This window comes from Paenibacillus sp. F4 (genome assembly GCF_002894905.1).
GTDB classification, from domain to species: Bacteria; Bacillota; Bacilli; order Paenibacillales; family Paenibacillaceae; genus Paenibacillus; species Paenibacillus polymyxa_B.
Genome location: NZ_POVS01000016.1, coordinates 1 through 57,671, shown reverse-complemented (window position 1 = coordinate 57,671; position 57,671 = coordinate 1). Strand labels below are relative to the sequence as shown.

Below are 57,671 nucleotides of genomic sequence, written 5' to 3'. Positions count from 1 at the left end.
ACTGTACGATTGCCTCGCTCCACAGCACCTAATACAGTCAAAGATATACCAGTACGTTCTGCCAACTCCTGCTGTGTGAACCCTTTTAACTTCCGAAAGGCGCGGAGTCGTTGCGCCAGCTGCATGTTTTCCAAAGCTGTATGCCGTCCTTTCCATCCACAGAATTCAATGCAGTATGCACGATACTGTACAGACCGGACGGATCTTGGGTCGGAACGATGTCAGCCAAAGGAACCAGCACAAAAGCACGCTCCAACATACGAGGGTGAGGAAGCTCCAAATCCGGTGTAGCCAGTTGCGCCGCTCCCATCCATAACAAGTCCAGATCGATGGATCGTGGACCATTAGGAATATGTCTTACTCTCCCCAGACGACTCTCCACCTCCAGCATATATACCAGAAGCTCCTCTGGAGCAAGAATTGTAGATACGGCTACCGTCATGTTCAAAAAAGAAGGTTGATCCAGATACCCAACAGGCTCTGTTTCATACAGGCTGGAGCACCGTATTACCCGTATACCTGGATGTTCGTCCAGCGCCGTAATGGCTTCATACAGGGTATGCTCGCGCTCCCCCAAATTAGCCCCTAAAGCAATATAAGCCTCTGATGCCTCAGAGGTCGAATGTGCATTCATGTATCGTTCCTACTTTCTTGCGCGATAAAGCTCAACCGTCACGCCTTGAAAATGAATATCAAACGGCGGATGCGGCTTCGTGACTTTGACAGTCAGTGCATTGACACTAGTATAAGTGTCCAGTAGGGAAGATGCAATACGTTCGCCCAAAGCTTCAATCAATTGGTAAGATTCCTTTTCTACAATATCTTTAACGGTGTAATGTACCTCGGCGTAATTAACCGTTTTGTCCAAAGCATCCTGCTCACCCGCTTCACGCAGATCAAGCTCCAGTTCCAAATCAATATAAAAACGCTGTCCCAGCTTGCGCTCCTCTGGAAAAACACCATGATATCCGTAATACTCCATACGATGCAAAACCATTTTATCCATCGTGGGTAGACCCCCTGTTTTTTATTTCAATTTTTTATAATAAATTTCTCTCTAAAAATACAGTGACTTTATGGCGCGTTGTAGCGGAATGAAGGATTTGAATCCGAAGAAGCGGAGCGTTCGCCTTTGCAATCGCAGGATCAAATCATTCATGAAGCGTCTTCTAACCACCATAACTCAGTGCATTTTTAGACCCGTACACCATCGCATCACACATACGTACGGTGCGCTTGATTTGTGCCACATCATGTACACGCACAATCTGGCACCCTTGAGCAATGCCAAAAGCAACAGTAGCCGCCGTGCCCTCCACCACATCATTCACAGGCAAATCCAGTGCTGTACGAATAAATCTTTTGCGTGACGTAGCCAATAACAGTGGAAAGCCTAGCTGACTCAATGTATCGAGAGAAGTCATGGCATGGATATTTTCATCATAATCCTTGGCAAAACCGATGCCTGGGTCTAAAATGATCTGTTCCTCACGTACCCCCGCATCCAGCGCTAATCGGATACTCTCTTTTAAATCAGACAGCATATCAGAAACCAAATCACTATAGTTACGGTCATGACGATTATGCATCAAAATGACCGGGCAATCGAATTCCGAAGCTACACGTGCCATATCAGGGTCTGCCTTAAACCCCCACACATCATTAATGATATGTGCGCCAGCCTCGAGTGCCTTTCTGGCTACTTCGGCTTTGTAAGTATCTACAGATAACGGAATGTGCGGTGCGATACGATGAATGGCCTCGACGACCGGTATGACCCGAGCCAATTCCTCTTCCACACCTACCGGATCATGACCCGGACGGGTAGACTCCCCACCAATGTCAATGATATCGGCTCCATCTTCCACCAGCTTCAATGCATGTAAAACAGCAATCTCAGGACTATAATGTAATCCTCCATCGGAAAATGAATCCGGGGTCACATTCAGTATACCCATGATCTGTGTGGAATGTCCGAGCGTAAGCTCGGCATCCCCCATTCGGTAACTACGTTGATAAAGGGTCGGTATGTTCACTTGATCCCTGCTTTCTGTCTATAATCGTGCAACAGCAAAGCTGTTATGGACCTGGGCTGCGTCAAGGGAACCGATACATGGTTCGTTGCTCCTCCCGGCTCCAACAACAAATCCACGGGCCGTATTTCTTGTATAGAGTTGGTCATAAAAACTTCATCAGCCTGTTTCAGCTCGTCCCAGCGGTACAAACCTTGCTTACAAGGAATGTCTCGCAGATGCGCCAGCTCCAAAATGAATTCACGCGTAATGCCTGGCAGAATTCCTGTAGACAAGTCAGGGGTATACAGCGTATTATTCCGCACAAAAAACAGATTGCTGACCATTCCCTCCGCCAGAAAACCATTGGCCGTAAGCATCATTCCTTCAGCCTTATAACGGACAGCCTCGGCATACTGCTGAAGTTCCCGCTTCGCAAGAATATTATTCATATAATGGAGCGACTTTAAACGAACCTCACCCTCTGGAGTGTTTCTGGGGGTTCGCAACAACTGAAGCGCCGATGGGGAAGTGGATTGCCCGGTTTGTGCATTGGTAGAGGGCAACGGTTTCGCAAACAAAATATGGTTGGGGCGCGTATAGTCACCCGTCGGCAAACCTAGCGCCTCTTCACCCGCTGATACGGTGTAACGGATATAGGCTTCATCCAGTCCATTCGCCACCATCAGATGTTGGATGTGTCTCGTAAGTTGCTCCTCATCCGGTTGAAAAGGAATGCCGAGCATTCGGCAACCTTCCTGCAGTCGATGCAGATGTCGATCCAGCAAGAATGGGACACCCTTGTAGGTGCGGAATGTTTCAAACAAGCCCATTCCGTATAAAAAGCCGTGATCACTTACGTGAATCACGGCTTTTGCGGCTTCCGTGAGGACGCCATTGACTCCGATATATTTCATGAATCAGACGCCTACCTTGCGTTTTAGGAAATTGCGTAATAATTGATGTCCGTAATCCGTAATAATGGATTCTGGATGGAACTGTACTCCTTCTACGGCAAATTCTTTATGCCGCAAACCCATAATTTCACCTTCTGCGGTTTCAGCGGTAATCTCTAAACACTCAGGCAGACTCTCGCGTTCCACCAGCAATGAGTGATACCGGGTTGCTGTGAACGGAGAAGGCAAGCCCTCAAATACCGACGTATTGTGATGAAGAATCGGTGATGTTTTACCGTGCATGAGTCGTTCAGCCCGGATAACCTTACCGCCAAAAGCCTGTCCGATGGCCTGATGACCGAGGCAAACGCCAAAAATCGGAATGCGACCTTTAAAATGGCTGATCACATCCAGTGATATCCCTGCCTCATTCGGCGTGCATGGACCCGGCGAGATCAAAATATGCTCTGGTGCCAGCTCTTCTATGCCTTTCACATCAATCTCATCGTTCCGTTTTACGGTTACTTCTTCGCCAAGTTCACCCAAATATTGAACAAGATTGTACGTAAACGAATCATAATTATCAATCACCAAAATCATACGACTCACCCTCCTGTGATACCGCTTCTCTCAAAGCGGCTTCTTCTTCACCACATTGTACCGCCTTCATGACAGCTCTGGCCTTGTTCCGACATTCCCGATATTCCCTGTACGGGTCTGAATCAATGACAATCCCCGCACCTGTCTGTAAATAGGCAGTGCTGCCTTTAACAGCTAGTGTTCTTATTATAATATTTAATTCCATATTGCCGTTATAGTCAATCCATCCAAGGGACCCTGTATAAGGCCCCCGACGAACGGGCTCTAATTCTTCAATAATTTCCATGGTACGCACCTTGGGTGCCCCGGTAATGGTTCCACCTGGAAAGGTAGCAGCAATTACATCTATAGCTGTACGACCCGGGGCTAATTTTCCCTCAACTTGAGATACCAGGTGCATAACGTGCGAATAGTATTCGACAGTCAGCAGTTCAGGCACATGCACCGATCCGTATTCGGCAATCCGTCCGATATCGTTACGCTCCAGATCAACGAGCATAATATGCTCGGCGCGTTCTTTTTCGCTTGATAGAAGCTCGGCTGCCATAGCGGCATCTTCATCCGGTGTTAGCCCCCTTCTTCTCGTACCTGCAATAGGTCGGGCGCTCACGCGTCCATCCTCCAGCTTTACCAACAATTCCGGCGAGCCACTGACGATCCGTAAATCTGGCATACGCAGCATACCCATATAAGGGGAAGGATTCAGCAGACGAAGCCATTCATATATATTTTCAGGGAGGGCTGTAAGCGCACGTTGCTGACGAATCGACAAGTTAACCTGGAATACATCCCCTTGGGCAATGTATTCCTGCACACGTCTTACGGCATGTTCAAAATCTTGTTGGTTGAATGCCGCTGTCCAACCATCTGATTCTTGATGAGCAGCCTCTAACCCCTCTTCGGCAAGCCTAGCACAACGAAGAGGGTACGCAGGATCAACCTCTCCTGCATTTATGATGTTCTTCCACTGGGTCAGCATACGTTCTGCACGTTGGGCAGCTTCCGCGTAATGCTCGCAAAGTATGGAATTTGGCCCATCCAGTATAACGCGATTGGTTAAATCGGTATCACGGCTGACTTTATCGGAATGCGCAGGAGCAGGCATATGAACAGCACAATATATACAGGATTTTTCGTGGTCGTAAATCCATAGCTCATCCACCCTCATCCATACATAATCAGGTATGCCGGTATCGTCTGCAGCTTGAGATGGCAGACGCTCCAATGAGCGAGCTACATCGTAGCCAAGATAACCCGCAAATCCTCCAGAGAAAAAAGGCATGCCAGGTACACGCGGTGCACGGTAAGGAGCGATCCAGTTGTTCATGATTTTCAAAGGTTGACCATGTAGATCTCCATGCTTCCCACTTTGCAAATCAGTCCAAACTGCATGTTCTCCCTTGCCTTCCAATATAGCAACCGGATTTAAGGCCAGATAGGTGTACCTCCCACCTTTAGCGCTCTCCAGCAAAAAAGCATATGGCGAGGAATCCTCCCAAGCCTTCCGCCACGATGACGGTAGCCCTCCCACGGGTAATGGGTACTCAGCGATATAGGGAAGTATGCTCCAGCCTTCCTCCTGCCAAACCTGCCACTGCGCCTCCGTCACTCTAGCTGTCGATTTCATCCGTGTGTGCTTCCCCTTCCCTACTTTTCAATAAGTCTACATTCTCTCCTTAAAAAGAAACCCCCACTCCCCTGCAACAGGGAAATGAGGGAATCCTTACGTATAGTATACACAATTACGACATAATTACAGCTCGAAATTGTATAGTGGTGTACTCAGGTAACGTTCTCCATTACTTGGAATAATGACAACGATCCGTTTACCCTTGCCCAATTGCTTAGCAAGTTTCAAAGCCGCATGGACAGCCGCGCCAGATGAAATACCGGACAAAATGCCCTCTTCCTTGGCCACTCTACGTGCTACCTCGAAAGCTTCATCGTTTTCTACATGAATAATTTCATCATAGATATCACGGTTTAAAATTTCAGGAATAAAGTTGGCACCCAACCCTTGGATCTTGTGGGGTCCTGGCTTACCGCCTGCTAACAGCGGGGAAGAGGCGGGCTCTACAGCCACAACTTTAATATCAGGGAATTCCTTCTTAAGCACTTCTCCGGCACCAGAAATGGTTCCGCCAGTACCTATTCCCGCTATAAAAGCGTCCAGAGTTCCGCCAATGGAACGAATGGCTTCTACAATCTCAGGACCGGTCGTTTCACGGTGAATTTTGATATTAGCTTTGTTCTTGAACTGCTCAGCAGCAAAATAATCCGGATTTTCACTCAGCAATTCTTCCATTTTTTTAACGGACCCATTCATGCCTTCTGATCCTGGTGTTAACACAAGCTCGGCTCCATAAGCACGCAACAAATTACGACGCTCTATGCTCATCGTTTCTGGCATAACGATTACTGCCTTATAGCCCTTCGCAGCAGCTACCATAGCCAAGCCGATTCCTGTATTACCGCTTGTTGCTTCAATAATGGTACCGCCTGGCTTAAGCAGACCTTCACGTTCAGCTTCTTCTACCATGCTAATCGCAATACGATCTTTTACACTGGAGCCTGGGTTCTGATATTCCAGTTTCAAATAGATTTCGGCGCTATCTTCCGGTACGATCCGGTTGAGGCGAACGAGGGGTGTTTCTCCGATAAGTTCGGTAATGTTATTAACAACTTTAGCCATGATAATTCCTCCCTGACTGTAGATGATATATTAAAAATTGCGAAATCATATTGTAGATCATTCTTAGTCAATTACTTTAATTTTGTGCCGTTCATTAATTTCCGATAAAAATAGTTGGTTTTATACGCTAATCATAACAATCTTCAATTCCAATGTCAATACGAGTAAATAAGCAGCGATGCTGTCAACCCGCGTTATCAGCATCGTGCTTCCTTCAAACCAATATTCTTTCACTACGTTACAGAGAAGCTTAGGATGCTTTCTTTCCAGATAAAATACGCGCTCCATATTTATCACGCAGACTCTTCTCGACCTCTTCCAAAGGAGCGGCTTGTGCAAGCGCAAGAGATCGGCGAATTTGCTGGCGGATCTGCTGCTTATCCGGAGAATTCTTCAACCGGACATCCTGTACATAAATGACAGCATAGCCATCGTTAACAGAGATCGGACCTGCAACATCCCCGGAGTTTAGCTCTCTCGCCGCCTTCATGATCGCCTCCGGTTGAAATGGATCATATTCATCTACCCATCCCAGCTGTCCACTGCTATCTTTGTCGAAAGGCTTACCTGCATGCTCTTGAATCAGCACATCGAAGCTCTCCCCCTGCTTAACCCGATCTAGCAACGCTTCTGCTTCCTCCGCATTATCCACATAAAGAGCTGCCAATTGGATCTGCTTACCGACGGCAAATTCCTCAGGATGCTGCTCCCAATACTCGTCAATCTCAGCTTCCTGAACCTGAATACCCTGCGTGGCTATTTTCTCCAAACCAATCCGGTATTCCGCTTCATTCCGCAAATCAACCGGACCTAATCCAAACTGTCGCTGCATTTCATCAAAATAGGCATGATCTGAGTCATACCCTTTACTATCCTGCTCCAGCACCTGCTGTAGATCCTCTTGGGTGATCTTGATACCGAGACGCTTGGTTTCAGCCTGCACGGCTTTACGATTCAACATTTGCAACAGCGTATTGGTTCCATATCGCTTTTTCAGTTCCGCTACCCACTGTTCCTCCGATATGCCTTCCTGACCCATCTCCGCCACAGTATGATCGCCGTCATCCTTGCTTACATCACCCGGCTTTGACAGCCCCCGAAGCATGATAAGACCACCCAAGGCGGCGACGCTAACGGTCAGAATAATGACAGCTGTCCATAATCCTTTTTCCCGTGTAGTCATCGCTTGCACCGCCCATCCGGTTAGGCTTTGGCTTGATCTAACAGATTTTGCAATTCATCTTTATTAAACTGATAAGCCTCATTACAAAAGTGACATACGACCTCAGCCTGTCCTTCTTCTTCAATTAACTGCTCTAATTCGCTTTCTCCCAAACTGATCAATGTTTTTTCCACGCGCTCACGTGAACACTCACATTGAAAATGGATATCCAATTCATCGAGAATCCGAACGTCCGGCAGCATCCAGCGCAGCATTTCATCCAGTTCCAACCCTTGATCCAGCAAAGCAGTAACGGGTGGAATGGAGCTAACTGCATTTTCGATCGCAGTAATCTCATCATCATTCAAGCCTGGAAGCAACTGAATAATAAATCCACCGGCTACAATAACCGAGTTATCAGTATCTACCAACACACCCAAGCCCACCGCTGACGGGGTCTGTTCCGATTTGGCAAAATAATAGGTAAAGTCCTCACCCAGTTCACCGGAAATAATCGGAGTACTGCCGCGATACGGTTCTTTTAACCCCAAATCCTTGATGATATGAATGAATCCCTCTGTACCTACGGCACCCGCTACATCCAGTTTACCCATACTATTGCTCGGCAAATGCACATGCGGTTCAGTAACATAGCCACGTACCTCACCTACAGCATTGGCATCCACGATGATTTGCCCAATTGGTCCATCACCTTTAACTTGAATGGTCAATCGCTCTTTGCCTTTTAGCATAGAACCCATAATAGCACCTGCTGTGAGGGTCCGCCCCAAAGCAGCGGTAGCCGTTGGATACGTATCATGTCTTCTCCGTAATTCCTCTACCAATTGAGTTGTGCGAACAGCAAAAGCTCTAACCCTTCCATCCATGGCTGTGCCACGAATAAGTCGATCCTGCTTATTTTCCATATTGATATCCTCCCCTATTCTCCAGAACAGCTATGCTGCTTATTTTCGTTAGTATGGCTCATCATTGAAGCATAATTTCCTATTATATAAACAACCTGCATCGACAGATCACGCGAATTGTTCAAAAACGTAACATATTTCAGTATAGACGAAAAACGCCGCTAATCCAAACCGATCAGATCATCGGTTGGACTCAGCGGCAGCTTATATCCACTTTTTTTATTCAGCGTTACGTTGGTAAATGATGCGTAATCCTTCGAGCGTCAACATCGGCAACACTTTCTGAATGCTCTCTGTCTCTGATGCGATTAGCTCTGCAAGACCTCCGGTAGCAATAACCGTAGGCTCCGCCTGCATTTCTTCCTTAATGCGCCTCACAATGCCATCCACTTGCCCAGCATAACCGAAGATGATCCCAGCTTGCATGGCATGAACCGTATTACGACCAATAACCTTCTTGGGCTTCTCCAACTCGATGCGGGGCAGCTTGGAAGCCCGTTGATATAGTGCCTCCGTCGAAATCCCGATCCCCGGCACAATGACACCGCCCAAGTAGTTTCCCTTATCATCAATACAATCAAACGTCGTCGCTGTTCCAAAATCCACCACTACCAGCGGCCCGCCGAACCGTTCGACAGCCGCAACAGCGTTCACGATCCGATCCGCACCTACTTCACGCGGATTCTCATAACGCAGGTTAAGACCAGTCTTGATTCCCGGCCCGACGATTAACGGCGTTTTGCCTATGTATTCATCGCACATTTCTTCTAATACACGGACCAATGGCGGAACGACAGAGGAAATAATAACTCCCTGGATGTCATCCTTTAATACGCCACCCATACTAAAAAGATTATGTATGAGTACGCCGTATTCATCTGCGGTTGCCTGTCTGGAGGTACTGATCCGGTAATGGTGTAACAGCTCCCGCCCTTCGTATATCCCCAGAACAATATTGGTATTACCTACATCCACTACAAGAATCAATGGGTGTCACCTATCTTTCTTTGCGTTAAGGTCAAGGCTGATATCCAGGTTATGAAAAGAGTATGTCAGCCTGCCTACAGAAATCACATCTACACCACTCTCAGCCATTTCACGCACTGTATCCAGCGATACATTGCCTGAGGCTTCTGTTTTGACATGTGGTGCCCGTTCCCGAATGAACCGAACGGCTTCCTTCATATCTGGGGCAGACATGTTATCCAGCATAATGATATCCGCCCCAGCTTCCAGGGCTTCCTGAACTTGTTTCATGTTTTCCGTCTCTACTTCAATCGTCATCGTATGCGGTATATTAGCGCGCGCTCGACTCACAGCTTGTTCAATCCCACCTGCGCCCTTAATATGATTATCCTTAATCATAACAGCATCGTACAGGCCAAAGCGATGATTCGAGCCACCGCCTACACGAACAGCATACTTCTCCAGCAGTCGATGTCCCGGTGTTGTTTTACGTGTATCCACCAAGCGAGTGGACAGACCATGCAATTGATCTATAAAAGCCCGAGTCCGCGTGGCAATACCAGACATCCGTTGGAGCAGATTTAACGCCAATCGCTCCCCGGTCAGAATTGCATGGGTACTCCCCGTTACTTCTGCCAAAACGCTCCCCTTTTCAATCCACTGTCCATCGACTACCAGCGGAGTGAACGACAAGGAAGGGTCCACTACCTGAAATACAAGGGCTGCCACGGGTATACCCGCAACCACGCCGCTCTCCTTGGCATGAATGACAGCCTTGGATTGGTGGCCCTGCTCAATCGTCCAGCGCGTGGTCACATCGCCAGAGCCCGTATCTTCTCGCAGCCAGCTGCGAATTTGTGCCGTCAGTTCTTCCTGATATCCACTAAACTCTCCATAAAGCTCGCTGTTAGATGTCATGAACGTACTCCTCCGTTATCCCTTGCTCACGTCGCTGCTGAACATGCTTTCGCCAGACGCTATCATCTGTCTCAGGAAAATCCTCGCGATAATGCGCTCCCCGGCTCTCCTCACGTAGCAGCGCACCATCTGTTACTAATAAAGCACAGGTGAGCAAATTGGCAAATTCGATCTCTTCCCGGCTAGCGATCACAGTCTCAAAAATAGGCATTTGCCCTTGCAGCTCATCTAATGCTGCTTGCAGCCCCTCGCCGTGCCGACGAACTCCAGCATAACGAACCATTGCTTCTTGCAGCTTATGCCGCTGCTCCCCGACGGATAAAGCCGGGAACTCTGTACGGTTATCGCTATAAGATATCAACGTATGGCCGACCAGCGGTGGCAATGAATGCAATCGCTCAATAATCCTGCTGGCGAATACAATAGCTTCAGATAACGAATTGCTCGCTAGACGATTAGCTCCGTGAACACCTGTAGAAGAGGTCTCCCCGCAGGCGAACAAACGCGCAATGGAGCTTTCCCCGTGTAAATTAGTCTGAACACCACCCATCATATAATGGGCAGCAGGCGCAATGGGAATCCAGTCTGTCGTCATATCCAAACCAAATGACAGACATGTGCGATAAATGGTTGGAAAACGTTGCTTCACCCGCTCAGGTGGCTCATGCGTAATATCCAGGTATACAAATGCAGCTTGGGTGCGTTCCATCTCATGAATGATAGCACGAGCTACGATATCTCTGGGTGCAAGCTCCTGCCGGGAATCATACTTGTCCATGAAGCGTTCTCCGTGAATATTGCGTAATACGGCTCCTTCTCCCCGTACAGCTTCGGAAATTAGAAACCTTGGAGCGCCCGGATGGCACAACGCCGTAGGATGAAACTGTATGAATTCCATATCCCGTACAATCGCCCCAGCACGATATGCCATAGCAATACCATCCCCGGTTGCAATATCCGGGTTGGTTGTATAACGGTATAATTGCCCGCTACCTCCTGAGCACAAAATCGTTGCATTAGCAGTGATATACGACCTTTCCCCACCTAACTTTTGGACGAGGGCTCCAATACACTCACCATGCTCCGTCAGCAGATCAATTACCATGCATTCTTCCCACACTTCGATACCGGGATGGGCAGCAACCTGGTCTGATAAGGCACGCACAATTTCATAACCGGTAGCATCTCCATTCGCATGCAAAATACGCCGGTGACTATGCGCTCCTTCCCGTGTCAACGCTAGTTCACCATCCACACGATCAAAAGCCGTTCCCATACGTATTAACTCTTGAATACCAACTGGACCTTCATGGACAAGCGTTCTGACCGCCTCAGATTCACACAGACCTGCTCCAGCAATCAGGGTATCTTCCATATGATAGGCTGGTGTATCCTCGTCCGATGTGACAGCAGCAATGCCGCCTTGAGCATAACGCGTGTTGCTTTCCATCAAGGCCTTCTTGGTAATCAGCAATACTTTCCGATTCTCCGCAGCCTTAATCGCCGTATATAAGCCCGCAATGCCCGAGCCGATAATTAACACGTCGGCCTCCAATCGGGTCAATTCCGCTACATCAAAATCAACTAGATATCTTGGAATCATGCCTTCACCTGATTTCACAGAAGAATAGCGCACACCATAGGTTCTACAGCATGCGCTCACGTATATGTTCAAAATGATAGAAAGTCGATTGCAGCGGCTGTTGGCTTTTATAAGCTAAGAAGACGACAGCCGTTTATTTAACAATAAATGTACACAACGTTCCGGTGTCTGTCAAATCACGTTAGCAATAATCTTCCATTTAAAAAACTCCGGAAAACCAATAATACCTGGTTCCCCGGAGCTTACATATACGCTTATTCAACTATCCATCGGATGATTAGGTTGTTGTCGGTGGAGTGCCACCGGAGTTGCCCGAATTGTTATCATCCTCTGGCTTTTGCAGATTAGGGATATCATTCGGTTGATCCGTTGTATTCTTAGGCTCGTCATCCTTACCTTGAATACGTACACGGACGTCTCCAATGTTGTCGATCACAGGCTCACCGTTTTCCGGTGTTCCTTCTCCATCAGTCGTGCCACCATCCAAAGAACCTGTCTCGATCAAACGTTTGATTTGTTCAAGTTCCAAGGTTTCTTCTACCAGCAAGGTTTGAGCAATCAAATGAACCTCTTTGGAATACTTGGTCAGGAGTTCTCTAGCACGCTCATAAGATTCAGTGATGAAGCGATTCATCTCCTGGTCAATCTGATAAGCGATCTGATCACTGTAGTTCTGCTCATGACCGATATCGCGTCCAAGGAATACTTGGCCTTGTGAAGTACCGAACTGCATCGGACCAAGCTTCTCACTCATACCGTATTCTACGATCATGCTGCGTGCAATGCTTGTCGCTTGCTGGAAGTCGCTATAGGCTCCCGTTCCGATCTCACCAATGAACAGTTCCTCGGATACGCGTCCACCCAACAATCCAGTGATTTTATCCAGCAATTCCTGCTTGGTAGTCAGCATGCGGTCTTCCTTCGGAAGCATGATGACATATCCGCCTGCACGTCCACGTGGAATAATCGTTACCTTGTGAACCATGTCGGCATTTTCCAAGAAGAAACCAATAATCGTATGGCCTGCTTCATGATAAGCAACAATTCGTTTTTCGCGGTCACTGATTACGCGGCTGCGTTTTTCTGTACCTACGATAACACGGTCGATAGCTTCATCTACTTCTCGCATCGAAATATCTCTGCGGTTACGACGAGCCGCCAACAAGGCAGCTTCGTTCAACAGATTTTCCAGATCAGCGCCCGTAAAGCCTGTTGTACGTTTCGCAATTACGTCCAGTTTAACATCCTTCGTTAATGGCTTGTTGCGAGCATGTACATACAATACTGCTTCACGGCCTTTAACATCTGGACGGTCAACCGTAATTTGACGGTCAAAACGTCCTGGACGAAGCAACGCCGGGTCTAAAATATCCGGACGGTTTGTAGCCGCTACGATGATGATCCCTTCGTTTGCGCCGAATCCATCCATCTCTACGAGCAATTGGTTGAGCGTCTGCTCACGTTCATCATGTCCGCCACCCAATCCGGCGCCACGTTGACGTCCAACGGCATCAATCTCATCAATGAAAATGATACAAGGTGCGTTCTTCTTCGCATTCTCGAACAAATCGCGAACACGGGAAGCACCGACCCCGACGAACATTTCTACAAAATCAGAACCCGAGATGCTGAAAAACGGTACTCCGGCCTCGCCTGCAACAGCTCTCGCCAAGAGTGTTTTACCCGTACCTGGAGGGCCCACTAACAGAACACCTTTTGGAATACGTGCGCCCACAGCTGCAAACTTGCGTGGGTCCTTCAAGAATTCTACGACTTCGACAAGCTCTTGCTTCTCTTCGTCAGCCCCTGCCACGTCCTCGAACGTAACCTTCTTCTTCTCTTCGTTATACAGACGGGCTTTGCTCTTGCCGAAGTTCATAACTTTGCCGCCACCGCCCTGTGCCTGATTAAACAGGAAGAAGAACAACAGGAACATGATCACCAAAGGAATGATAGAAGTCAAAAACGTCAGCCAAATGCTTTCGCCTTCCATTTTCTTCTGCACGTATTCAAACCCGTTCGTTTCGCTGGCATTCACCAGTTCACTTAGTGCTTGATCCGTTGGTGGAACATATACGGAAAAATTGGTCGATTTAGCATTAGCCGGCTGCTTCTTATATGCACCGGTTACAAGATAGGCGTAACCGTCAAATTGGACCGTTACTTTAGAGATGTTATTAGCTTTAACCTCTTGCCGTAATTGGTCATATCTAGGGAGATCGGAGGCTTCGTTACTGTTGCTAACAAACTGAACGATACCCACCACAACTAAAAAAAGAATCAAATAAAAACCAGAATTCCGGATGAACCGATTCATCCCCTACCTCCTCTCGAGACACTTAAGTTATTTTACCATAGCCTGTAAGTCCTTCTCAACAAAGGGCCTTATTTAGTCCTAGGACTGGAGGCTGAGATTAGCTGGTGTAGATTTCCGGCTTTAAAATCCCTATGTATGGGAGGTTCCGGTAGTGCTCGGCATAGTCCAGACCATAGCCGACAACAAACGCATCTGGAAGCGTAAATCCAGTATAATCTGCTTCAAGATTAACTGTCCGGCGTGCAGGCTTGTCGAACAAGGTTACGACACATACCGAATTGGCATTACGGTTTTTAAGCAATTCAATCAAATGCGTCAGCGTCAGGCCGCTGTCGATAATATCTTCGACAATCAGAACGTCGCGTCCTTCCACAGATGCGTCCAAATCCTTAATGATTTTGATGATACCTGAGGATTTTGTGGATGCTCCATAACTTGATACAGCCATGAAATCAAGCTCCAACGGCACTGTAATGGTTTTAACCAAATCAGCCATAAAGATAAACGCACCTTTCAGTACGCAAATCACCAATGGATTTTTACCTTCATATTTCACGCTGAGCTGTGCACCCAATTCCTTAATTTTACTCTGAATTTCTTCTTCGCTGATCAATATTTCCTGAATATCATTTTGCAACGGTGTAAACCTCCTAAGTTTATACTATGAAAGCCGTTCCTGCGCAATTACCGGTGCCCCGGACTCTCTCGTCTTTGCCATGACATATATATAACCGAAGACGTGTGCTTTTGCACGGCGGCATGTACAGAACGTCGTACGCCCGGAATCCAGAGAATAGCTCCAGAGTGGTCGCAGACGATGGGAGTAACGGAACGCATTGAAGGAGGTATTTTTTCATCAATAAAAATATCTTTAACCTTTTTTCTTCCGTTTAATCCCATTACATACATGGTATCTCCAGGTAATCGCGAGCGTACAGTCAAAGGCAGACTCAATTGATCTGCGTCGAACCACGCTTCCTCCTTATTCCCCGGATGGTCCGCATCCGAATAGGAAGCTCTTCGCCACCGAAGTATACCACCTGCCTCAGGCAACTCTAGCTCACCGGAAATAGGCAATACACTTAGTCCATAGCACCATTCGCCCATAACGACTTGCGTACGGTCAAACAAAACCGCCTGGTCATATTCGCGGACTCCAACCGCACCGCCTCCCAAATCCAAACTCCATGTAGACGATGCCTCTTGGAGAAGTCTTAGTCGAACGGTCTCAATTTTACGGAAATCAAAATTTTCACTGTCCGAAGGCAGATAATTTAATATTAGTTTAATCAACCTCCGTTGTAAAGCAACGGATAGCTTACGGTATGAAGCGATGGGAAACATGTACCTGCCATTATCCAAGCGTACCATTTTCTCGTATGCCGATAGCGTGGATGCCTCCATAAAGTCATTTTCGTCAGCCATCGTTTCGGCCAGCCGGTTTAGGGACGGTGTCAGTCGCTCATTATATTGCCCCAAAAAAGGAAGCACATCCATGCGAATGGCGTTACGACGGTATTTGGATGATAAATTAGTGCTGTCTATCACATAGGAAAGATCATAAAAGTTACAAAACTCAATCAGGTCAGCCTTGTACATACGTAGCAGCGGGCGAATGAGTTGCACATTTTTTTCCCTGCGCGCCAAACGCATACCTGCCAAACCTGCTGGGCCGCTACCCCGCAGCAAGTGCAAGAGAACCGTTTCGGCTTGATCGTCGCCGTGGTGGGCCATTGCAATATGCTGTGCTTCCCACTTTGTAGCCATATCATGTAAAAAACTGTAGCGCAGCTCGCGGGCTGCTTCCTGTGGCCCCTTCCCGCTCTCCTTCATATAAGCGGGTACATCCACCCGAGTCATTTCAAATGGAACTTCAAGCTTTCGGGCAATATTGCGTACCTCTTCAGCCTCCGCATCCGATTCCTCTGGTCTGAAGCCATGATGAACGTGAGCGCAGACGAGTTGTAAAGGCATATGTATAACGGATATTTCATGTAAAATGTGCAAAAGGGCCACCGAATCCGGCCCGCCGGATACAGCAACCACAATGCGGTCTCCGGGGCTCCACAGTGAATGATCTCGCGCCAAGGCGAGCACTTCCTGTACAACACCGGTCGGTTTTGTTGTTCCCATTCACGACCCTCTTTTCTCCCGACCGTAAAAATGATGATCATCTGTTATCTTATGTAAGTCATGCTGCTACCTTAACGCAATCCAGAGCGCTCCGGCAAGCAGCAAAAGCGATACCGTGAAAGCATATCCCAGCCAGCGTGGGTTCCCTTTTTTGACCGACGATTGCCTGACATGTGCGGAAGCCAAACGTGACCAAGATCGGGCCGCTGCACGAGTATCGGAATATTCTCCACGCACTGCACCCAGTAGCCATTCGGCATAGGGGCGTAATACACGGCTGCGGCGAATGATGACCGTCAATTCTGCCGTATTACGCAACTGTGGCAGCCTGCTCGCAGCCGCCTTTAACGATTCGCTCTCCAATATATGAATCGTTAGAAGAGCGAAGGCAAACAGGTCATACTGGGAATCGGCATTTCGGCTACCAGCATTCCAGAATCCCCTGTCATACCACTCTGTAAATTGCTTAACACTCCGACCAGCAAGAGACACCCCACCGTAGTCAATTAATTCAGCCTCTCCATAGGCATTGACCAAAATATTCTGCGGCTTCAGGTCGCCAAACACCCATCCTGCCTGATGGAGATCCGCCAGACGATTCAGTATACCGGTTCCAGCCACACCATACCATTCCGGCCCTTTGGCTGCCACAAAACGATGAAGCGGATCACCCTTAACATATCGCATAACATAAAAGGGGATTTCTCCGCTGCGTAACACTACATCATCCACCTCAAACAAAAAGGAAGGATTTCCATTTCGCTGAAGGGCGGCCTGAGTCCCCTGAGACTGCAATGTGGTCAGCACATTAATCTCCGATTGCAGATCAAGCGTGTTCTTCCCCATTTTCAGAGCAAATTGCCGATCGGCCTGTGCTTCTTTTACCAAATATACAGTTCCGTTCGCTCCCCGGCCCAGCAAGCGCTGGATGACATAGCTGCTCCGCTTCCACTTGCCCTTGATGACCGTTCCGGGTGCAAGAACGGGATCAGACGACGTAGTCACCGAGCATCCCTTCTCCTTTGCCATAGGATTCTTCCAGATCTTTCTGTTCTCCTAGTGTAACATATCGGTAATAATCAATCACTTGTAAAATGGCAGGACCTGTCGGTGTTGCCCCTTTCATCCGCAAGCGTCCAAATATCGATTTGATCTGGTTAAGCTCAGAGGTCCAACCGATATCCATGACTGCGTCTTCTCCCATTTTGCCGCCCGGAAAATGAAATACAGATATACGGCTGTGTCCGCTTCTGGACTGTAAACTGAGCAGCAAATCACGGATGCTGTCCTCTACAGCAGGCAGCTTGGGCTTCATGCTCGCACTTGCATCAATGAGCAAAGCAATCTCCAGGGTGCTTGTTTCTGTCAGTTCATCCATCACCTCAACCACTTGGGCTCGTTTGGCCGGAGGAAGTTCACCGATATGTTTGGCCCCACCCTCACCCAGAATGTGCGTTAACTCTCTATTAACCGCCTGCTGAATGGTTTGAACCACCGTTTTGCGCGTCATCATCTGCATGGTCTGCGCCAACTGTTTTGTCCCTACGATTTGGCTAAACCCTCCCCCTGCTTTAGCAATTTCTTGAATCTCCGCACTGCCAAGCTCGCCAATAGTTCCATAATCTATGACTCCGGCGACGTTCACTGTAATACCTTCCCGTAAAGCTTGGGCAGCCGCCATGACTGGACTAACACCTACATTCGAGCATCCGTCTGTAATGATCAAAATTTGCTTCATCGTTTTTTGACCTCCGCTTCCTCTTAATCTATCCCGATAGATTCTATCTTTGCCTAATCCGGAACGATTCAAACGAAGGATGCAGATTTTTAAAACGAATAAGGAATTTCCCGGGCAATGTCAGCCTAGCTCACCGTCCGTGGACGTTCCAACCACCTCATGCCAGGTACATGGAGAGTTGCCCATTCTGGGCGGAAGTGGTCGATTTTACTAACGACTACTGTCATATCATCATAGATTTGATTTTGTTGGTATCGAATAACCCGTTCTAGCAAACAGTCGGCCAACTGCTGAGGATCTTCGCTTTCAATTTCCTGAATCATGCGTTTCATCCATATTTCCTTATTAACCGCGTAACCCGGTGAGTCGTATATACCGTCTGTAATCATAATGAGAATATCGCCCGGCTGGAGCTGCAGTGATACCAAATCAATTTCAATATCCTGTATAATGCCAATCGGCAAGTTACTGGCAGATACAGGGATGACCTCCTCCCCTCTTTTAATAAAGCTCGGCGTAGACCCAATCTTCATAAAAGTTGTCTGGGCCGTGTACTGATCAATCAGCGCCATATCGACCGTAGCATACATTTCCTCAGGTGATCGCAGCATCAGGACAGAGTTAACCGACTTGATCGCCAACTTTTCGTCCATACCCGATTGCAGTAATTCCTCCAAAATGTTAAGTGCTGCACTGCTCTCTTGCTGCGCACGCTCTCCGTTCCCCATACCATCACTTAAAGAGACTGCAAAAGTCCCGTTCCCTAGCTCCATCATGCTGTAGCTGTCACCTGAGAAAAAGTCCCCTCCTTTGGCGGCGCTTGCTACTCCTGTAGCAATCTCATACGTTTTAGCAGAACCGAACATGACTGTAGCCAAGCCCTGGCGGCGATCTGCCTCCGTTTCGCGCATCACAGCTATATGCTCGTCCAGTATGTCCGACAGAAGTGGAGCAATGATTTTCCGACATTCATCAAATCCCCTTGTATAGGCATGGACAATCTCTATTTCTACCTGACCTGCATCCAGGTTAATAATCTCAATAGATTGGATGGACAAGCCCAGTCTATCAAGAGCCTCTCGTATTTGCTCCTCCTGCCGATGCATGGTCTGCCCTTCCCGCTGAATTTCTCGCGCTAAATCCTCCATAATTTGTGATACACCCGATAGCTGGTCAGCAACAAGCTGACGACTATCGTATACTTGGCGCTTCCATTGCATATTATGTTGGTAGAGGCTATACTGCTGCTTCATCACTTGCAGGACAGCGCCCGTTTTAGCACATGCCTTGCTCCATTGCGGGGGTATCTGCTCCGGCTCCAAATCCGGGTTATCCTCAATGGCGCTCATCATTTCCGTCATATACTGATGGGTTTGCATAAACTTGCCGTCCCAGCACTGCTCACACTTGAAGCAGGAGGCACATGTCCCTTCCGCCACCGCATTCATAAAGTGTTCGATTTCTCCGTCCGGTTTTGCGCCCTCACTCGCAGATATCTGGTGAAAGCTGCGGGATAGTTGACTGAATACACGGGAAAACTTCGTTACCCGCTCTGCGGTGAGATCGCGGACCCTTTTTGCATATTCATGCTGAGATTTGGCGTGGTCTTGCGTACCGGGAACATAGGTAGAAACCGCTTTAAAGAAACTTTTGGGGGTCATTAAGAATAATAGAATCGCCGCGCAGCTCTCCCAGGTTGACGTCAGCACGTCTCCGGTCCCGTCCAAATAGATCGTCAGAATTGAGGAGCCTAGCAGCATCCCAAGCGCAACAGCACCTTTTTTCCCTTCACGCAGCATTCCTGCCAGCAAACCTGCAAAAGCAAGTAAACTCATCTGCACAATTGCAGACATATTGGCCAAGCTTAAAATTAAGCCAGTAATTACACCAACCGATGCACCGAGCGAAGCACCTCCCACCAAAGCAAACACCAAGACCAAATATCGCGACAGTACATGATCGACAGACAATGAATGAACAGTCCATCCTACTGCTCCCGTCATCACAGAGGCTAATAAAATAATAAGACATAAAATTTCCTCATTCTTGAGCTGGCTTGTCTTCTTGCGGTACGTAAACAACGGTATGGCCTGCGTGAACACCAGCGTAAGCATAAAGCTGAGAACCGCATCCGTTCCCACAATGATAAGTTCATACCATGTGAAAGTTGGAGCCATCACGGCGTTAAATAAATTGACCATAAACACTGACAAGAAAACCATAAGCGGGGCATAGGATAATTCCAGACGGTCGAAGGTTCGTAGCCCGCGATACAGGAGATAAAATACCAGTAGCTCACCACCAATCATAAATAACGATGGGTAAGGAGCTAATAGGCTGCCTAACACAACTGATACAGCTACAGGCAGCATCAGATCACGCCGAAGAAACGTTATGACCGCAAAATAAGCGAGGGCAAAGGGAGAAAGCTCGTCCAAAATAGTGGCGCGTCCCAGTAGAACTCCCATAGCTGACAATAGCAGCATCCATCTTTGCGCCGTTACCCATTGCACCACTTTATGTGAATCCAGCCGTTTCTTGAGTCTGGAAGACCAACCTTCCGTACGCTCTTTGGATTTGGACTTTCTAGATTTTAACCCCGGAAAATGTACCACGTTCCATTTCTCCATCATGCGTCAGGCACCCCATTCATCAATTTGATGTTCCCATCTTAAACCGGAACGATTGAGAAAGTTTGTCAGAACCTCACGTCTTATTCCAAGAAATTTCCGACAAAAAAACGTTCTGCGCGAAAGGACAGAGCATCACTCTGAACATCAAGCTACGCCCGTATGGAAGCCGATGGAAGAAGCGTCCCGCTACTCCTTACATGACCTCTCGATGTCGTTCATTCGGATGTTCAAACTAGCGATTTGCACAGAAGATAGACGGAAAACCGTTGGAGTTTGTCGGACGATTATGTCCTCACGACAAAAAAAACATCCGCTTTCCAGCACGAAAGCTCTTTTCTTCTTCATCAAAATTGCGAATCTTATAAATGCCGTACGACTAACCGTTGGATTCAGCGCCCATAGCCGCTGCTTATACGCATCTGTTGTCGGTAGAACGCAAAAAAACCGTAGCAGTCTCTCAACTGTACGGTTTTCCGTGTATGATTGATACGGTTGTCAAAGTGAATTAAACACGCTTCGCGCCGCGTCCTCCGCGTTTACCTTCGGTGTTCTTTTTCAGCGACGAAATGCGTTCCTCACTATCTTTCAGGAAGCGTGACATTTTATCCTCAAATGAAGGTTTACCCGGTGCAGGCTTGAAAGAACGACCTCCACGATCGCGGTTGAAACCACCGCCACCACCACCGCGTCCTTGACTTGGACCTGAACCTCCACCGCCGAAACGGTCGCCTCCGCCTGGTCCTCCTGTACGCTCCGGTCTTGGAGCTCTTGGGGGACGGGCTTCACTTGCCGGCTTGTCAATCGTTTGCTTAATGGAAAGTCCGATTTTGCCATCTTTGTCAACATTAATGACTTTCACCGTCACAACATCATTAATCTTCAGGTGGTCGTTAACATCCTTAACATAGTTATCGGCGATTTCCGAGATGTGAACGAGACCCGTGACACCTCCAGACAAATCCACAAATGCTCCAAAATGCGTGATGCCTGTCACTTTGCCCTCTAACTTGGTGCCCACTTCAATTGCCATAGAATAAAATGATCCTCCCTTAAAATATACAACCGATTTTTTTGCAAAAAAATCCCGCTGTGGTGATTTGATTATACAAAATGGCGGAACCAAGGTCAACTAAGCATTGGCCCGATAATGTTCCTATTTTTGATCTCCGATGATTGGCGTCTCTTCCGGTTTGTAAAGACCGTACTTGCTTCTGGCAATCTCGCCAATGTACTCAGGGTCCTTGAGACGATTCACTTCGGTTTGAAGCTGTTGTTCCGTTTGTGTAGCAGCTTGCTTCTGCTTTTCCTTCTGGGTGAGCTGTTCACTTCGATCGGCCATAATCATGCCTTGAGAAAAAAAGGTAAAAATTGCCCAACTACCAAAGGCGGCAAGCGATAGCAACCAAATCATGATTCGCCTGCGCCCGCCCGCGTTGGACTTGGACGTAGAAGATGAATGGCGATCTACAGACGAATTACGCATGATACTACCTCCTTCCAAACCATCTTTTCGCTGTGTTTTTCAGTCTGATACCCAGCTTTACGAGCGACTCTGGAGTCTTCCAGCGTGCTTTAAGCGGACCGATCAGCCATAGGATCGGCTTCCAAACCGGCATCAGGATGTATATCAGCATCCTTCCCAGGAACACAATAAGTGCCCATGTCCATCCGACCAGCTTGCGTAACAGCCGATACAGCGCTAACACCGGAAGAACAATCAGGATGCGCAGTATGCTGTTCACGATCAACGTCAGTCTGCGAACTATCTCTAATAACATTACCACAAAACGTTGGGTTGTAACACTAAAGGCCCAAAAATAGAGCCAAACCCCCAAAAGTAGTCCTAAAAAGACATAAAACCGCAGCTCACCGCGATTGCTCGCGTATAGCACACGGAAAATAAACAAAGCCGAGGCCACCCAGTATAGCACGTCCAACATATGAACGCTCCAGCGGGCAAAATGAAAGCGGATGGACAGCACCCGGTAGCTGTCAAACACCACTCCCATAGCTATGCCCGACAACAGCATCCACGTCAACGTAAGCCATTGCGTGTAAGGGTTCATTTGAAGATCTTGCCGAATAGGCTTTTTCCGTTTTTGGCCGGGGCCCCGGGCTCCAGGTAGACGAGGGAAGTAATCAGACCTTCAATGGACAACAGCCCCTCTTCTAGACTGAGGTTTTTGATATGTAAATGTTGTCCGCGAATGGTGAGATGGCCCAGCTCGGTCTGAAGCAAAAATTCTTCACTGTCAAAGCTCTCCACATTGCTGACGCCTGAAATATCGAGTTGCTTGCGGCTTTGCATGCGCAGATCATGGTGCTTGGACTTCCCTTGTTCAATCATGGCATGTACCCCTCCTTCTGTTCTTAGCTTATGAAGGGGGCCGTATGATTTAGAACCGCTTTTGCTGTTAATCAGCATATGATGGACGAAAACTCGTCATCTAAAGAAAAAAAGCACTCCTTCATAAAATAATGAAGGAATGCTTTCATGTACAGTTATGAGAAAATCAGATGTCTGCTTACCAGTTCAAACCATTGTCCCTGGCAATAGGCTCTTCCTTTACCAAAGTGTACATACTTGCAGCCTCGTCCTTGCGTGTAGTGTCGGCGAGCCGTTCCACTCGCACGGTCACCAGCTTCTGGCCAAACTGGACGGTAATTTCATCGCCTACTTTGACCGCACTGCTCGGCTTGGCTTCGCGTCCGTTCACCAGCACTCTCCCTTGTTCGGAGACGTCCTTGGCTACCGTACGCCGCTTAATCAGCCGCGAGACTTTCAAGAATTTATCAAGACGCATTAGTTAACGGCTTCTTTAAGCTTATTACCGGCTTTAAAAGCAGGAACGGTCGATTCTGGAATTTCAATCGTGTTACCGGTTTGTGGATTGCGGCCAGTACGGCTGGAACGCTTGCGTGTTTCGAAAGTACCAAAGCCGATCAGTTGCACTTTGTCACCGCTAGCGAGTGCATCTGTAATTTCACCAAGAACGCCATTCAATACAGCTTCAACGTCACGTTTGCTCAAACCGCTTTTGCTGGAAATATTGTTGATCAGATCTGTCTTGTTCATAAGATAAAAGCCTCCCAAATGTCAAAAAATAATCATCACGCTGCATGTCCATTTATGGAGCAGACGTGAGGTCCAACTGTGGCCGAAGCCCTCCTGAATGTCACTGTAACACGCTTAACTATAAGCTACAGTTATTTTCAGAATTACTACAAGTTATTCTGGCTTGTCCGTAAAAATCCTGCAATGACAGGCGTTTTTTTATTCGACCCCAGTTAAGCCAACATCCTACTACAAAACTCTGCCCATTGGCAAGTCTGCTCAAACTGGGCCTTCTTTCAACCCTGCATATGTCTCATTTTAATGGTCTGTACAGCCAAAAGCGAATATGTGGAATCACGCTTTGCCAAGGAGCTTTTTCGCTTCCTGCCAGTAAGTCTCCATTTCATCTACGCTGCTTTCTTCGGGACGACGCCCTTGCTCGCGTAATTTCTGCTCAATATACTGAAAACGGTCAACAAATTTGCGATTGGTAGCAGACAATGCCTCTTCCGGGTCTACTCCCATGAACCGGGCTGCATTTACTGCAACAAATAACACATCGCCCAACTCCAGCAGCTGGGCTTCCACGGCATGCCCTTCACGAACCGCTTCCTTCAGCTCAGCCACTTCTTCGTCCAATTTATCGAATACGCCCTCAATGCTATCCCAGTTAAAGCCTACTTTAGCTGCTTTCTTCTGGAGCTTGTACGATTTCATAAGAGCAGGCAGATCACGTGGAACCCCATCCAGCACGGAAGGGTCTGCTGCCGTCGTGCCTTTAAGCCGTTTTTCCTCAGCCTTCATCTGCTCCCAGTTTTGCAGCGCCTCTTCCGCATCATTCGCTTGATTGTCACCAAATACATGTGGATGACGGAAAATAAGCTTATCATTCAGCCCCTGGATAACATCATACACATTGAAGGTTCCGACTTCCTCTTCCATTTGGGCATGCAGCAAAATTTGCAACAACAGATCGCCCAGCTCTTCCTTCATATGCTCAGGGTCGTCCTCATCTATCGTTTCGATGACTTCATACGTTTCTTCAATCAGATTTTTGCGGATCGACTGATGTGTCTGTTCACGATCCCATGGACAGCCTTCCGGGCTGCGTAAAATATCGACAATCTCGTGTAGACGGTCAAAAGAACGCCGTTTCAGCGCCTCATCTTCACTGCGAGGTATGTATACCAAGGATAGGTTCCCGTAGCCCTCTACTCGATCCAGCTCGTACAGCGGCACCTTGTGCACCGCTTCCTCCCCTTCCACCCCAAGGGCGTGACCGACATATACCTCATAATCGTCAGGATACCGCTCCATCAGGCACAGCTTCACATCAGAAGCCGTGAAGGTGTCATACACCTGTCCGATCAGCGTATGCAGCTGAGGCTGGAGCCAGCTGGCATCCAGTGTACCTGCGTCCAACAGCTGGAAACCCTCAATCGGATCAAAACCAAGACGCACAAAAGCCTCATCCAGGAAACTTTCGCCGCCCAGAATGTTCAGTTCAATCCCTTGCGCAGGACAACGCTCCTTAAGCAACTGTACCGCTGCTTCTGCCACCATCGGGTGACCGGGAACCGCATAGACGATTTCGCTTCCGTCTGCCGCCTTAGCAGCCGTCGTAATCAATTGGCTGGTAATTTCCTCGTATACCTCTGGAAAAGACTCCTTTGTCTCATATACCTCGTCGAACGACTCAAAAGCCACTTCAAACTCATTCAGCACTTGAACCGCCGGATGCTCCTTGGTCCGCAGATAGAGCGCTGAAGCGCCCCGCATTTTGTTCAATATCCCTATCGTAAGCTGATCCGGATCCCCCGAGCCCAAACCTACGACCGTTAATGTTACGCTCATATTCAATCCTCCGTTTCGCAGAAACAAGGTTCATGCTCGAAAAAAACACAGCCTAACCCGCTTCCGCTTCCTTTGCTTTGGCATTTACTATACCACAAAGTTGTATAAGCTCATAAAATGGCTGTGCCGCTTTCACGCCCTAAGCCCTATGCCTGGGCTAAGTCAGTACACGTAGCCTGCGCAGCACGGCTGCCAGCGGGCGTCCGAGCTTGGGCACCGCCACAAGCTCGGCTTCCGTGATCAGCCTCAAGCGTGCGAGGCCGATCACGAACACAACGGCGCCTGCGGCTACGCCCAGCAGGCTCTCCGCGGCTGCCGTGGCACGACCTCCGGCAGCCCACCCCAAGGCACCCAGCACAGCGCTGGTGCCCCACATCGCCGCCCCGGCCGCACCAGCCAGGGCGATAAGCAGTGCCGCCGGCTTGAGCACGCTGGCGGACCAGCTCCCGCGCAGGCCTACCAAGCGAGCCAGCAGCACGATGTTGATCACCGCCGCCAGCAGATAGGCGACAGCCCCCGCAATGGCGGCTCCAGCCGTGCCTAGCTGCGGCACGAGCAGCCAGTTTAGCAGCGCCTTGGCTACTGCGGCCGCGAGCATCGCCAGAGCCGGCGCGCGAACCGCGCCAAGCCCTTGCAGCAGCGCAGCCGAGATGATGCTGAGCGTGCCGCCAACGGCGGTTAGCGCCATCCAGCGCATAACCCCGCTGCCGGTGTCGTCCGCATACAGCATCACATTGACGGGCACAGCCAGCACGATCAAGCCTGTCGCAGCGGCTAGTCCCAGCAACCAAAACCAGCGCAGCGATTGCTCGCACTGGCGACGTGCCAGCTCCGTACCGCCGGTCACCCGGGCCTCAGCCAGCGATGGAATGAATAATGCCGACAGGGTGGTGGCAAACATCATGACTAGCTGTACCAGCGGCAGACCTCGGTTATACACGCCAAAGGCCACCATAACCGCAGTATCGTCCAAACCCTCCTGCTTTAACAAGCGAGGTACGGTAAATGTGTCTACCAGACTAATTAACGGAACGGCTAGCGCTCCAAGGCAAACAGGCAAGGCATAACGCAGTAGCGCCTTTAGCAAGGCACCGTTGCTTGCCGCTGGGTGTAGCTCTCCAGTTTGTGATTGCACTGTCGCCATGAACGTCCCTTGCCTTCTAAGCCTCTTCCTGTGATTTCGCCAATATAGCAACATGACGACCAAACCCGCTGCTCCACCTGCTGCTGAACCAAACACTGCTCCGGCAGCAATCATATCCGCACCCGCTCCTTGCGACAGCATGAGCAGCAACAGCATAATCATCACGCTTACCCGTATCGCCTGCTCCGTCACTTGGGAGATAGCAGTCGGAAGCATATTTTGCAAACCTTGAAAATATCCTCTCAATCCCGCCATAACCGGCACGAACAAAAAGGCAAACGCCGCCGCCCTCACCGACGGAATGACGTGAGCATTGTCGATCCATTGACCAATGAGCGGCGCACACGTATACATCAGCACGCCCAGGATCAATCCAAACACACCCAAGACAAGCGAAGATAGCCGAGCAACACGTTGCCCCGCTGCCCGGTTTCCCACTGCCTCAAACTCAGCTACAAATTTGGATATTGCAGCCGGAAATCCAGCAGCTGCAATGGTAATGAACAGCGTATAAAAAGGATAAACCGTATTATAAATGCCAAACACGCCGTCGCCGCCGATATTCTGCAGCGGGATTTTTTGCACTGTGCCGATCAGCTTGCTCGCTACCGCTGCCAGTGTCAAAATGACAGCACCCCGTAGCAGCCGCGAAGCGGCGCGATTTTCCTGCATTCTCCGTCTTCACTCCCACCTGAAATATGCATCTTTCACGAGTCCTATTATACCGCCTCTTTTCCCGGAAAGAAAAAAAACCCTGTACAACGTAGGACGGCTTTCGCCATTCTGTACGTCATACAGGGGTGAAACGGGATGTTACTGTTCCATTTGTTTGCCCAGGAAGCCAGCGGCTGTCTCAGCCATTTTGATCTCCATTTCGGACATTTTTACATTTTCGTCCTTGTTCAACAATACAACGGAACCAATAGGATCACCACCGGAAACAATGGGAGCCGCCACAAAGGACGAGAGTGTTTCTTCGTGGTCTCGCGTTAGCTCATAGGAGCCGCTGGCTGTCTCCAGCACAGTTTTGCGATTATCCATACTACCTTCGATAATGCTACCGATTGGCTTGTCCAGAAACTCTTTTTTGGAGCCTCCAGCCACCGTAATAATGGTGTCCCGATCGGTAATCATTGTAATATGGCCCGTGCTTTCAAACAGGGACTCAGCATATTCTTTGGCGAAATCACCAAGTTCACCAATAGGTGAATACTTTTTCAAAATGACTTCTCCGTCACGATCCACAAAAATCTCAAGCGGATCTCCTTCACGAATTCTCAAGGTGCGGCGAATTTCCTTTGGAATAACTACCCGCCCAAGGTCATCAATACGGCGAACTATACCAGTAGCTTTCATTTCACATGTTGCCCCACTTTCTCAAGAAGAATTTAGTAAACTACTGACGGTATCGAAAGACGCTTCCACTCCCCCAGAAGCGGTCACGAAGAACGTCACGGTCATGGTGTTTATGGTGATATCTGACCATAGTATTCATCTGTTCCCAATTCCTTATGCATGTTCAGTTATTTACCTTCGTTTGTAGCTCCATCTTTGGCTGTTCCTGCGTTGGTATCGCCCGTACCGTTTGTTGTTGCGCCCGGTGTAGTTGTGCTACCGGCACCGGAAGTTGCACCACTTTTCTCTTGCGTAGCTGGTACCTTCGGCAGATTGATTTTCAAATCAAGTTTCGCCAAATCATTTTCGGTAAAGTTTTGGATACTTTCCCCGGCCAATTTATTTTTCAGGGCTGCCTTTTCGTTGTCTTTCAATTTATCAAACGTTGGCTCATTGCGGGACTCCACTTTGATCACGTGATATCCGTATTCCGTTTCCACTGGCTCACCAATTTTGTTAATCGGTTGAGTCTCAGCGGCCTCTTTAAAAGCAGGTACCCATTGCGCTACGGATGCATTCTCATACAGACCTCCGTTAGACGCAGAACCTGGGTCTTCTGAATATTTCTTGGCAATCGTCGCAAAATCGGCTCCTCCGTCAAGCTTCGCCTTCACTTCTTTGGCCAGCTTGAGGGTATCCTCTTTTTTGCGCTGTTTCTTCGTTTTAGGATCTTCGAAGTTAATCAATACATGGCGCACGGTTGCTGTCGTGAATTGATCTTTATTTTTCTCAAATTCCTGTTTTAGCTGATCATCTGTTACTTTGTTGGTTTCGCTGTTGATTACCGTCATTACACGCGTGAAGTAATCTTTCACACCTTGTTCGGTCAGTTTTTTATCACTCAGAAATGTCTTGAACTTATCTTCTCCGACTGACTTTTTATACTGCTCCAGCTGTTCGTTCCCTTCTTTGGCACCCTGCTCCTTGGCTTTGTCGTCCGCTTTGGCCGCCAGAAGCTTGTACACCACTTCCTGCTTTACAATTTGCTCCCGTACCTGATCCGAAGCTAACGCAGCCTCATATTCCGGGTAAAGGAATTTCATCATGCTGATTTCTTGGTTGAACTCATTTTCGGTAATGGTTCCACCCTTATAGGTCACGACAACCTTGCTGTTGTCCTTCGGTTCATCCTTGACCTTGTTCTCATCCGCTTGCTTCGTACATGCTGCCAGCACGGATATAGCTAGCAGCGCTGCCATTCCCAAGGAGAGCATTCTCCAAGGTTTTCTTTTATTTAGTTGTGGCATTTTGCAGTTCCTCCTTCAATGTGAATGCTTCTTTCAATGCACTCAAAAATTGTTCCAGCAGTTCTAGCAACTGTGGATCATTTAGACCTTTGCCCTTTATGCGTGCGCTCATAGAAGTGCCCTGTTCAAATTGTACACGTCTTTCAAAGCGATTGCCAATCTCGGCAAGTTTGGAGGTCTGTACCGCCTGCTGGCGTCCTTCATGGAATTTCAACACTATATTGTCATCCCGTTGCACCATGGACTCGATGCCATACATGCGTCCATATACCTTGAGTCGAGCCACGGCTAGCAAATGACGCACAGCCTCTGGCAGATCGCCAAATCGGTCGATCAGCTCATCCTCCAGTTCGGAAGCCTCGTCAAAGGTGCTGACCGCTGCAACCTTTTTATAAATCTCAATCTTCTGGATGCTGTCATAAATATAGTCTCCCGGCAAGTAAGCATCGACGCCTAAATCAATCGACGTACTCCAATTCCGATTGGACTGATCTTCTTCTCCAAGTACGCTGACTTTACGTTTATTAATTTCCTCAGCCAGCATCTGCGAGTAAAGATCAAAACCGACGGATGCGATGAATCCATGCTGCTCAGCGCCAAGCAAGTTACCCGCTCCACGGATGGACAAATCGCGCATTGCAATCTTGAACCCGGAGCCCAGCTCCGTAAATTCTTTAATCGACTGAAGGCGCTTCTCCGCCACTTCCGTGAGCACCTTATCCCGCTGGTACGTGAAATAAGCATAGGCAATCCGATTGGAACGACCTACACGCCCACGCAGCTGATAAAGCTGAGATAGCCCCATTTTATCGGCATCATGCACAATGAGTGTATTCACATTTGGAATATCCACGCCGGTTTCGATAATGCTGGTGCTGACCAGCACATCATATTCGCCATCCAGGAAATCCAAAATAGTTTTCTCCAGTTCGGTTTCGGACATCTGTCCGTGACCCACGCCCACCTTGGCCTCCGGTACGAGCGCATTGATCTCTGCAGCCATCTCCTGAATGCCCTGCACGCGATTATACAGATAGTACACCTGTCCACCGCGTGCCATCTCGCGTTCAATGGCCTCACGAACTAGAGTCTGGCTGTGCTCAACCACATAGGTTTGCACTGGAAAACGGTTTTCCGGTGGCGTCTCAATGACTGACAAGTCACGTACACCCAGCATGGACATATGCAACGTACGCGGAATAGGTGTTGCCGTTAACGTCAGCACATCTACGTTCGTTTTCAGCTTCTTCAGCTTTTCCTTGTGGGTTACGCCAAATCGCTGTTCTTCATCGACAATCAGCATTCCGAGGTCCTTAAACACCAGATCCTGCGACAACAGACGATGGGTACCAATGACAATATCGACTGTGCCTTGCCGAACTCCTTTTATCGTCTCATTTTGCTCTTTGCGCGAGCGGAAACGGCTCAATACCTGAATATTGAACGGATACCCTGAAAAACGTTCACGGAACGTCTCATAGTGTTGTTGTGCCAAAATCGTCGTCGGTACCAGCACCGCTACTTGTTTGCCTTCAATAGCAGACTTAAAAGCAGCACGAATGGCAACTTCAGTTTTGCCGTAACCTACATCACCGCATAGCAAACGATCCATCGGGCGGCTCTGCTCCATGTCCTTCTTAATCTCTTCGATGGCCCGAATCTGGTCACGTGTCTCATCATACGGGAACATATCCTCAAACTCTTGTTGCTCCGGTGAATCCTTTTCAAAAGCAAACCCTGGTGCCGACTGTCGTTCTGCATATAGCTTGATCAAGTCATCCGCAATATCCTGAACCGAGCTGCGCACCTTACTTTTAACCCGTGTCCACTCATTGCCACCCAGTTTATAAATCTTGGGTTCCTTGTCCTCTGAGCCGACATATTTCTGAATCAGATCAATTTGTTCAATCGGCACAGACAGCTTATCTCCACCCGCGTAGAGGACATGCATGTAATCCTTATGGATACCGCCAACCTCCAGCGTGCCGATCCCCATGTACTTCCCGATCCCATGATTTTGGTGTACGACGTAGTCGCCCACCTTCAGCTCGCTATAGCTCTTAATCCGTTCTGCATTGTCCACATGTCGGCCCTGCTTACGAGCTTTCCGCTGCTTCTGGGAAAACATCTCGCCCTCGGTAATGACTGCCAGATGAATAGACGGCATTTCAAAACCGCTTTGCAGATTGCCGATAGCCATCGTCGGCTCATCAATACCGTAATCTTCAAGCACTCGGCGCATCCGGTCCAGACGTTCATCTCCACTTGCCAGCATCATAACCTGTGTGCCGGCTTTGCGCCAACGATCCATCTCCGCCTTGAGCACATTCATTTGGCCATGGAAATCCTGCATTCCTCGGCAGATGAAATTCAAAATATTTTGTGGCTGGGTATGAGGAACCTGACGGAGGAAAATCGACAGGAACAACGTCTGAAATCTCCGGTTGTACAGCAGATTGTCCGCGTCATCTGACAGTTCTAGCTGCGGTAACGTTTTACCGTTTTGAAGCAAATGCAGATTCCATTCTGACTCATCCCGTTCCAGTTGCTTGGCTGTTTCCAGCATACGTGCCGGTTCGTCAATAATCAGAATCGTATCTTCCGGCATATAGTCTGCTAGGGTTTTACGTTCAGGATACAGCAGGGAGATATATTTATAGATTTCGTCAAAATACACATGCTCTCGCAGCAACTCAATTTCACGATGAATCTCTTCTTTCAGGTGCTGCTTAGCTTGACGATCCGTCATTTTGCCCAGCTGCTCCTCCAACAAAATAGCAGCGGCATCCGCCGCCTGGTCCATACGCTGGTTATTCGCAATAACTTCCTTACACGGTGTTACGGTAACGTCCTGAACCTTTTCCACCGAACGCTGATCTTGCGGATCAAACTTACGGATCGAATCAATTTCATCGTCAAACAGCTCCACACGATAACCCCAACGGGTTGTCATTGGATAAAAATCAATAATTCCTCCGCGTACGCTCATCTCTCCACGTGATTCCACACGCTCTACACGCTGGTAGCCCATCTCTACCATATGTAGCAAAAACGCTTCCAGCTGAAGCGTCTCGCCTTCTTTCAGCTCAATACGAGCCTCACGCCATGTTTCCGGGATTGGCAGTAAACGTCGGACGCCAGAAAACGGCACGACAACAATCCCACGAAAACCCTGGGCGCAGCGTATCAATACATCAATTCGTTGGGACAATGTCTCTGGACTGGATATTGCTGCTTCAGCAGCTACCAGCTCATTAGCAGGATACAATAAAACCTGATCAGGAGAAAGCGCTTCCTGTAAGTCATCTGCTATTTTTTGAGCGGCAAACATATTGTGCGTCATGACCATTAACGGTCGTCCGGTATCTTCGGCAAGCGCGGCCATCAGTACCTGTCGGGAAGAGCCTGATAAACCTGATATCAGTTGTTCCTTCATCCCTGATGAAATACCTGCTGCAATGGATGCATAATCAGCATCCTTCGTAAAAGCCTGAATAAGTGCTTGTAACAAAAAAGGCACCCCTTTATGCTTATAAATAGTTACATGTAAACCGAAAAAGAAGCCTCAGCAATGCTGCCAAGGCTCCATAAGCGGAATTGCCGCTTCACCTCTCAAGCTGGTACATCCTACCAGTTGAATACCTGTTATTGGAGCGGATTAACGAGCAGACTCAGCTCTGGATTATTCTCCAATGCTTGACTGCAATGCTCGCAAATGACTTTGACGGTCACTTCACCACCCGAATTATACGCTATTATATCTCTACGTTCGGCAGGGGTCAAGGAATGGAAGCCCAACCTTTCTTCGGTTATTGCCGCGGAATCAATTCGTCCCAAGAAAGTTCGACAATGTCTGCATACATAATTAACAATCATGTAATGTATATGCCTCCTGAAAGTTTTCTATACCTTTCAGTATGTCCAACAATCTTCCATTTAAGCCCGTCTGCCTACGTCTGAACTTACTTGTTGAATTCAGCCATCGTCCGTTCAAACGGATGACTCAAGCTGTGTTCTAAGGCGTTGCACGTGTCCTCGATCATTCCGGCCAGTAATTCTTTTTCCTTCTTTGGAAAGGTACCCAGAACATAATCGACAATAGCATGTCCAGGCTCCGGGCGGGAAATGCCCATACGAATCCGATTGAAGGACTGCGTGCCGGTATGCTGAATGATCGATTTAATGCCGTTATGACCGCCTGCGCTACCTTGATAACGCAATCTTATTTTACCGACTTCTGTATCCAGATCATCGTACACGACAATCAGATCTTCCATATCGGCCTTGTAATAGTCCATATAGGCACGTAGAGACTCGCCTGATAGATTCATATAGGTCATTGGCTTAATCAGTACGGTTTTTACGCCACCAATGTGACCCTCTCCAATTAACGCCTTGCATTTGCTTTGGTTAATCTGGATGTTATGACGCGAGGCAAGAGCATCCAATGCCATAAATCCGACATTATGTCTCGTTTTCTCGTATTGGGGACCGGGGTTGCCCAATCCTACAATCCACTTCATAACCTTGATACCCTCTTTCGCAGTCTGGATTTTTTGGTAAAATAGTTGTATTGAATAGGAAGGTGCGTGCCGGTATGCTCAATCAAGGTGATATCCTCTTATATGACAGCCATTTTCTATATCATTTAAAACATTCCGTTCCTGTCCAGATCTATGACGGGAATGTACATATTCAGATTGGCATCGTTGCGCGTTTTAATGAGCATTTCGTCGAAATAGAGGACACACTATACAATCGTCAACGTTTCACATTCATATCTCGCCCAGGCTTTTAGCCTGACATGCTGATAGGGGTTACCTTTTCCATATGGAAAAGGCAACCCCTTTTTTTAATGAGCCAGCGCTTATTCGATTTCAAACAGTTTGCTGATCGACAATTCTTCATGCACACGGATGATAGCTTCTCCCATTAATGGAGCCACAGACAATACCTTCAGCTTGCTTGTCGGATTCGGGTGAACGATCGGGATCGTATCCGTCACAACCACCTCTTTTAATGGCGAATTCTCTAGTCTTTCCATAGCAGGACCGGAAAGCACAGCATGTGTACAACACGCATACACATCTTTTACGCCGCCTTCTTTAAGCGCATTTGCACCTAATACAATCGTTCCGGCTGTATCAATGATATCATCAATTAAAATAGCCGTTTTACCCTCAATGTTCCCGATGATGTTCATCACTTCACTGACATTTGGCTCTGGACGACGCTTATCAATAATAGCGAGCGGCGCACTCAGGAAGTCCGCCAGCTTGCGCGCACGAACGACCCCGCCATGATCGGGTGAAACTACAATCGGGTTCTCAATTTGCTTGGAACGGAAATATTGGGCCAGAATTGGCGCTCCCAGCATATGATCTACTGGAATATCAAAGAATCCCTGAATCTGCATCGCATGCAAATCCATGCTGATTACGCGGTGAGCTCCCGCTTTTTCAATCAAGTTAGCGACAAGTTTCGCTGTAATCGGATCACGTGAACGAGCTTTACGATCCTGACGAGCGTAACCGTAATATGGCATAACGACATTGATACTTTTGGCAGAAGCGCGTTTAAGTGCATCAATCATAACCAATAACTCCATCAAGTTGTCGTTAACCGGCAGACAAGTTGACTGCACAATATACACATGGCAGCCGCGTACGCTTTCCGACAGCTTAACCTGGATTTCACCGTCACTAAACGATGTGGTATGGGATTCCCCCATTGGGATGCCGATGTAGTCCGCAATCTGGTGGGCTAACTTCGGATTGGAGTTACAAGTAAATATTTTGAGTTTGGAATCGCAATAAGTCATTAATAGAAACCCTCCGTGCTGGTTCATTCATTACAGATTCAACAGCTTGCTGATTAGGTCATTCCGATCTTTTCTTCTTCGCTTTGGCACGTGCGCGGATTTTGTCCGCATATCCGGCTTTGTTCTCTTGACGTGGTCTGGCAATGGCCAGATCGTTATCAGGGACAGCATGTGTTACAGTGGAGCCTGCTACAACATAAGCACCTTTTCCAATCTTAATCGGGGCGATCAGATTCACGTTGCTGCCAATAAAGGCATCGTCTTCAATTTCTGTAATGGATTTATTATATCCATCATAATTGACCGTTATTGCCCCGCAGCCAATATTTACGTTTGTACCCACCTTGGCATCACCGACATAGCTCAAATGAGACACCTTGGAGTGATCTCCAATGGTCGCATTTTTCACCTCAACAAAATCACCAATTTTCACATGTTCGCCAAGCTTCGCGCCTGGACGCAGATAAGCAAACGGCCCCACAGATGTACTGCTTCCCACTTCCGCTTCGTTCAACACCGAATGTTTTACCGTTGCGCCTGAATGGATAATCGTATTCTGAATCTCAGCCTGCGGACCAATCACACAATCTTCTCCGATTTGTGTTTGACCGTGCAGCCATGTGTTCGGGTACAGTACCGTATCGGAACCAATAATAACCTCGCTCCCGATATAGGTAGAAGACGGATCAATGACAGTGACACCATTCAGCATATGCTTGCGAACGATGCGCTCACGCATATAGCCCTCAGCTATCGACAAAGCGACTCTGTCGTTAACACCGATGGATTCAGACACATCATCTGTCAAATACGCCTCAACCTGTTCACCTTCACCATGCAAAATACCAATGACATCTGTCAGGTAATATTCCTGCTGTGCATTGGTGTTCGTTACCTTGTCCAGCGCTGCAAACAGCTTGGCATTGTCAAAGCAGTACGTTCCCGTATTGATCTCCCGGACAGCATCTTCCTCAGGTGAACAATCTTTCTGTTCCACGATCTTGAGCACGGCCCCGGAAGCATCACGGATAACTCGTCCATATCCTTTCGGGTCGTCCAACTCAGCGGTCAGTATCGTCGCAGCCGCCCCACGGCTCTCGTGCAGTTGCACCAAGCCCTCTAGCGTTTCCGCTGTGATCAAAGGAGTATCCCCACAAATGACAATGGTTGTACCTTTTTTCTGACCGAGCAAGTCCTTGGCTTGCTTGACAGCATGGCCCGTTCCCAACTGCTCTGCCTGAAGCGCATATTCTGCCGACGGTCCCAAATAAGACTGTACCGCCTCTGCTCCATGACCCACGACGACTACACTTCGGGACACCCCGATTTCACGAACCGTGTCGAGCACATGCCCGACCATCGGTTTTCCGCACACCGGATGCAGAACTTTATATAATTTGGATTTCATACGTTTTCCCTGCCCTGCGGCAAGAATGACTGCCAACCTTTCCAACAAGTCCAACCTCCTATCCTGAAAATAACAGTTACCCCTTGGCTAAAACGTTAATTCCCAGATCAGATTTTGCTTAACTTTTCACAATCCTCCTGAAAAATAACGGCGAACCTTTGGTTAATGGCTATTTTTTCAGGCCAGCTTGTGCTGGACATACATCCCCGGGACGCATCGCTGCCTAGTCCCTGTCTTATGAAAAAGCCGCTTCGGCAGCCCGGATGGCTCCAAGTTGCCTTAAAACTGACTGTTAACTCACTAAAGAATATATCTCATTCCAGACAAAAAGAAAAGAGAGCCACAGTTAGTGGCTCTCTTTTTCTTTTGTACCCCAATCCTGCTTTAGGCGAATTAAGCGCCTTCTTCAATAGCAACTTCTTCATCCACAGCTGCACGTTCGTACTCAGTCAATACAGCAGCTTGGATCTTCTCACGGGTTCCTGAAGATATCGGGTGAGCGATATCGCGAAACTCTCCGTCTGGAGTTCGTTTGCTTGGCATAGCTACGAACATCCCGTTATTACCGTCGATAACTCGGATGTCATGAACAACAAACTCATTATCAATCGTAATGGATGCAATCGCCTTCATTCTTCCTTCTGAGTTCACTCGGCGGAGTCTAACATCCGTAATCTGCATGTGTGTTTCACCACCTTTTTCCAAATAGGACTTGGTGTATACATTCCACACAGCAGTTCGAAATCCTTCTTTTTTTCGGTAATTCGTATCCTAAATTCAGGTAATTTTTTTGAAAAGATTTCTTTTCGACATATTTAGGTATTTTATGATGGATTGTGACAATTTACTGCCCTGTTCACTCATCAAAATAATTGCCCAGCTTGACTGTAATTTGCTTGCTTCGAGAATCGACTGCGGTCAGATTCGCCAGTGAAATATAATCGTGCAGCAGGCGCTCTTCGTTCTCCACCTCGCCCGATTCTACCAGCACACCTACACCGGCCACCTCAGCATCAAACTCAGCCAGCAAGTCGACCATCCCCTGAATCGTTCCACCGGCCTTCATAAAATCATCTACGATGAGCACACGCGATTTCTCACGCATCGCACGTCTGGATAAAGACATCGTATGCAGGCTCTTTTGTGATCCTGAAACATAATTAATACTTACAGCCGAGCCTTCTGTCACCTGATGATCACGCCGTACGAGAACGACTGGCAAATTCAGCTGTGCTCCGGTTGCATAGGCAAGTGGAATACCCTTGGTCTCCACCGTCATAACCACATCAATCTGACGATTGGCAAAAGCGGTTGCGAATATTTTACCAGCTTCGTTCATCATCGCAGGTTGGCCCAGCAAATCGGACAAATACAGGTATCCTCCCGGTAATATGCGGTCAGGCTGCTCCAGTTGCGCGCACAGGTCGTTCGCAAACGCAAGCGCATGCTGCTTGGAAAGCCTCGGGATCAGTTTGACGCCCCCTGCCGCTCCCGCCAGCGTCAGAAGCTCGCCAGTGCCCTCATCCTCAAATACTTCCTTGATGATGGCCAGATCCTCGCTTATGGAGGACTTAGCTGCCCCGTAGCGATCCGCAAAATGAGTAAGAGGCACCAGCGTATGCGGCCGTGACAACAAAAATTGCGTCATTTCCACCAATCGTGAGCTTCTTTTAAGTTTTTTCACAACAATTCCTCGCGATCTATTCTCCTGCCGCCCGCTTTGTACAGTAAAGCACCGGCGGACTGGCCGGTTGCTGGCGGAATGTAAGTGATATAGTAAAATCCGAATATTTAATAGTAAATATATCATCTTCGTACGTATTTGTACAACAATTACCACTATAATAAGAAAGAAATATCTAAAATCAGGTCAAAAGTCGTACTGCGTACACATCTTTACAAAACCCTCTTAGTCCATTGTAAATCCGTGGCACTTTGGCTTCCTTCGATACCAGTCCGAACACTGTAGGTCCACTCCCTGACATCAGCACACCGTCTGCTCCTAAGCGGATCATAGAGTTTTTAAGATGCTCTACCTCTGGATACAGCTTTAGTGTTACATCCTCAAGTACATTCCCCAGCGCGTTGCATACATCGGTAAAAGAAGCGTTACGGATCGCATGCTCCATCTGGCGGGCAGACGGGTGGTGCGTAATCTGATCTGCTTTGACACGACCATACACTTCAGCCGTCGATACATTAATCGGCGGCTTCGCAAGGATCACCCAGCATTGTGGCGGATTCGGAAGTGGCTTGAGCAGTTCTCCGCGTCCACTTGCTAAAGCCGTCCCCCCTGTAATACAGAAAGGTACATCTGAGCCCAGCTCCGCACCCAACACCCTTAATTCAGCATCCGAGATACCAAGCTTCCATAGCTTATTCAGTCCACGCAGCGCTGCGGCAGCATCACTACTTCCACCCGCTAACCCTGCCGCCACCGGGATATGCTTATCCAGATGGATGTGGACGCCCGTAGACACGTTATAACGTTCTTTGATCAGACGCGCAGCCTGAAAAGCCAAATTCTTTTCATCCAATGGTATGTACCCGGCTTGACTTGAAATAATAATGGTATCACGCGGTAACTCAGACATCGTCAATCGGTCAGACAGATCGACCATGGTCATAATCATTTCGACCTCGTGATAACCATCGTCCCGCTTACGTAGAACATCAAGCATTAAATTGATTTTCGCCGGTGCTTTTTCATATATTTTCAAGGCGTTCACCCACCTTCAACTTTTCCCTCAAGACAGCTTAACATATTATATCAGACTCAGCGTGTCAAGTCATGAGGCTCAAAAAAGCGGAGATGACCCGGTATGAACCCGGATATCCCCGCTTTTCATCAGCACCACCGATGGCTACGATTTGCGAGAAGCTGCCTGCTCAGCAAGCTGGATGGCCCGCTTGACCATATTGCCCGCATCCTTGGCTTTAATGCCTCCCCAGCCTTCTTCCTTGACCGTGTCGTAAAACCCAAGATCTTTGGCCAGCTCGTACTTTAGCTCCTCCGACATGACACTCCGTCTTCTTCTGCTCATACATACGCCCCCTTCGGCAATGGAATAAGGAAGATCATTCCCGGCTTAGTATGTGCAGAGATGTCATGCTTCATCCTGCTCTGTATATACAAAACGGCCCCGTCATTTGAAATGACGAAGCCGTCGTTAAACCTGCAAAGCTGGTATAAATCACGAAATCAATTAAGGTGTTTCAAAATATTCGACTACACTTGTATGGGAGTCGGGATCATATACGCTGACTTCCACCGACTCGGTAAGAATGTCAGCATAGCTGTAGGAGACACGTTTAAACGTCTGTTGCTCCTGATCCAGCTTGACGATAAAAACAGAAGGGTACGTTTCTTCCAAGACACCAGTTCGTTCGACGGTCTTACGGCGCCCGCCGTTAGCCCGCAGCAAAATTTTTTGCCCTACATGTGCGTCGAGACTGCGTTTGATTTCCAACAGCGTATTTTTAGCCATTGCCTAACGACCACCTCTTTCCTTGTCCATTATAACGAATTTTAGAGGGATTGTCAAATCAAGCTAAATATTATAACAACACGAAAAATAAGTTGTCAATTTAATTTTTTGCGAACAGGAATAATTTATATAAAAAATGACAAAAAGCCTCTGAAAGCAGAGGCTTTTTGTTCAGATTAATCCTATTGGCACATTTGAATCCTAGATGGCGGAAGGCGTTACTTTAAGCGTTGACAAATTTTCAAGCTTCGGCAGGCCGATGCGATAGCTTCCCCTAGTTTCAATTCCACCCACTCCGCGACTGCCACTGATTGTCTGGTGAAACAGGTCCCCCATGTTGACCGTATCACGGATCGAAGTAAAGGCCGCCTTGGCAGCCACGTAAACGGGGTCCAGCGCGTGAATCAGGATACGCCCTGGTGAGCTGGCGAAGTTCGCTCCCGCACGTAGCAGCGCCTCAAAATGGGACTGGCACGCCCCCGCTACAATCGTCAGCGAATCCAGATGACGTTCATATTGTCTTGCTACCTGAATCGCCGCCACAAAATTTTGCGAATTTTTATAACTTTTCAAGCTGTACAAATCGTAAGGCTGTGGCTGCTTCAGCACACCGTCATGTCCGGTAATGACTACGATATCCGGACGGATACGGGGAAGCAATCGGTACAACGTGTCCGCCATTGCCGATTCGTGAACGTGATGTCCCTCTGCAGGAACACGGAGCTGTTCATATAAACTGAGGCATTTTTTCAGATAGCTGGGATCTCCATCCAGATGAAGAACCTTTCCCGGCATTTCAAAATACGTTGACTCGACCGGATCACTCCAGTCCCCAACCAGAGCTGCCTGACTACGAGCAGCTTGCTGCTGGCGTGCCCGTTGCAACAGATTAAGAGACTCACCAGCCTTAATGTGGGCCTGCTGAGTCTTTCCGCTAATCTGGTCTGCAGGCACTCTGACCAGATCGTTCACCGGGGAATCGGCCAGCAGCCGAAATTCTATTCCCTTAATGATCGCTTTATCCCGCTGGATGTCCTCAACACGAAACGTGACATCTCCACCGTACGATTTCCGAACGACCAAGTCTCCTAAACTCATCACACTGTATCACCCCTCCTATATCGTATGGGTGAATGCACAGTTTGGTTCCAGCTTAGGATATACCTGCCTCCAACAGCACAGCGCTGAGACGCGCAAATTCCTCAATACTTAGCGTTTCTCCTCGACGGGAGGGTTCAATACCAGCTTGTTGCAACAGCGGCTCCAGCGTGTCCCTGTTCTCTTTGGTGAAGAAACGGCTTTTTAAGTTATTGGAAATGGTTTTACGACGCTGGGCAAAAGCAGCATGAACCACTTCAAAGAAGTGCTTCTCATCCACCACTTCCACCGGAGGGGCTTCCCGTACACGCAGCCGGATGACTGCAGACTCCACATTTGGCTGGGGAATAAATACTGTATTCGGCACAGTGCAGACTAATTCAGGTTCGCTGTAATATTGCACTGCAATGCTCAGACTGCCGTAATCCTTCGTTCCAGGAGACGCAGCCATGCGCTCAGCCACTTCTTTTTGGATCATAACGACGATATTCTCCAGAGGGAGCTTGTCCTCCAGCAGCCTCATCAGAATCGGTGTAGTAACATAGTACGGCAGATTAGCCACGACACTTACTTTACTCACGTCTGCAAAATCGGCTGCGAACACCTCGCGCAAATCCAGCTTCAGCACGTCTCCATGACGTACCTTCACATGCTCGTAAGGGGCCAACACCTCTTCGAGAATTGGCAGTAGCCGCTGGTCAATCTCGACAGCGGTAACTGCCTTGGCCGATTGGGCCAGCTTCTCGGTTAAAGCGCCAATCCCAGGACCGATCTCAAGTGCACCCTTCGTCTCATCCAATCCGGCAGCATTTACAATCTTATTGAGAATATTTTGATCAATCAGGAAATTTTGTCCCAAACTCTTTTTGAACGAAAAACCGTGCCGTTGAATAATTTCCTTCGTACGCCGCGGTGTTGCTATATCTTGAATCCCTGTCATACGGACATCACAATCCTTCACTTTCAATTTGTGCCAGCGCCCCGGCAAATTCCTCGCGGCTGATCTGAAATACAGAGAGCCGTTTATGTAGCTGCTTTCCGTTACAATAACCAATACCCAGCACATTCCCTAAGGCCATACGGCGTGCAGCAGCATTGGGGTGGGTGATGAGTCCAGCATCAATCAGGTCCGCCCACTCAATCAGTGGGTCGGCGCCTTCCACTGTCGTATGAACCCGTGCAAGAGCGTGTCTGATCGCTTCTGGTGAGGCATTCTCCACGCCAATATCTCCTTTGCGCGTCGCTTCTGCCTCGGGTATAAAGGCCTGCTTGCAGCCGGGTACCTTGGACGCGATAATCTTACGGATGCGCTCCCCTGCATGATCGGGATCGGTTAAAATGATGACCCCCCGCCGCTCCTGCGCCAATGCAATTTTACGCAGCGTCATTTTATTAATGGCTGAGCCGCCAGTTTCTATCGTATCCGCTTCAACAGCGCGGCGAATGGCCACCGTATCATCCCGGCCCTCTACCACGATCACTTCCTTGATCATTTGCGTTTCCCTCCACTGCTACACAGCAAGCTATATTTATCTTTCCCTGCTTTTGAAAACAAAATAAGAAGAGGATATCCTCTTCTTAGCATGGCATAACTATGTTGTTAATACTATCGCATTGCCCTCAACATACACAACCTGTTTTAGTTGATTTCAGGCTTTACCGGTCCGATGACATATACGGTTTTACCGTGCTTACGACCAAATTGGTTGGCTCGGCTCAAACTCTCATAATACACATCGATTTTGTGGCCTTTAATCGCGCCACCGGTATCCTCCGCTCGGCGGAAGCCCACCCCTTCGATATACACCCACCAGCCGATTGGAATTACACTCGGATCGACAGCGATGGTGCGTCCTTCCGTGACACGTGCGCCGGATGCAGTACGTGTACCGATACCTGGCTCCTGTGAGGAATACGCCGTCATGGAGACATTTTGTAAAACCTTGCTATATTTAAAATTGACGCCTGCTTTACGGACAGCACTGCCCGAACTAACTGCTGTTGCCTTAACCGCATCATTGGGACCGACGGAAGCAGCAAGAACGACCGGTTTTTTCTTCGTTCCTACCGCAATGACCTTATCCACACGGTTCTGTGCAACTTCCTTGTTAACCAGCTGTTTGGATACCAACTTTCCATCATGATATACCTTTTGAACATGCTGGACGACCACACCCGATTTGCCGCTTTGAATGACCCGATTATCGCCTTTATAAAGACTCGGATCGGCCGTTTTGATGACCTGATAAGGCACCTGTTTTTTCTGTTCGACCTGCTGTTTCTTCACACGGACGATTTTTATGTCCATGTTAGACGAAACAGAGGCATCCAACGCAGGATAAACTTTATCCGTTGACGATAATTTATAGCCCGAGGTACGAATGGCACCTTCTACTGTATTTTCTGTTGTGTACAGCTTTTTCGTCTCATTGCCTGAAGATACTTTGACTTGATTGGCACGTTTAATGACTACGCGATCCCCATCCTGTACTGCTCCATTTAGCGGCATGGAAACTGTATCATGCGGCTGAAGTGAAATGGAATGCTCGCTCAGCAAATCTTGAAGCTTGGATTCCCGGGTTTCTACCGCAGACGCCTTGCCATCGATGACAAAAAAGACTTGTTTTTTAGATTGCGTGTACATCAGAATTGAAATCATAATCGTTAGCGCGATTAGAAAAATAGCAACCAAAGCAGCCTGGCGCACATTCTCTTGCTTCCAACGCAATACGTAAGACATGCTGGATGAGCGTGACTCATGGGTATCCTTTTTTTGGAAAATGCCCATTTCCTCCGTCCTCCTTACATAGCCCGCCGTCTGGAGTAAGACATAGTTGAGATTTGACGTGACTATAACAGATTTTCTACAAGACAAGCCCAAACTACGACTGTCCTGCACCATGTACCCGTCTTCGCGGCATGCTGTCCTCCCCTGTTTAACCACAGTATGATGACAGATTTTCTTTTATTCACAACAAAAAAAGCCAGAGAAAGAGACTAGAGAGCTCTTTCGTGGCTTCCGGCATGTGTGAATATGCGGGAAAACTCATGCACGAGATGGCTTCTCTCTTGTTACGCTTACGGGGTTAGCTGTCGGGTTCGGACGTAGAGAGTCGCCCTAGCTTGGGTCAACCGCTCATGGCGGTCGCCTTCACATTCACCCCGAAGACCCAGAAAGAAATCGAAATACGGCTCCTCCACCTGTTCAATCCCATTCGGGAAAAGAATTTAGGTCGAGCCGGCTGGCGGAAGAGACGTTCCCTTCTTGCACATACGCCGGACGTACTGTAAGCCATATCGGTTCCCCCGTTCCCTGTAAAAGGGACTCAGCGAGACTGGTTCATGAAATGACTTGTTGATGTTTACATTCAAACAACAATTCACTGAAAAGATGATATCCTGTTTCTATGCATGTTGTAAAGCAGGTTTCAAGTACATTTTTCAAAATATTCGGTTAAAATATTGTAATATTCTCGAGTTTCCTGCAACAAATTCATGATTAGCTTCGTCTATCTCTTTATCTTGATCGATTTCTTCACTTTTTCATTGAATGTCAAATCGTTCCAGGGCATTTCGGGTCGTTATTGACACTAATTCCTCCACTGTAATTCCCTTGATTTGGGCTGCAGCCTCTGCTACCAGTCTCACATGTGCAGACTCATTTCGCTTCCCACGAAACGGATGAGGCGTCAGATAGGGAGCATCAGTTTCAATGAGCAGACGGTCCAGCGGCACCTGTGCGAGCACCTCTTTTGGCTGCTTGGCATTTTTGAACGTTATTGGACCACCGAAGGAAAGGTGAAATCCCATATCCAGCACCATTTTGGCTGTCTCCCAGCTACCCGAAAAGGAGTGCATGACTCCTCCAATCTCACTCGCTTTTTCCTCGCGCAAAATCTTAACAATATCTTCATGGGCATCCCGGTTATGAATAACAATGGGCATTTTGAGCTCACGAGCCAGACCAATTTGACTTCGAAACACCCGATGCTGAACATCCTTCGGTGATGTATCCCAATAATAATCCAGACCGATTTCTCCGATGGCTACAACTTTCTTATGACTGCATAACGATGCAATCCATTCTAAATCGCCCTCCTGCATTGTAATAGCATCCTGCGGATGCCATCCAACTGCTGCATAAATAAAATCATACGTCTCGGCCAATTTCATGGTGGATGGAATGGTCTCACGATTAAATCCGATATTGATCATCCGCGTTACTCCTGATTCGACAGCACGTGCTATAACTTCTTCACGATCTTCGTCAAATTGTGGCGCATCCAAGTGAGTATGAGTGTCGAATAATTCCAAGGTTTACATCTCCTTTTTTTACTTACATTTCTATATAGTTGTCTATTCTTTGACAAAATAATTCCTTATTTCGGCAGGAAGCCTGTCTTTTACCGCGTTCAATTTATTCTGGGGAAAATACATATGATATTTTCCTCGGTGAATACCACTTATTGAGCGCACAATTTCCGAAACTTCGGATATTTCACTCACCTCGCCCTGACGTCCAAGCAGTAAAATCTGGTTGTCCGTCGAGCCACCCTGCCGAAACACATCATAAGGAAGATCTGTCGGAAAATCAATTTCAAAATCATATTCAGGGTGCAAACCAGCCTCTTTCAAAGCTTCTCGAATACTGTCAATGGTATCTGTATCCATATTTTCAATCTCTACATATTTATACAATCTACGGTCCATAAAACGGCTGCTCAAATCGCTTAAAATCTCGTCCTTTTCTCGTTTCCACTGGCTAAATACGGTCTGGATTAATGACTCGTCGAGCATCAGATATTGCTCTACTGTAAGCTCTCCTTTCAACAGATCCGGCAGCGGGTCCAGCAGAAAACCAAACTCATATCCGTTTTTAAACAATTCCTTTGCTCGCTTGAAAATTTTACGTAAAAGGATTTCCGAGCTGCGTGTTACAGGATGAAAATAAATTTGCCAATACATCTGATAGCGTGACATTAAATAATCTTCTACTGCATGCATACCTGATTCCTTCACAACAATTCTCCCATTATGAGGACGCAGCAGTCGTAAAATACGATCCAAATCAATCGTGCCGTAGTTGACGCCTGTCGAGTGAGCATCCCGCAACAAATAATCCATACGATCGGCATCTAGCGGACTGGTTACCAGGTTGACAACAATCGGCTTATCATACGTTTTGGCTATAACCGCAGCCACCTTTTGTGGAAGCTTCTCGTCGACTTGCCGTAGCACGGCGTTGATCTTCGTGTCTCCCAATACAATGCGGCATGTCCAATCCTCATGGTTCATATGAAAGGCTTCCTCAATTGAATGAGAAAATGGACCGTGTCCCACATCATGCAATAGAGCTGCACACAGAGCAACCAGCCTTTCCTCCTTCGGCCAATCTGGGAAATCTCCACGTTCAAATTGAGAAATAATACTTCTCGTAATCTCATATACGCCCAATGAGTGTGAAAACCGGCTATGCTCCGCTCCATGAAACGTAAGATACGATGTGCCTAACTGCCGTATGCGCCGTAAACGTTGGAACTCCGGCGTATTGATCAACCGCCATATCACAGTATCCTGAACATGGATGTAGTTATGTACCGGGTCTTTAAAAACTTTTTCTTCACTGAGTGGCTGGTGCAAGATATCAGCTCCTTTAATATTCGGAATAATGGATTAAAATACAATAAAATCCTAAATGATTCCCCTCATTCGACATTCTTTGTCGTAAAATGTCGAATTATAGTTTTTCGACATTTCCAAATCGACAAACTGAATAAATCATCAATAAGATAAGGCAATACACACAAGTAAAGCTCTTTAATCTAAATACTTTTGCATAATCAGACTGTTACTACATTTTTAAGGTTGACTGTTTTGGGAATCGTTGGTATAGTAAATATCAGAAAAGAGAAAATTTTGTCGAATCATGACACTTATATTATTTTAAACGGCGAGAGGAGCCTGATTTATTATGATGAAATCCACTGGTATTGTAAGAAAAGTTGACGAGCTCGGACGTGTTGTTATTCCAATCGAATTGCGCCGTACCCTGGGAATCGGAGAGAAAGACGCTTTGGAAATTTATGTTGATGGCGAACGCATCATGCTTAAAAAATACGAGCCAGCTTGTATCTTCTGCGGCAATGCTGAGAATGTAATTTACTTCAAAGGAAAAATTGTTTGCCAAGATTGCATTTCTGAAATCCCAACACCTGTGACAAACTGAGAATTTTAGTATATAATAGACTTATCAGATATTGTTAATTCTAACCTTTTTCATATATACTCCTTGTTGCCTTCCACGGTTTGAACCCAACCGTTGGAAGGCCCTTTTTTGTTTAGGCAGATATTCATAAGAGTGCGTTGTAAACATCTCTCTTGGAAATTGAACGATCTGTGGCTGTACGCTTCATTGCATCCTTGCGTGTGAGTCCCTCTGCCTCATAATGTGCAACGTGGGACTCCAAAGATAAAGACTGCCACCATGCCTGACGTTCCTGTTCCTCTTCCTCTTCGTCTTTCCCTTCAACCACCAGACAATATTCACCAATCGGTGGATTCTCCTCTAGTTTAGCAAGGCATTGCTCCACGGTTCCCCGCACCCATTCCTCATGCAGCTTGGTCAGCTCACGCGCAAGCACCACTTTGCGTGAACCTAATGTTTCCTTCAACACCATCAATGTCTTCACAATACGATGAGGCGATTCATAAAAAATAATTGTGCCGTGAGATACCTGAAACGATAGCAACAGCTTCTCTAGGTCCTTTTTCTCCCGTGGTGGAAAGCCAGCGAAGGTGAACCTTTCTGTATCCAGTCCTGAGGCAATTAAGGCCGATAGTGCCGCATTTGCTCCTGGGATAGGAATGACGCTAATTTCCGCTTCCAGTGCCAGTTTGACCAGATCCGAACCAGGGTCAGAAATGGCCGGTAGACCTGCATCGCTAACTAGTGCCAAATTTTTTCCTTCTATTATATAACGTATCAGTTCAGGCCCACTGGCAGCCTTATTATGTTCATGATAACTGAAGAGCATATCCGGTGTAATTTCGAAATGGGTGAGCAGTTTGCGTGTCTGCCGCGTATCTTCGGCAGCGATAATACTACATGATTTTAAGGTGTTAATCGCCCTAAAGGTCATATCGTCCAGATTCCCAATGGGTGTTGCAACAAGATACAACTTTCCCCGTTCTTCTTCGCTGGTACTAAAGCTTTTTTGTACAGCTGCTTTCACACAGAATCCCCCTTGCTTACTTCTCCATAGATATCTCTTATTTCCTGAGTATAATTCCCATTTTCCTGATATACAATGAGCGGAGGCAACAGACGAACCTCCGGTTTGCCGTCACGTAATGCTTCAACCAGGACCATATTGGCTTCCATATGAACTCGTGGGTGAACAAAACGTATTCGTTTGGGTTCCAAACTATGTTTACGCATCAAGGTTATAATATCACCCAATCGCTGCGGGCGATGAACCATAGACACTTTTCCCCCATTACGGACAAGCCGGGTGGATGCCTGAATGACTTCTTCCAGTGTGCAGTTCACTTCATGACGGGCAATTGCCTGGTGAGGATTCAGCTTGATATCGCTACCATTTAGCGGCATATAGGGGGGATTCACGGTAATCGCATCATAAACACCATGTCCCGTGATGTGAACCAGCTCACGTAGGTCCCCTTCCCGAATCTGAATTGCTGCTTCTAATCCATTCAAGCTGACACTACGTCTAGCCATATCTGCCAAACGTGGTTGAATCTCAATTCCTTCAATAGACGCTTTTGTTCGTGTCGTTAGCAACAGCGGGACAACCCCATTGCCAGTACACAGGTCCAGAATCTTCCCACGCTGCGGAATACCGGCAAATCGTGCCAGCAAGACCGCATCCATCGAGAAGCTGAATACTTCATCACTTTGGATAATACGCAAATTATGTGAAAGCAGATCATCAATTCGTTCAGACTTCTTTTCATTTTCGTACATAGTGCTCTCCCATCTTTTATAACCAAAATCGCTTTTCACTCATACTTCCTTACAAAAAAGCCGTAGGCATCTTGCTCCTACGGCTTGTTTTTATTTATTCAAAAATGACAGACAGAAGAGGCAATCGCCTTCCGTTCGCAAATGTCCGTAATACACGTTGCATATATGAAATCCTTCATGATACAGCCTCGCTAGATTGTCGTAGCCTTCGCCCACGACCTCACCCGTTTGCCCTTCATCCTTAATGACGATCGGAGGAGGAAGCTTCGGCTTGTTTGCCGTCTTTTCTTCTCCAGAGGTTTCACGTTTGAGCATCTTGCGCACCTGTTCGTTTTCAATCGTTAGTCGTTGATTTTCCTCCAGCAGCTCTTTTACTGCCAGTTTCAATTCACCCAGATCGCTATGCAACTGTCCCATTTGGGTTTCCATTTCGTGAATACGCGCAAAAACATTTAATTTATCCAAGTTTCCACCCCGAAGCAACCTAATGGTTTACTTGACGACTACATCGTCCATTGGAAGTTCCTTGACCTTACTGATCTCAAACAGTTGAACATGCACCGTGCGATGACCTGCATTCACACCTACGACTTTACCTTCTCCCAAAGAGGTGATAACCATCTTACCCACCTGAGGTAGCTCTTCTCGCATGCTTTCGTAGTTATCATGTTCAAACTTGAGACAGCACATCAATCTCCCGCACAACCCGGAAATCTTCGTCGGATTCAGCGACAAACTCTGATCCTTCGCCATCTTAATAGATACCGGCTCAAAATCCCCCAGCCATGAGGAGCAACACAGAATACGTCCACAAGGTCCGATTCCGCCAAGCATTTTAGCCTCATCCCGTACGCCGATCTGCCGCAGCTCGATCCGTGTACGAAAAATACTGGCCAAGTCCTTTACAAGCTCTCGAAAATCCACCCGACCCTCTGCCGTAAAATAAAAAATGATCTTATTGCGGTCAAATGTAAATTCTACATCTACCAGCTTCATTTTAAGGCCATGGTCTTTAATTTTATTTAAACACGTGCCGAATGCATCCTTGGCCGCCAATTTATTCTCTTCTACAACAAGAGCGTCATCATCCCCAGCAATACGAATGACTTTTTTTAAGGGCAGGACAACATCCGAATCATTTACCTCTTTTTTGCCCACTACAACCTTGCCATATTCAATACCGCGCGCGGTTTCTACAATGACGCAGTTTTCTTTCTCCACTGGAAGATCCAGCGGATCAAAATAATAAGTCTTGCCCGCCTTCTTGAAACGGACACCCACTACACTATACAAAAATTAACCCCCTTGTATGCCACTAAACCTCATTTGAAGCCGACATTGTACGAATGGCCGCAATTGAAGTCTCACTGTCGCACAAACCGGGAACCTGGCGTCGCGGATTGTGCAGAGTGGAACAAGCGCGCCTTCCTGTTAGCCGGTGATAGAACCGCTTGTATCGGACAACCCAATCAGAAGCTGCTCCACGCATAATTGCCCGTTGACGTGAAAACGGAGCTTCTTCCTGCAATTCGCGGCCAAATCCATATAAGAGACCCATTGTTCCGTGCTGCGGGTGATTGCCAATTTGGAGACGGACTCCAAATGATCTATGAAAACAATGCTTTCGTGCCTTCCGTAACGGAAATGAAGCATATCCTTAAACCACAAATGAAACAGATGAAACAGAATATCCAGGTGTTCAGAAAGTCCAGTTTTAAAAATCTTCTGTTGAGCCAGAATAATAGACGAGCTCCCCCGACTCATGGACTCCTTCACTAATTGTAACACTACGTTTCTAATTTCTGCAAACCAATTCTGCTGGAGAATTTCTCTACATGATTCCAGTCCTGAAGCAATATGAACGACCGACCGGACAAGCCCTGCCGTATAGCCTTCCCCAATTAATGCCTGCATCATCACTTCCGGCTGTAAAGCGTGGAAAGGAACCTGCTGCGTCCGTGATTGAATCGTAGGCAGCAACGCCTGTCCATTTTCAGAAATGAGTATACCGACCACCGGAATCTGGGGCTCCTCCAGAAATTTAAGTAGGCTATTAGCAGCTTGCACTGTCATGGTATCCGCCTGCCGAATGATATATACCTTCGGATTGGAGCTTTCAGATTTGTAAGAAAATATACGTTGAAGCCCGCGAATCTGATCAATTTTAATCGTAGCTCCATCCGGCTCTACAATATGCAAATCTGGATGGTTCCCGTGCTCTACCTTGCGGCATGACAAACACTCCCCACATGCATCATCCGTCTGTCGCTCACAAAATAAGGCCTTAGCAAAGATCTGCGCCATGTTCATCTGCCCGCTTCCCGGCGGCCCGCTAAAAACATAGGCATGGTTGACCGTATGATTCCGTAGTGCACTTTGCAGCATTTTTTTGGCTACATCCTGGCCCATTATATGTTGAAAAGACATATTTCCTCACTTTCTCCACTGAAAACAACTGTGATCCATCGGCAAATCGTTGTTCTTCGGGGCATGTACATAGTCAAAAATAATCTGCCAGCATGATCAGCAAGCAGATTATTTCTTCGTGGCAACAGCCCGTCTGTATTCATTTATAACATAAGTCTGCATTAAAATGAGAGATTAATTAGCAATCCTCTGATCTCACCGACCCCTTGCAAAAGCTCAATCTTGCCTTGCTCGGTTTCGAGCAGCTCATCCGCCATTTTGAGCAATAGCTCATCCACTTCATCAATCAGCTTATAACGTTTGCTGCGTCCCCGGCGATCCCAGCCCTTCGTGTCCTTCATGGACACGCCTCGCCGAACGGTATCTTCCAAAAACCGTTTAACCAGCATCTTATAGGCCTTCAGCTCACGAATCGTCATTGAGCGTGCAAGACGATCTCCCTGCATTTGTATTTCCTTAAAGCGCCGATTCAATTCCTCCTGCGAAGCTTGCTCCCCATTTTGCTGCATAACGTCGGAGAAGCTCTTGGGCTGAATTGGCTTTGCACTCATTTCATTTGTAGACAATGTACTTTGTAAAGGGCGATAGCCCGGATTTATTTTCATATAAACCTGCTTTCTCCCCGGATGCTTCCACTTTCCCCCTTCATGAACAGTTCAAACTAGAACTCAGGGTTTCTTCGGATTTCCGGGGACTGCGCTGTAGCGCTGCCGTTTTAGTGGATCTGCCCTCACTCCCATCATGTGAGAAGATACAGGCGATTCCCCTATCATATCGGCAGAATAGGCCCTATTGTGTAGATTCAGAAATGCTCGAAACGGTCTACAGGCATCACGAATACCGTCGCTCCACCCACCTGCACTTCAACAGGCAACGGTAAATAGGAATCCGTCGTCCCGCTCATAGGGGTAACGGGTGTGACCAGCTGTTCACGAACCTTGCAACTGCTGCGAATGACGTTCATTAATGAGTCCACCTGATTGTCATCAACACCGATCATAAATGTCGTATTACCAGCACGCAGAAATCCTCCTGTGCTCGCCAATTTAGTAGCACGGAAATTTGCTTTCACCAGTCCGCTGGATAATCTGTTACTGTCCTTATCCTGTACAATCGCAATAATCAGCTTCATCCTGTATTCCTCCTTCAAGTCATATTAGAGACAACCTTGTCCCTAGCTCAATTTTACCGTATATCCTTCGACAATTATATGCTAAAATTCTGAACAAACCGCTTTTTCAGCAAATCCTTCAATACTTGCTCCACCTGCTCTGGCGCCGGAGACGCATCAACAATTGTAATTCGCTCTGGAAATTTGCGAGCCAACTCCAAATATGCCTCTCGCACCTTTTGGTGAAACGATATACTCTCCATGTCGAGGCGGTCCATTTCTGCTCCTCGTGACGCATTAATTCTTGCCAATCCCAATTCGGGCTCAATATCTAGATAAAATGTGGCATCCGGCTCCCAATCATCCACCGCGAAGCGATTAATTGAAGCTACCTCTTCAATTCCGATCCCTCTTGCAAATCCTTGATAGACCAAGCTACTATCCACAAAACGATCACATAATACGATAGCTCCCTGTTCAATAGCCGGCTTTACCTTCTCCACCAAATGCTGACGCCGCGCCGCCGCGTATAAAAGTGCCTCTGTTCGAGCATCCATACTGGTATGAGCAGGGTCCAAAATGATAGAACGAATCTTTTCGGAAATTTCGATGCCACCCGGCTCCCTCGTCGTGATGACTGGATAGCCTTCTCTCTCCATAAACTTCGCCAGCCGTTGAATCATAGTTGTTTTACCGGAGCCGTCTCCCCCCTCCAGTGTAATAAAAATACCTTTGCGATTCATGTTATTCCCTGCTTTCCTGCCTGAAAAATAAAAGTCACCCATAGGCTGCGTATGCTTCTTTTATTCAGTCTTCTGTATTTGTTAAGTCTCTAGTATCTAATCTTTATTGTAAACGGAATACCCGAATTGTAAGCATACTTTCATCTGCTACCCCGTGCCACTTGGCTCCCAGCTCACGTAGACGACTCATCCGCAATGCAATCGTTTCTGTGATCGTTTCTCCTGCATACAGCAGTGGAATACCTGGAGGATACGGGATAATCATTTCAGCCGCTACCCTGCCAGCGGATTCGTCTACAGGCACGGTCTCCATCTGATCCGGGCTAATCGGTCGAAGCCCAAACGGCACCGGACTAGAGTATCCCTTCATTTTATCATTGTTCCACGTGGAAAAATCTAATTCGAATCTTTGCTGCTCTTTTTCCGTTGACCCCGGCTCACAAGCCGTCTCCTTAAATCTTATATCATTATCTATATGCACAAGAGCCTGCAACAGGTGACTCGCATCCTTAGCCGTAGAGCCTAACGTAAACAATAAAACAACATGTTTTTCGTCGCTCATCTCTGGAACACATCCGTAAGTCTCCAACTCATGCTTGAGTCCAAACCCATCCAGTATACCCCATGTATCATACAGCACCAATTTAAAAGGATCCTGGGTTGAATATCCGCTTATTCCCTCATCAGCCCTTTCTAGGACCTCAGAGATTCCCCTGTGAGCGTCTTTCCCCTCTAGTGCCTGCTGTATAGGTTCTAATAAGCGAAAGCGTGGGAGCTGCTTCAGGCCCTTTCTAAAAGCATCTGCCGCCGCTAAGCCCACTGTAAAAGCATCTGTTCCATACGCCTCTATATACCATCTTGCCAAATCCAGTGAAGCCATTAACGGATAAGAAGGGCTAGAGCTTTGCACCATCGCCAAACGCTGACGAAGCAGTTCCCGATGGATTCTCTCTCCCTGCACATGTAACATGGCCCCCATGGTCATGGCTGGGAGCATTTTATGTGTCGACTGCACGACTACATCAGCCCCGCAGGATAGCGCAGAGGCTGGCAAGCGAGGATGCAACCCATAATGGGCACCGTGTGCCTCATCTATCAATAGCGGCACATGGGCTGCATGACAGGCCTTAGCCGTTGCCGTCAGGTCATGCCCCATCCCATAGTAATTAGGTAGTGTAAGTAACACCCCTTTAGCCGAAGGATAGGCCTTCAGTGCAGCTTTTATTGTATCCGTCGTTGGGGCAACCGCCAGCCCGCTTAGTGTATCTATTTCCGGATCTAGGAATACTGCATCAGCCCCTGACAGCATGAGACCGTTCAGAACAGATTTGTGTACATTTCTCTGTACCAGCAGTAGATCTCCCGGCTCCGTACATACAGTTAAAATCATAGCCAAATTACCGACCGTGCTTCCTCCAATTAGCCAAAAGCTCTCTTCAGCACCAAAGCACTTTGCAGCCAGCTCTTGCCCTTCACGAATCACATCTTCTGGGTGATGCAAATCATCCAGTCCAGTAATTTCTGTAGCATCAATAGACATCACTTCTTGCAACAGAGATGCAATATTTTCATGCTCATATACTTGTCCATTTTTATGACCGGGTACATGGAAAGAAGCATTGCCCTGAGTCCGGTAACGTATTAGAGCTTCCATTAATGGTGCGTGTATCGCCTTTTTCCCCATCATTCTGCAATCCTTCCAAACAAAGCTTTATATCTACCTTATTTTATCGTAAAATCAAGCGGAATCCTACTTTTACTCACAGAAAAAAAGGCCCGTATCGACAGACCTTGGAATGCCAATCCTTCAAAGACTAATTAGCAAAGGATATTATGCATTTTTCTGTACCCAGATTTGCTTTAGTTGATCAATAAAAAAATGATATTTGGCGTCAGTTGCATCCGTGTGCACCATTTCAGCCTCACACGTATCACAGATAAACTCGGAAACGATAAAAATGCCTTCATGCTTGTGCTGCCCGCATATAATGCAGCGGTGGCCGCCTTGATCATGCATATCCATCCCACCTTGTTTCTTTTACTATTAGTATGGGGCACTTTCTACTATTTTAAACCTTTTCATAGCCCAGTTCGACGATATACTCTATATATATTCCTCCTGGGCCATTATGGTGTTTGTACCCCGTATGTTTAAAAAACAGCCGTCTATGCCGATATAATAAGAAAAGCTCTTATGTATGGATACCCTTTCATCGGAGCCCTTGAACACTTCATCAGTGATAGCTTTTCCAGTAATATAGAGTAGGCTAGCTAACACTGGATGTCGATCATTCTGTATTTCTACAAAAACGATTAAATGCTTATTTAAAGCGGCATGAGCGAAGTACCGTCCCTTTTTCCGGCTGTGGACGGGAAGCCACTTGTGATGCAGTAGATTAATGAAAGGACTGTTCGCATGACAGAGGAAACCGGAACCAAAGCTACCTACTATCACTACAAGCTCATTAAAAAAATCAGTATACCGCGTCAACTAATATGGAGTCACATCACATTACCTGTTATTATGCTTCTCTTTCTGCTTCTTGCCTTTTCCTGGACCAGCGTGTTTTTGTTTGCTCTTGCCTTTTTCCTAACCTTATGGGTACACTTCGTAATCTCACGATCTGTCCTATTCATCGGTGGCGGAACAGCCTTCCGCAAACGCTGGGCATTCCACCGTAAATTACCTTGGCTAGGCTATATGACAGACCAGTACATAGGCTATAGCATCTTTCGTCGTGTGCACATACATACCCTCTGGATCGGCATCTGCTTATCAGCCGTATTCATTCTCTGGTCTCCACCAGCCTTTACTGTATCCTTACTCTTCTGGCATCTATGGCTTATTGCACCGCGTCTATACATCCTCAGCCGGCTTACAGGGGAGAGAAAAGATGGCATGTTGAAGTTCACCGATGAAGATGCCTCATATTATCAACAGTAAATCTAACCACTCATTATCCGTACAGATAGAAAATTCAGGTCTGAACTAACCTACGACCATATAGACCGAAGCAATAAAAAAGGAGCAACCCCAACCGGTTACTCCTTTTTTTGTGACTTAACAACTATAATCGCTTTATTCTCTTATCAAGTAAACTTTTCCTCATCTTTATCCTTGTTATTCATGTAGAGCATTTGATCAACATGCAAATATATAAAAGGAAGCCACTCCCTACTCAACAGCAGTTCTGAGTGCTTCCCCATATTCGATCTCTTCATTCATCATTATGCACAGCATACAATACGCTATGAGTTTACTATAAATATGATCTACAATAAATCCTATGCTGCTTACTCGGTTGAAAACCGTGCCCTAATTAAGATCCACGCTTTTGCTCTTCACAACAGCCTTTCTGTCTTTTGGAACCAATACAGTAAAAGAACCATCATGCACAGACAAATGCACCATGTGTTTATTTTTCTGAAACACCTTCTGATTCGAGGTGGATAAATTCGGTTCCTCAGTCCAGCCCCAAGCTGCAATCTCCTCTAAATAAGGAGCAGGTAGACTATCACTTTCCTTCAACGCTGGCAGTGCATAGCGAACATAGTCCATGTCCGAATTACTGCTGGCCCGATCGGTTTTACTAGCTTCTTTGGGAACCGGAAACGTCTTCTCGTTGGCAGCACCCTCAAACGATGTCCAAGAAGGCTCCTCTTCCACGCACCCGGTAAGAATCGCGACAGCGACACTGAATAGCACCAATAGAGCAAGCCATTTATTTCGCCGCATGATCTTCCCTCCTTACCAGCCTGATTGACTATACAAAATCCTATGATGGAGTTTGCATAATTCTGCAATAATGCAGCGTGTGTGTATGGGATTCAATACCTATATTATACAGGGTTTACTCCTACATTCCGTAACAAAAATGTTACCTTCCTTTTGTAAGGATATTTCTAAAATATACGTATATGCAAAAAAGAACCATTATCTCAATGAGATCATGGTCCTCTTTACTTGTCGCTTGGCGACGTCCTACTCTCCCAGGACCCTGCGGTCCAAGTACCATCGGCGCTGGAGGGCTTAACGGTCGTGTTCGGGATGGGTACGTGTGGAACCCCTCCGCTATCGCCACCAAACATGAATTTGCTGTGCAAATTCTTCCGTACGGTTATTCGCTTCATCACTTATCGTGTGAATGAATATCCATGCGCTTGTTGTATGTCACTTGTACATACTTTCAAGGTGTTACACCCTGAAAACTGGATCCGAAACTTATTTGCGTTTTATTCTTAGGATAAGCCCTCGACCGATTAGTATTGGTCAGCTCCATGCATTACTGCACTTCCACCC

General features: G+C 47.4%; 59 protein-coding genes, 1 rRNA gene and 1 riboswitch (1 of these 61 running past the window's edge). Of the genes, 3 read left to right on the top strand and 57 right to left on the bottom strand.

What is annotated here, in order from left to right:
* The 32 genes from C1T21_RS18580 to pth all read right to left on the bottom strand — a co-directional run.
* On the bottom strand, positions 1-134 hold the 5' portion of the coding sequence (locus C1T21_RS18580; protein WP_025719314.1) for a helix-turn-helix domain-containing protein. 67 nt of this gene lie to the left of the window's left edge; 134 of the gene's 201 nt are visible here — the first part of the coding sequence; the start codon lies at positions 132-134; its stop codon lies off the left edge, out of view.
* Complete coding sequence (gene folK, locus C1T21_RS18575; protein ID WP_103049289.1) at positions 86-634, bottom strand: 2-amino-4-hydroxy-6-hydroxymethyldihydropteridine diphosphokinase; 549 nt, start codon at positions 632-634, stop codon at positions 86-88. Before folK ends, C1T21_RS18580 begins: the two co-directional genes overlap by 49 nt.
* Positions 635-643: 9 nt before the next feature.
* Positions 644-1,006, bottom strand: a complete 363-nt coding sequence (folB, locus tag C1T21_RS18570) for a dihydroneopterin aldolase (protein ID WP_023986457.1) — start codon at positions 1,004-1,006, stop codon at positions 644-646.
* Positions 1,007-1,169: 163 nt separating this feature from the next.
* The gene (folP, locus tag C1T21_RS18565; protein WP_025718318.1) at positions 1,170-2,036 is read right to left on the bottom strand and encodes a dihydropteroate synthase; all 867 of its coding nucleotides are present in this window, start codon (positions 2,034-2,036) and stop codon (positions 1,170-1,172) included.
* On the bottom strand, positions 2,033-2,929 hold the full coding sequence (locus tag C1T21_RS18560) for an aminotransferase class IV (protein WP_103049288.1): 897 nt from the start codon (positions 2,927-2,929) through the stop codon (positions 2,033-2,035). The genes folP and C1T21_RS18560 overlap by 4 nt, the downstream gene beginning before the upstream one ends.
* A gap of 3 nt (positions 2,930-2,932) precedes the next feature.
* A complete protein-coding gene (pabA, locus tag C1T21_RS18555; protein ID WP_013308153.1) occupies positions 2,933-3,508 on the bottom strand; it encodes an aminodeoxychorismate/anthranilate synthase component II in 576 nt (191 codons plus the stop codon).
* A complete protein-coding gene (locus C1T21_RS18550; protein ID WP_103049287.1) occupies positions 3,492-5,135 on the bottom strand; it encodes an anthranilate synthase component I family protein in 1,644 nt (547 codons plus the stop codon). The genes pabA and C1T21_RS18550 overlap by 17 nt, the downstream gene beginning before the upstream one ends.
* Before the next feature lie 126 nt (positions 5,136-5,261).
* Entirely contained in the window at positions 5,262-6,200 is a 939-nt protein-coding gene (gene cysK / locus C1T21_RS18545; protein WP_039274029.1) for a cysteine synthase A, read from the bottom strand.
* A 250-nt stretch (positions 6,201-6,450) separates the two neighbouring features.
* Entirely contained in the window at positions 6,451-7,383 is a 933-nt protein-coding gene (locus C1T21_RS18540; protein ID WP_103049286.1) for a peptidyl-prolyl cis-trans isomerase, read from the bottom strand.
* A gap of 20 nt (positions 7,384-7,403) precedes the next feature.
* Positions 7,404-8,288, bottom strand: coding sequence for an Hsp33 family molecular chaperone HslO (gene hslO, locus C1T21_RS18535; protein WP_103049285.1), 885 nt, complete (start codon positions 8,286-8,288; stop codon positions 7,404-7,406).
* Positions 8,289-8,507: 219 nt separating this feature from the next.
* On the bottom strand, positions 8,508-9,275 hold the full coding sequence (locus tag C1T21_RS18530) for a type III pantothenate kinase (RefSeq protein ID WP_103049284.1): 768 nt from the start codon (positions 9,273-9,275) through the stop codon (positions 8,508-8,510).
* Between the two features lie 6 nt (positions 9,276-9,281).
* Positions 9,282-10,172, bottom strand: coding sequence for a carboxylating nicotinate-nucleotide diphosphorylase (nadC, locus tag C1T21_RS18525; RefSeq protein ID WP_103049283.1), 891 nt, complete (start codon positions 10,170-10,172; stop codon positions 9,282-9,284).
* Positions 10,162-11,775 (bottom strand): L-aspartate oxidase, encoded by a 1,614-nt coding sequence (gene nadB, locus C1T21_RS18520; RefSeq protein WP_103049282.1) that lies wholly within the window; start codon positions 11,773-11,775, stop codon positions 10,162-10,164. The genes nadC and nadB overlap by 11 nt, the downstream gene beginning before the upstream one ends.
* A 277-nt stretch (positions 11,776-12,052) precedes the next feature.
* Entirely contained in the window at positions 12,053-14,092 is a 2,040-nt protein-coding gene (gene ftsH, locus C1T21_RS18515; protein ID WP_103049281.1) for an ATP-dependent zinc metalloprotease FtsH, read from the bottom strand.
* Positions 14,093-14,189: 97 nt separating this feature from the next.
* The gene (gene hpt, locus C1T21_RS18510; RefSeq protein WP_025721686.1) at positions 14,190-14,729 is read right to left on the bottom strand and encodes a hypoxanthine phosphoribosyltransferase; all 540 of its coding nucleotides are present in this window, start codon (positions 14,727-14,729) and stop codon (positions 14,190-14,192) included.
* Between the two features lie 47 nt (positions 14,730-14,776).
* Positions 14,777-16,225, bottom strand: coding sequence for a tRNA lysidine(34) synthetase TilS (gene tilS / locus C1T21_RS18505; RefSeq protein WP_103049280.1), 1,449 nt, complete (start codon positions 16,223-16,225; stop codon positions 14,777-14,779).
* 66 nt (positions 16,226-16,291) lie between these two features.
* Positions 16,292-17,230 (bottom strand): protein kinase domain-containing protein, encoded by a 939-nt coding sequence (locus tag C1T21_RS18500; protein ID WP_103049279.1) that lies wholly within the window; start codon positions 17,228-17,230, stop codon positions 16,292-16,294.
* Positions 17,214-17,963, bottom strand: a complete 750-nt coding sequence (locus tag C1T21_RS18495; protein WP_023986444.1) for a vWA domain-containing protein — start codon at positions 17,961-17,963, stop codon at positions 17,214-17,216. Before C1T21_RS18495 ends, C1T21_RS18500 begins: the two co-directional genes overlap by 17 nt.
* A gap of 125 nt (positions 17,964-18,088) precedes the next feature.
* The gene (gene spoIIE, locus C1T21_RS18490) at positions 18,089-20,596 is read right to left on the bottom strand and encodes a stage II sporulation protein E (RefSeq protein ID WP_103049278.1); all 2,508 of its coding nucleotides are present in this window, start codon (positions 20,594-20,596) and stop codon (positions 18,089-18,091) included.
* A 505-nt stretch (positions 20,597-21,101) separates the two neighbouring features.
* Positions 21,102-21,626 carry a S1 domain-containing RNA-binding protein gene (locus C1T21_RS18485; protein WP_014279051.1) on the bottom strand — a complete coding sequence of 175 codons (525 nt, stop codon included), beginning with the start codon at positions 21,624-21,626 and terminating at the stop codon, positions 21,102-21,104.
* A 123-nt stretch (positions 21,627-21,749) separates the two neighbouring features.
* Positions 21,750-22,079 carry an FtsB family cell division protein gene (locus C1T21_RS18480; protein ID WP_013308137.1) on the bottom strand — a complete coding sequence of 110 codons (330 nt, stop codon included), beginning with the start codon at positions 22,077-22,079 and terminating at the stop codon, positions 21,750-21,752.
* A gap of 4 nt (positions 22,080-22,083) precedes the next feature.
* A complete protein-coding gene (gene yabQ, locus C1T21_RS18475; protein ID WP_025721692.1) occupies positions 22,084-22,662 on the bottom strand; it encodes a spore cortex biosynthesis protein YabQ in 579 nt (192 codons plus the stop codon).
* Entirely contained in the window at positions 22,659-22,943 is a 285-nt protein-coding gene (gene yabP, locus C1T21_RS18470) for a sporulation protein YabP (protein ID WP_025721693.1), read from the bottom strand. The genes yabQ and yabP overlap by 4 nt, the downstream gene beginning before the upstream one ends.
* A gap of 178 nt (positions 22,944-23,121) precedes the next feature.
* Positions 23,122-23,400: an RNA-binding S4 domain-containing protein gene (locus tag C1T21_RS18465; protein ID WP_016818913.1), complete on the bottom strand. Its 279-nt coding sequence runs from the start codon at positions 23,398-23,400 to the stop codon at positions 23,122-23,124.
* Positions 23,400-23,672, bottom strand: a complete 273-nt coding sequence (locus C1T21_RS18460) for an HU family DNA-binding protein (protein ID WP_007428028.1) — start codon at positions 23,670-23,672, stop codon at positions 23,400-23,402. Before C1T21_RS18460 ends, C1T21_RS18465 begins: the two co-directional genes overlap by 1 nt.
* Before the next feature lie 333 nt (positions 23,673-24,005).
* Positions 24,006-25,505, bottom strand: coding sequence for a bifunctional methyltransferase/pyrophosphohydrolase YabN (gene yabN, locus C1T21_RS18455; RefSeq protein WP_103049277.1), 1,500 nt, complete (start codon positions 25,503-25,505; stop codon positions 24,006-24,008).
* A 157-nt stretch (positions 25,506-25,662) separates the two neighbouring features.
* The gene (locus tag C1T21_RS18450; protein ID WP_103049276.1) at positions 25,663-27,321 is read right to left on the bottom strand and encodes a putative polysaccharide biosynthesis protein; all 1,659 of its coding nucleotides are present in this window, start codon (positions 27,319-27,321) and stop codon (positions 25,663-25,665) included.
* 141 nt (positions 27,322-27,462) lie between these two features.
* On the bottom strand, positions 27,463-28,005 hold the full coding sequence (gene spoVT, locus C1T21_RS18445) for a stage V sporulation protein T (protein WP_023986438.1): 543 nt from the start codon (positions 28,003-28,005) through the stop codon (positions 27,463-27,465).
* A gap of 167 nt (positions 28,006-28,172) precedes the next feature.
* Entirely contained in the window at positions 28,173-29,291 is a 1,119-nt protein-coding gene (locus C1T21_RS18440; RefSeq protein WP_103049275.1) for a peptidylprolyl isomerase, read from the bottom strand.
* Positions 29,275-32,802, bottom strand: coding sequence for a transcription-repair coupling factor (gene mfd / locus C1T21_RS18435; protein ID WP_103049274.1), 3,528 nt, complete (start codon positions 32,800-32,802; stop codon positions 29,275-29,277). The genes C1T21_RS18440 and mfd overlap by 17 nt, the downstream gene beginning before the upstream one ends.
* Positions 32,803-32,936: 134 nt before the next feature.
* The gene (gene fin, locus C1T21_RS18430; RefSeq protein WP_013308128.1) at positions 32,937-33,167 is read right to left on the bottom strand and encodes an anti-sigma-F factor Fin; all 231 of its coding nucleotides are present in this window, start codon (positions 33,165-33,167) and stop codon (positions 32,937-32,939) included.
* Positions 33,168-33,253: 86 nt separating this feature from the next.
* Positions 33,254-33,814 carry an aminoacyl-tRNA hydrolase gene (gene pth / locus C1T21_RS18425; RefSeq protein ID WP_061831840.1) on the bottom strand — a complete coding sequence of 187 codons (561 nt, stop codon included), beginning with the start codon at positions 33,812-33,814 and terminating at the stop codon, positions 33,254-33,256.
* 74 nt (positions 33,815-33,888) lie between these two features.
* On the opposite strand from pth, the gene C1T21_RS28345 reads away from it, so the two are divergent.
* On the top strand, positions 33,889-34,089 hold the full coding sequence (locus tag C1T21_RS28345; RefSeq protein ID WP_023986434.1) for a hypothetical protein: 201 nt from the start codon (positions 33,889-33,891) through the stop codon (positions 34,087-34,089).
* A 69-nt stretch (positions 34,090-34,158) separates the two neighbouring features.
* On the opposite strand, the gene C1T21_RS18415 is transcribed toward C1T21_RS28345, so the two are convergent.
* The 13 genes from C1T21_RS18415 to C1T21_RS18355 form a co-directional block, all read right to left on the bottom strand.
* Positions 34,159-35,112, bottom strand: a complete 954-nt coding sequence (locus C1T21_RS18415; RefSeq protein WP_013308125.1) for a ribose-phosphate diphosphokinase — start codon at positions 35,110-35,112, stop codon at positions 34,159-34,161.
* 58 nt (positions 35,113-35,170) lie between these two features.
* Positions 35,171-36,568, bottom strand: coding sequence for a bifunctional UDP-N-acetylglucosamine diphosphorylase/glucosamine-1-phosphate N-acetyltransferase GlmU (gene glmU / locus C1T21_RS18410; protein WP_103049273.1), 1,398 nt, complete (start codon positions 36,566-36,568; stop codon positions 35,171-35,173).
* 345 nt (positions 36,569-36,913) lie between these two features.
* Complete coding sequence (spoVG, locus tag C1T21_RS18405; RefSeq protein WP_007428016.1) at positions 36,914-37,201, bottom strand: septation regulator SpoVG; 288 nt, start codon at positions 37,199-37,201, stop codon at positions 36,914-36,916.
* A 175-nt stretch (positions 37,202-37,376) separates the two neighbouring features.
* A complete protein-coding gene (gene purR / locus C1T21_RS18400) occupies positions 37,377-38,204 on the bottom strand; it encodes a pur operon repressor (protein ID WP_013308122.1) in 828 nt (275 codons plus the stop codon).
* Between the two features lie 181 nt (positions 38,205-38,385).
* Positions 38,386-39,240: a 4-(cytidine 5'-diphospho)-2-C-methyl-D-erythritol kinase gene (gene ispE, locus C1T21_RS18395; protein WP_029519377.1), complete on the bottom strand. Its 855-nt coding sequence runs from the start codon at positions 39,238-39,240 to the stop codon at positions 38,386-38,388.
* A 144-nt stretch (positions 39,241-39,384) separates the two neighbouring features.
* The gene (locus tag C1T21_RS18390) at positions 39,385-39,564 is read right to left on the bottom strand and encodes a small, acid-soluble spore protein, alpha/beta type (RefSeq protein ID WP_007428013.1); all 180 of its coding nucleotides are present in this window, start codon (positions 39,562-39,564) and stop codon (positions 39,385-39,387) included.
* A 162-nt stretch (positions 39,565-39,726) separates the two neighbouring features.
* Positions 39,727-40,008: a biofilm formation stimulator Veg gene (veg, locus tag C1T21_RS18385; RefSeq protein WP_013308120.1), complete on the bottom strand. Its 282-nt coding sequence runs from the start codon at positions 40,006-40,008 to the stop codon at positions 39,727-39,729.
* Positions 40,009-40,209: 201 nt separating this feature from the next.
* On the bottom strand, positions 40,210-41,106 hold the full coding sequence (gene yabG, locus C1T21_RS18380) for a sporulation peptidase YabG (RefSeq protein ID WP_061831846.1): 897 nt from the start codon (positions 41,104-41,106) through the stop codon (positions 40,210-40,212).
* 55 nt (positions 41,107-41,161) lie between these two features.
* Entirely contained in the window at positions 41,162-42,046 is an 885-nt protein-coding gene (gene rsmA, locus C1T21_RS18375; protein WP_103049272.1) for a 16S rRNA (adenine(1518)-N(6)/adenine(1519)-N(6))-dimethyltransferase RsmA, read from the bottom strand.
* 7 nt (positions 42,047-42,053) lie between these two features.
* The gene (gene rnmV / locus C1T21_RS18370) at positions 42,054-42,599 is read right to left on the bottom strand and encodes a ribonuclease M5 (protein ID WP_013308117.1); all 546 of its coding nucleotides are present in this window, start codon (positions 42,597-42,599) and stop codon (positions 42,054-42,056) included.
* A gap of 146 nt (positions 42,600-42,745) precedes the next feature.
* Entirely contained in the window at positions 42,746-43,894 is a 1,149-nt protein-coding gene (locus C1T21_RS18365; protein WP_103049271.1) for a resuscitation-promoting factor, read from the bottom strand.
* Between the two features lie 271 nt (positions 43,895-44,165).
* Positions 44,166-44,448, bottom strand: a riboswitch (cyclic di-AMP (ydaO/yuaA leader).
* 201 nt (positions 44,449-44,649) lie between these two features.
* Positions 44,650-45,420, bottom strand: a complete 771-nt coding sequence (locus C1T21_RS18360; RefSeq protein WP_103049270.1) for a TatD family hydrolase — start codon at positions 45,418-45,420, stop codon at positions 44,650-44,652.
* A 42-nt stretch (positions 45,421-45,462) separates the two neighbouring features.
* On the bottom strand, positions 45,463-46,746 hold the full coding sequence (locus C1T21_RS18355) for an HD domain-containing protein (RefSeq protein WP_103049269.1): 1,284 nt from the start codon (positions 46,744-46,746) through the stop codon (positions 45,463-45,465).
* 331 nt (positions 46,747-47,077) lie between these two features.
* Here C1T21_RS18355 and C1T21_RS18350 point away from each other — a divergent pair, with 331 nt between their 5' ends.
* Positions 47,078-47,332: an AbrB/MazE/SpoVT family DNA-binding domain-containing protein gene (locus C1T21_RS18350; RefSeq protein ID WP_007428005.1), complete on the top strand. Its 255-nt coding sequence runs from the start codon at positions 47,078-47,080 to the stop codon at positions 47,330-47,332.
* Positions 47,333-47,456: 124 nt separating this feature from the next.
* Here the strand turns inward: C1T21_RS18350 and rsmI are convergent, their stop codons facing one another.
* From rsmI to C1T21_RS18300, 10 genes are all read right to left on the bottom strand, one after another.
* Positions 47,457-48,338, bottom strand: coding sequence for a 16S rRNA (cytidine(1402)-2'-O)-methyltransferase (rsmI, locus tag C1T21_RS18345; RefSeq protein ID WP_053324314.1), 882 nt, complete (start codon positions 48,336-48,338; stop codon positions 47,457-47,459).
* On the bottom strand, positions 48,335-49,090 hold the full coding sequence (locus tag C1T21_RS18340) for a tRNA1(Val) (adenine(37)-N6)-methyltransferase (RefSeq protein ID WP_103049268.1): 756 nt from the start codon (positions 49,088-49,090) through the stop codon (positions 48,335-48,337). Before C1T21_RS18340 ends, rsmI begins: the two co-directional genes overlap by 4 nt.
* 90 nt (positions 49,091-49,180) lie before the next feature.
* Positions 49,181-49,555 carry a DNA replication initiation control protein YabA gene (gene yabA, locus C1T21_RS18335; protein ID WP_025722558.1) on the bottom strand — a complete coding sequence of 125 codons (375 nt, stop codon included), beginning with the start codon at positions 49,553-49,555 and terminating at the stop codon, positions 49,181-49,183.
* A 27-nt stretch (positions 49,556-49,582) separates the two neighbouring features.
* A complete protein-coding gene (locus tag C1T21_RS18330; protein ID WP_013308110.1) occupies positions 49,583-50,383 on the bottom strand; it encodes a PSP1 domain-containing protein in 801 nt (266 codons plus the stop codon).
* A 138-nt stretch (positions 50,384-50,521) separates the two neighbouring features.
* Positions 50,522-51,517 carry a DNA polymerase III subunit delta' gene (gene holB, locus C1T21_RS18325; protein WP_023986424.1) on the bottom strand — a complete coding sequence of 332 codons (996 nt, stop codon included), beginning with the start codon at positions 51,515-51,517 and terminating at the stop codon, positions 50,522-50,524.
* A 161-nt stretch (positions 51,518-51,678) separates the two neighbouring features.
* Positions 51,679-52,122 (bottom strand): YaaR family protein, encoded by a 444-nt coding sequence (locus tag C1T21_RS18320; protein ID WP_013308108.1) that lies wholly within the window; start codon positions 52,120-52,122, stop codon positions 51,679-51,681.
* A 197-nt stretch (positions 52,123-52,319) separates the two neighbouring features.
* Entirely contained in the window at positions 52,320-52,649 is a 330-nt protein-coding gene (locus tag C1T21_RS18315; RefSeq protein ID WP_007427998.1) for a cyclic-di-AMP receptor, read from the bottom strand.
* 74 nt (positions 52,650-52,723) lie between these two features.
* Positions 52,724-53,371 carry a dTMP kinase gene (tmk, locus tag C1T21_RS18310; protein ID WP_103049300.1) on the bottom strand — a complete coding sequence of 216 codons (648 nt, stop codon included), beginning with the start codon at positions 53,369-53,371 and terminating at the stop codon, positions 52,724-52,726.
* Positions 53,372-53,474: 103 nt separating this feature from the next.
* A complete protein-coding gene (locus C1T21_RS18305; RefSeq protein WP_103049267.1) occupies positions 53,475-55,058 on the bottom strand; it encodes an aminotransferase class I/II-fold pyridoxal phosphate-dependent enzyme in 1,584 nt (527 codons plus the stop codon).
* 144 nt (positions 55,059-55,202) lie between these two features.
* A complete protein-coding gene (locus C1T21_RS18300; protein ID WP_023986422.1) occupies positions 55,203-55,388 on the bottom strand; it encodes a sigma factor G inhibitor Gin in 186 nt (61 codons plus the stop codon).
* Positions 55,389-55,787: 399 nt separating this feature from the next.
* Between C1T21_RS18300 and C1T21_RS18295 the strand changes: the two genes are divergently transcribed.
* On the top strand, positions 55,788-56,315 hold the full coding sequence (locus C1T21_RS18295) for a hypothetical protein (RefSeq protein ID WP_103049266.1): 528 nt from the start codon (positions 55,788-55,790) through the stop codon (positions 56,313-56,315).
* A gap of 372 nt (positions 56,316-56,687) precedes the next feature.
* Here C1T21_RS18295 and C1T21_RS18290 read toward each other — a convergent pair whose 3' ends face one another.
* Positions 56,688-57,107 carry a hypothetical protein gene (locus C1T21_RS18290; protein ID WP_013308104.1) on the bottom strand — a complete coding sequence of 140 codons (420 nt, stop codon included), beginning with the start codon at positions 57,105-57,107 and terminating at the stop codon, positions 56,688-56,690.
* 233 nt (positions 57,108-57,340) lie between these two features.
* Positions 57,341-57,457 (bottom strand): 5S ribosomal RNA (gene rrf, locus C1T21_RS18285).
* Between the last annotated feature and the right edge of the window lie 214 nt (positions 57,458-57,671).

Bases quoted from the DNA above. Each gene is read 5' to 3' on its own strand.
- C1T21_RS18485 (WP_014279051.1), bottom strand. From the start codon at position 21,626: ATGGCAATTGAAGTGGGCACCAAGTTAGAGGGCAAAGTGACAGGCATC.
- spoVG (WP_007428016.1), bottom strand. From the start codon at position 37,201: ATGCAGATTACGGATGTTAGACTCCGCCGAGTGAACTCAGAAGGAAGA.
- tmk (WP_103049300.1), bottom strand. From the start codon at position 53,371: ATGAATCGCAAAGGTATTTTTATTACACTGGAGGGGGGAGACGGCTCC.
- C1T21_RS18480 (WP_013308137.1), bottom strand. From the start codon at position 22,079: ATGCGTAATTCGTCTGTAGATCGCCATTCATCTTCTACGTCCAAGTCC.
- veg (WP_013308120.1), bottom strand. From the start codon at position 40,008: ATGGCTAAAAATACGCTGTTGGAAATCAAACGCAGTCTCGACGCACAT.
- C1T21_RS28345 (WP_023986434.1), top strand. From the start codon at position 33,889: ATGCTCAATCAAGGTGATATCCTCTTATATGACAGCCATTTTCTATAT.
- C1T21_RS18365 (WP_103049271.1), bottom strand. From the start codon at position 43,894: ATGGGCATTTTCCAAAAAAAGGATACCCATGAGTCACGCTCATCCAGC.
- nadB (WP_103049282.1), bottom strand. From the start codon at position 11,775: ATGATTCCAAGATATCTAGTTGATTTTGATGTAGCGGAATTGACCCGA.
- yabQ (WP_025721692.1), bottom strand. From the start codon at position 22,662: ATGAACCCTTACACGCAATGGCTTACGTTGACGTGGATGCTGTTGTCG.
- hslO (WP_103049285.1), bottom strand. From the start codon at position 8,288: ATGGAAAATAAGCAGGATCGACTTATTCGTGGCACAGCCATGGATGGA.
- rnmV (WP_013308117.1), bottom strand. From the start codon at position 42,599: ATGATCAAGGAAGTGATCGTGGTAGAGGGCCGGGATGATACGGTGGCC.
- fin (WP_013308128.1), bottom strand. From the start codon at position 33,167: ATGATTGTTAATTATGTATGCAGACATTGTCGAACTTTCTTGGGACGA.
- C1T21_RS18440 (WP_103049275.1), bottom strand. From the start codon at position 29,291: ATGCCACAACTAAATAAAAGAAAACCTTGGAGAATGCTCTCCTTGGGA.
- pabA (WP_013308153.1), bottom strand. From the start codon at position 3,508: ATGATTTTGGTGATTGATAATTATGATTCGTTTACGTACAATCTTGTT.
- nadC (WP_103049283.1), bottom strand. From the start codon at position 10,172: ATGACATCTAACAGCGAGCTTTATGGAGAGTTTAGTGGATATCAGGAA.
- holB (WP_023986424.1), bottom strand. From the start codon at position 51,517: ATGTCTTTTCAACATATAATGGGCCAGGATGTAGCCAAAAAAATGCTG.
- yabG (WP_061831846.1), bottom strand. From the start codon at position 41,106: ATGAGTTTAGGAGACTTGGTCGTTCGGAAATCGTACGGTGGAGATGTC.
- C1T21_RS18550 (WP_103049287.1), bottom strand. From the start codon at position 5,135: ATGAAATCGACAGCTAGAGTGACGGAGGCGCAGTGGCAGGTTTGGCAG.
- C1T21_RS18315 (WP_007427998.1), bottom strand. From the start codon at position 52,649: ATGAAGCTGATTATTGCGATTGTACAGGATAAGGACAGTAACAGATTA.
- cysK (WP_039274029.1), bottom strand. From the start codon at position 6,200: ATGGCTAAAGTTGTTAATAACATTACCGAACTTATCGGAGAAACACCC.
- folB (WP_023986457.1), bottom strand. From the start codon at position 1,006: ATGGATAAAATGGTTTTGCATCGTATGGAGTATTACGGATATCATGGT.
- spoIIE (WP_103049278.1), bottom strand. From the start codon at position 20,596: ATGATGGAGAAATGGAACGTGGTACATTTTCCGGGGTTAAAATCTAGA.
- pth (WP_061831840.1), bottom strand. From the start codon at position 33,814: ATGAAGTGGATTGTAGGATTGGGCAACCCCGGTCCCCAATACGAGAAA.
- ftsH (WP_103049281.1), bottom strand. From the start codon at position 14,092: ATGAATCGGTTCATCCGGAATTCTGGTTTTTATTTGATTCTTTTTTTA.
- C1T21_RS18305 (WP_103049267.1), bottom strand. From the start codon at position 55,058: ATGATGGGGAAAAAGGCGATACACGCACCATTAATGGAAGCTCTAATA.
- C1T21_RS18340 (WP_103049268.1), bottom strand. From the start codon at position 49,090: ATGTACGAAAATGAAAAGAAGTCTGAACGAATTGATGATCTGCTTTCA.
- C1T21_RS18560 (WP_103049288.1), bottom strand. From the start codon at position 2,929: ATGAAATATATCGGAGTCAATGGCGTCCTCACGGAAGCCGCAAAAGCC.
- yabP (WP_025721693.1), bottom strand. From the start codon at position 22,943: ATGATTGAACAAGGGAAGTCCAAGCACCATGATCTGCGCATGCAAAGC.
- C1T21_RS18495 (WP_023986444.1), bottom strand. From the start codon at position 17,963: ATGAAGCAAATTTTGATCATTACAGACGGATGCTCGAATGTAGGTGTT.
- C1T21_RS18320 (WP_013308108.1), bottom strand. From the start codon at position 52,122: ATGAAAATAAATCCGGGCTATCGCCCTTTACAAAGTACATTGTCTACA.
- rsmA (WP_103049272.1), bottom strand. From the start codon at position 42,046: ATGACAGGGATTCAAGATATAGCAACACCGCGGCGTACGAAGGAAATT.
- C1T21_RS18300 (WP_023986422.1), bottom strand. From the start codon at position 55,388: ATGCATGATCAAGGCGGCCACCGCTGCATTATATGCGGGCAGCACAAG.
- C1T21_RS18295 (WP_103049266.1), top strand. From the start codon at position 55,788: ATGACAGAGGAAACCGGAACCAAAGCTACCTACTATCACTACAAGCTC.
- C1T21_RS18390 (WP_007428013.1), bottom strand. From the start codon at position 39,564: ATGAGCAGAAGAAGACGGAGTGTCATGTCGGAGGAGCTAAAGTACGAG.
- spoVT (WP_023986438.1), bottom strand. From the start codon at position 28,005: ATGAAAGCTACTGGTATAGTTCGCCGTATTGATGACCTTGGGCGGGTA.
- C1T21_RS18350 (WP_007428005.1), top strand. From the start codon at position 47,078: ATGATGAAATCCACTGGTATTGTAAGAAAAGTTGACGAGCTCGGACGT.
- C1T21_RS18540 (WP_103049286.1), bottom strand. From the start codon at position 7,383: ATGACTACACGGGAAAAAGGATTATGGACAGCTGTCATTATTCTGACC.
- yabN (WP_103049277.1), bottom strand. From the start codon at position 25,505: ATGAGCGTAACATTAACGGTCGTAGGTTTGGGCTCGGGGGATCCGGAT.
- C1T21_RS18290 (WP_013308104.1), bottom strand. From the start codon at position 57,107: ATGCGGCGAAATAAATGGCTTGCTCTATTGGTGCTATTCAGTGTCGCT.
- C1T21_RS18450 (WP_103049276.1), bottom strand. From the start codon at position 27,321: ATGCAGGAAAATCGCGCCGCTTCGCGGCTGCTACGGGGTGCTGTCATT.
- C1T21_RS18415 (WP_013308125.1), bottom strand. From the start codon at position 35,112: ATGACTTATTGCGATTCCAAACTCAAAATATTTACTTGTAACTCCAAT.
- C1T21_RS18465 (WP_016818913.1), bottom strand. From the start codon at position 23,400: ATGCGTCTTGATAAATTCTTGAAAGTCTCGCGGCTGATTAAGCGGCGT.
- folK (WP_103049289.1), bottom strand. From the start codon at position 634: ATGAATGCACATTCGACCTCTGAGGCATCAGAGGCTTATATTGCTTTA.
- C1T21_RS18460 (WP_007428028.1), bottom strand. From the start codon at position 23,672: ATGAACAAGACAGATCTGATCAACAATATTTCCAGCAAAAGCGGTTTG.
- tilS (WP_103049280.1), bottom strand. From the start codon at position 16,225: ATGGGAACAACAAAACCGACCGGTGTTGTACAGGAAGTGCTCGCCTTG.